The sequence below is a fragment of the Mycobacterium sp. NGS59 genome (genome assembly GCF_059812345.1).
This window is the reverse complement of record NZ_JCALCN010000019.1, coordinates 56,884-104,964: the sequence shown is the minus strand read 5'-3', so window position 1 is coordinate 104,964 and position 48,081 is coordinate 56,884. Positions and strand designations below refer to the sequence as shown.

Sequence of the window (48,081 nt, the reverse complement as noted above, 5' to 3'; positions counted from 1 at the left end):
GCTCGCGCCTCGGGCTCAGGCGGGCGCGAACAGCGGTGCTCCGCTGGAACCCTTCTCCGGCCGAAGCTGGACGGGCATTCCGCAGGTCACCGAATCCGGCTCGCAGTCAACGATATTGGCTGCGACACGCAGTCCGCTCTGTTCGCTGAGTTCGACCAGCGCGATGACGTACGGCGTGGGGATCTCCGGGTTGTACGGGTGGTGGTTGACCGTGTAGGTGAACACCGTCCCACGTCCCGAGACCGGCTTGGCCGTCAATTCGGCTGCGCAATCGCGGCAGGTACCGGTGGCGGGGTGCACCCACCGCGCGCACGTGTCGCAATGCTCCACGAGCAGTGGGGAGGTGGCCGACTCGGTTGTCACGACCAATACAGTACGCTCTACCGGATCCCTTCTTAGACGTGTGCGGCGCGTAGATGCTACGGACGGTGCAAGTGGAGTTCTTCGAAAAAGATGCGGTCCTGTCCGGCGTCGGCATCTCCCGGATCGGTCGTCGAACCGGCATCCCGGGACGGGATCTCACCATGGAGGCGGTCCGCGCCGCCATCGACGACGCGGGATTGGCGCCGGCCGATGTCGACGGAATCGCCACCTTGGGTGACACCCCGGCGGGGGAGGTCAACGCCGCGCTGCGGATCGATGCGAGCGACTGTGGCAGCGGTTTCGGCACCGGCGGGTTGCTGAGTCCGGTCATGTCGGCGTGCCGGGCGGTCGCCGAACGACGGGCACGGCATGTGGTGGTCTACCGGACCATCCAGATGCTCGGCGGCACCGTGCTGCCCCAGGACAAGAACGCGCCCGCCCCGCCGCTCGCGCGGATGTTCTCCACCCCCGAGGGTGAAGAGCGTCCCGCGGTCGGCGCGATGGACGACATCAACGATCTGATTGCGGCGCATGCCTATTCGGCTGCGAACTGGTTGGCCCTGCATTGCCGTCGGCATATGGACCTGTACGGGACCACCAAGGAACAACTAGGCTGGATCGCCCTCAACGGCCGGCGCAACGCCGCATTGAATCCCCGCGCGGTCTACCGGGACCCGATGACGATGTCCGATTACCTGGGTGCGCGGTTGGTGTCCACACCGTTCGGATTGCTCGATTGCGATGTGCCCATTGACGGCTCGATTGCAGTGGTGGTTTCGCACGCGGATTACGCCGACGACTGCCCGCACCGTGCCGTGCGGGTCGAGGCGATCGGCGGTTCCAACGGTGCCGGCGGATGGTTCCACCGCGATGACTATCCGAAGATGGCGATGTCGGACGCCACCGCGCAGATGTGGTCGCGAACGGAGTTGACGCCGAACGACATTCAGGTCGCCGAGTTGTACGACGGGTTCACCTATCTCACGCTCGCCTGGCTGGAGGCCATCGGGTTATGCGGTGACGGGGAGGCCGGCCCGTTCGTGGAAGGCGGCGTTCGCATCGCGCGTGACGGGCAGCTGCCGCTGAACACCTACGGCGGGCAGCTGTCGGCCGGTCGCATGCACGGCTATTGGGCGTTGCACGAAGGATGCCTGCAACTGCGCGGTGACGCCGGCGAGCGCCAGGTTTCGCAACGCCCCGAGGTCGGCGTGGTATCGGTGGGCGGCGGCCCGGTCGCAGGATGCATGTTGCTGACCTGCTGAGGCGCGTCACGCGGTGGGCAGGGCCACTACCCGTTGCGGGATGCCGGCCATACCGCCAACCGCTCACTGCGGATGTTCTATGCCTACATCCGGAAGTGGGGTGTCACGAAGTGTGCTACCGCAACCCACGGAGAACAACGCGAATGCGGCAAAGATGATCGCAGCGACGGTTTTGAAAGTCTTGCTCTTCGCTTTCATTCGGACTCGCCTTCCTCGCACCTGAACGCGGTTGGGTTGCGAACAGTGTCGTGATGTTATCGCCGCGATTGAACGGGGCTAGCCGTTTCGCGATATTGCACAGGAAATGCACTTGCGCCTGACGACAGCTGCGGTCTAACGTCTCCGATCGTGCGTCTTCTCGATCGTGCCGTAGTAGCCAGCACCCGCAGCGGGGTCTGATCCAGACCGACCCCCCGCTGTGGGTCGGAAGCTATTACCGTCGGTCGCTCCTTCGAGCCAGAGAAGACCGGCACCATGACCCTTTCCCCGCACGACTTCGACTGCACCGCCGACGTCTGGTTCGGACGCCAGTTCGGCGTCGAGCTGCCGCAGGGCCTGCGCACCCCGGCCGCCGCGATGACCTGGGAAGGGTTCGTCGCGACCTACGGCCGAGCCAACGGGCCGCTGCGGCTGGGTCGTTGGGCATGTACAGACCCCCAGCGGCCAGCCACCCGGCTGGGTCCACAGGCCCGGAATTTCCGTGCGGTGCTCGCCTTCGGCGATCGCATCGGCGCGTTGACCGCATCGGCGAGCGGGCCCATCGCGGCGCTCACCGCGATGCTGCACGAGCGCGGAATCTTGTTGGAAATCCAGAAGTTTCACCAGATGCATGCGGCCGGTCGCACCATGACGTTCGTCCGCGGCACCGACGGCGTCGGCGCCGAGTGGGCCATGGGCTGGGCGGATGATCCGACACAGTCGGCGCTACGGGCGGTGATCGCCTGCGCCAACCGGTTGCTGGCCTGACGGTGTCAGGCGGACTTACAACGGACGCAACACGATGTGCATGCCGTCCATCGGGACGGGCATGCCGCCGTAGTCCCAGCGCGGCTGGTAACCCGGGTACGGGAGTTCCAGGCGGTAGCGTCGCAACAGCCGGTGCAGGATCGTCTTGACCTCGAGCTGGCCGAACACCATCCCGATGCATTTGTGCGCGCCGCCGCCGAACGGGGTGAACGCATACCGGTGCCGCTTGTGCTCGTTGCGGGGCTCGGTGAAACGCTCCGGGTCGAACTTCATCGGGTCCGTCCAGAATTCGGGCAACCGGTGATTCATCCCCGGGAACGCCGTGACGTTGGTGCCCTTGGGTAGATAGTGACCCACCAGCTCGGTGTCGCGGACCGTGCGGCGCATCGCCCACTGCACGGGCGTCACCAACCGGATCGATTCGTTGAGCACCAGGTCCAACGACTCCAGCTTCTCCAACGATTCGATGTCCAACGGACCGTCGCCGAGTCGGTCGGATTCGTCGCGGCAACGCTGCTGCCATTCGGGGTTGGCGGCCAGGTAGTAGATCATCGTGGTGGCCGTGGACGTCGACGTGTCGTGGGCGGCCATCATCAAAAAGATCATGTGGTTGACGACATCCTCGTCGGAGAACTTGTTGCCGTCCTCGTCCTCGGTCTGACACAGCACGGTCAGCAGGTCGTTGCCATCTTTGCCGCGACGCTCCTTAACCCGCTCCTCGAAATAGTTCTCCAGCAACTCGCGGGCTTTGAGCCCCCGCCACCACGTGAACGGCGGTACCCCGGCCCGGATGACGGCGTTGCCGGCGCGGGTCGTCGTGGTGAACGCCTTGTTCACCTTGGTGACCAGCTCGCGGTCGCTACCCGGCTCGTGACCCATGAAGACCATGGATGCGATATCCAGGGTCAGTTCCTTCATCGCCGGATAGAGCAGGAACCGGGGGTCGTTGGTCACCCAGTCGTTGCTGACGACCTTCGACACCACCTGGTCGATATGTTCGACGTAGCCGACCAGCCGGGACCGGATGAACGCCTCCTGCATGATCCGCCGGTGGAACATGTGCTCTTCGAAGTCGAGCAACATCAGTCCGCGGCGGAAGAACGGGCCGATCACCGGCGTCCAGCCCTGCTGCGAATAGTCCTTGTTGCGGTTGGAGTAGATGGTCTGCGCGGCATCGGGACCCAGCGCCACGACGAACGGCATCACCGGCGAGTCCGCGAAGACCACCGGCCCCTTGTTCTCGTAGAGGAACATCAAGTAGTCCGGGCCACCGCGGAGCATTTCGATCATGTGCCCCAGGATCGGCAGCCCGCGGTCGCCGACGACCGGCTTGAGGCCACTGTCCGGCGGGGGATCGGCGAGCCGCGTCTCGGGGAATTGGACGTCTCGCAGCTTGCGCTCGACCAGGGCCATACCCGGGAAATTGTTGAACGACGGCGTCAACCGCCGCTGCGCCTGATCGAGCAGATAAGCGGGGGTGCTGATTGTCGTCATTGACACGCTCCTTCGCGGCTGTGGCGGCCGTCACTACCGTCCATCCTCGGGATGAAGTTGACGGCTGTCAAGTTTTGTTGCGGGCGGCATGGTGCAATGGTCAGGTGGTGATCGGGAGTGAATAGCAACGCAGCGAGTCGGGATGACGGCGCGCCACTGCGGCGACGCGGTGACAAGCACCGCGTGGCGATCATGCAGGCGGTCCGTGAGCTCCTGCAGGAGCGGCCGTTCGCTGAGTTGTCGGTCAGCACCATCAGCCTGCGAGCGGGTGTGGCCCGCTCCGGCTTCTACTTCTACTTCGACTCGAAGTATTCGGTGCTCGCGCAGATCCTGGCCGAGGCCGCCGAAGAACTCGAGGAACTCACCCAGTATTTCGCGCCCCGCCAGCCCGGTGAGTCGCCGGAACAATTCGCCAAGCGAATGGTCGGCAGCGCAGCGGTGGTCTACGCGAACAACGATCCGGTGATGACCGCGTGCAACGCGGCCCGTCAAACCGACGTCGAGATCCGCGAAATTCTGGACAAGCAGTTCGAAACGCTGTTGGGCCAGATCGTGAACATCGTCGATGCCGAGGTCAAAGCCGGGACAGCGCAACCGATCAGCGACGACCTGCCGATCTTGATTCGTACCCTGGCGGGGACCACCGCGTTGATGCTCACCGGGGACCCCATACTCGTCGGCCGGGACGACGATGTGGAACGTCGGGTGCGGGTGCTGGAACAGCTGTGGCTGAACGCGCTGTGGGGCGGTCCCAGTCGGTAGGGTTCCCGCGCCGTATCGTCTCGACCATGGCGCAGCAGAATTCAGCAGCAAAGCGGTATTTCGCCGGGAAGCGGTGCTTCGTGACGGGTGCGGCCAGCGGTATCGGCCGTGCCACGGCGTTGCGACTGGCCGCGCAGGGGGCTGAGCTGTATCTGACCGACCGCGACGCGGACGGCCTGACTCAGACGGTGGCCGACGCTCGGGCGCTGGGCGCGGAGGTGCCCGCCTATCGCGTCCTGGACATCTCCGACTACGAGCAGGTGTCGGCGTTCTCCGTCGACATCCATACCACGCACGGCAGCATGGACGTGGTGCTCAACATCGCCGGCGTCTCGGCGTGGGGCACCGTCGACCGGTTGTCGCACCAACAATGGAACAAGATGGTCGCGATCAACCTGATGGGTCCCATCCACGTGATCGAGTCGTTCGTCCCGCAAATGGTCGCGGCCGGCCGGGGCGGACATGTGGTCAACGTGTCCTCGGCGGCGGGACTGGTCGCGCTGCCGTGGCATGCCGCTTACAGCGCAAGCAAATTCGGCTTGCGCGGACTTTCCGAAGTGTTGCGCTTCGACCTGGCCCGCCACCGCATCGGGGTGTCGGTCGTGGTGCCGGGTGCGGTGAAGACGCCGCTGGTCAACACCGTCGAAATCGCCGGGGTGGACCGCGAGGACCCGCAGGTCGCCCGCTGGGTCGACCGTTTCAGCGGCCATGCCGTCTCACCGGAACGGGCAGCCGAGAAAATCCTGGCCGGGGTCGCCAAGAACCGGTATCTCATCTACACCTCGCCGGACATCCGGGCGCTGTATGCGTTCAAACGGCTGGCGTGGTGGCCTTACAGCGTGGCGATGCGCCAGGTCAATTCGATCTTCACGCGGGCGCTGCGGCCTGGTCCGCCGACCCGCGGGCTCGAATCGGGCGCCTAGTGCGGCATCTGGAGTTCTAGGCGCACCCCGAGCAGTCGGACGGGGCGATCCAGTTCGAACAGATCCAGGACGCGCACGGCGGCGGTGACGATGACGTCGGCATCGGTGGTCGGTGCGTCGAGTTTGCGGATCTTGGTGCGGGTGTAGAACGTCGCGGTGCGCACCGTGACCGCGACGCGTGTGACGACGCGGCCCTCGTTCACCACATCTGTCAGGGTCTGGCGCGCCAAATCGGCTATCGCCGAATCCATTTCAGCCCGCTCGGTCAGGTCGCGCGGAAACGTGATCACGTGGCTGCGTGAGCGCGGCACCCACGGTTCGGCGCTGACGCCGGTGTCCCCACCGCCCTTGGCCAGTAGCAGCAGCCACAGGCCGGTGCGCGGCCCGAACGTCGACGTCAGCAGCTCGCCATCGGCATGAGCGAGTTGTCGGACCGTCGAGATACCCAGAGCGGCAAGCTTTTTCGTGGTCTTGGGCCCCACGCCCCAGAGTGCGTCGACCGGGCGCTCGGCCATCAGCGTCATCCAGTTGGCGTCGGTGAGCGCAAAGATGCCAGCCGGTTTCGCGTACCCGGTCGCGATCTTGGCGCGCTGTTTGTTGTCGCTGATGCCGACCGAGCAGGACAGGCCGGTTTCCGACGACACCACGGTGCGGATCTGCTCGGCGACGGTTGCCGGGTCGCCGGCGACTCCGACGTACGCCTCGTCCCAGCCCCACACTTCGACGGGATGCCCGAGGTCGCGCAGCAATCCCATCACCTGCTCGGAGGCGGCGTCGTAGGCGGCGGAATCCGAGGGGAGGAACGTCGCGTCCGGGCAACGGCGGGCGGCGGCTCGCAGCGGCATGCCGGCGTGCACCCCGTATTCGCGGGCCTCATAGGAGGCGCAGGTGACGACCTTGCGCGGTTCGGCCGGGTCGCCGTTGCCGCCGACGATCACGGGCAGCCCGACCAACTCAGGGTGACGACGCAATTCCACCGAGGCCAGGAACTGGTCGAGGTCTACATGCAGGACCCAGCGGTGGCTTCCGGGGGTGGTCACCGCCCGCACAGCTTGCCGGCCAGGCTCGCCCAGGCGTCGCCCAACGTCTGTTGGGTGTGGCCGCCGTCGGTGAGTTGGTGTTCGACGTAGTCGACGTCGAGCAGGGCCAGCAGCGCGTCGGTCTGCGCGTCGAGGTCGCCGGTGCTGTGGGCCGCCTGCAGCAGGACCTGGACATGGCGGCGTTGCACGGCAGCCGCGCCGATGCGGCGGGTATGCGGGTCGCGGTTGGCGGCCGACAGCAACTCGTGGTGGGTGTGCACGAAGCAGATCCGCTCCCGGCCGAACGCGATGAGCCGATCCAATGGCGGCGCGTCCGGCCCCAGCGGTGGCGGACCGAACAGGAATGCCTGCTGGCTGGCCTTTTCGTCCTCGTCGAGCAGTTCCATCATCAGCCCGGCACGGCTGCCGAAACGGCGGAACACCGTGCCCTTGCCCACGCCCGCGGCAGCCGCGACGTCGTCCATGGTGACCGCGTCGGCACCGCGTTCCCGCACGAGCTTGCGGGCCGCCGCCAGCAGTAGTGCGCGATTGCGTGCGGCGTCGCTGCGCACTTGTTGCGGCTGTTGCAGGGTGGGTACCGGTAGCCCTCTGGACACCTCGATACCGGTCACCTCTGCACTGTATCGCGGCCGGCCGGAATAAATCGGACTACAGTCCGGTTTCGTCGTGCGAGGATGTAATCGACCAGAAGGGGACGTAGTGATGACCGATATCAAGATCGTGGCCTTGGTGGGCAGCTTGCGCGCCGAATCGATCAACCGCCAGATCGCTGCGCTCGCCACAGAGGTGGCCCCCGACGGCGTGACTGTCACGGTGTTCGAGGGATTGGCGGATCTGCCGTTCTACAACGAGGACTTCGACCCCGCGGTCGGTGCGAAGAATGACGAGCACCCTGCGGTCGCCGCGCTGCGGGCCGCCGCGAGTGACGCGGACGCCGCTCTGGTGGTCACCCCGGAATACAACGGCACCATGCCCGCGGTGCTCAAGAACGCCATCGACTGGTTGTCGCGCCCGTTCGGCAACGGCGCGCTGAAGGGCAAACCGCTGGCGGTCATCGGCGGGTCGCTGGGGCAATACGGCGGAGTGTGGGCACACGACGACACCCGCAAGTCGTTCGGGATCGCCGGGGCGCGCGTTGTCGAGGCCATCAAGCTGTCGGTGCCGTTCAAGTCGTTGGGCGGCAACCCCCCGGCCCAGAATGCGGAGTTGTCGGCCAGCGTTGCGGACGTGGTCGGCAAGCTCGCCACCGAGGTCGGTTGAGCCGTCGATTCGCCGAGGGCGTCAGCCGATCGCCTGCTGCGCGTCAAAAGCTCTAGTCAAAGCCGTCGACACTGGTGTCGGCGGCTTTGCTGGTGGCTGGGCGTATGGCTCAGCGAATCCGGGGTTGTCGGTGGTCGCTGATATACCGGGTCCCATGCGAAGCCGCTGTACACCCCTGGGTCGGAATGTGATCTGCGACACGCCGACGACACGCCCGGCTCAGGCTTACGACCTGGGAATTTCAAGAATGTTGTTTCGAACATCTTGTATCTCATTGTGTTATCACCCCCTAGGTGTAGTGTTCCGAGGACCGGCAGATCCCAGGTTCACCGGGTCCCCACAGGTCAGCGAGGGCACGATGAGCTTCCCGGAATCGGCGTCGAAGGGTCAGGCGACCCGGAGTCCGCAGCACGGGAATCTGGAAGCCTGCCGGAGCGCTGAAAGTAGTGCAGAAGTACCACCAGAGTCGTTGCCAGTCCCGTCGAACTTCCCCCGCAAAGGAGCGGTACGCCCATGAGCATCACCGTTTACAGCAAGCCGGCTTGCGTGCAGTGCGTCGCCACCTACAAGGCGCTGGACAAGCAGGGCGTCGCCTACCAGAAGGTGGACATCACCCTGGACACCGAGGCGCGCGACTACGTGATGGCGCTCGGTTATCTGCAGGCGCCCGTCGTGGTGACCGAGCACGACCACTGGTCCGGTTTCCGGCCCGACCGCATCAAGGCACTCGCCGACTCGGCGTTGAGCGCCTAGAGCGGGCAGACGAACAAGTAAGGAAGGTTGCGGTGTGTGATGGACATCTCGGACATCCCCGGGCGCAACCTGGTGTACTTCTCGTCCGTGTCGGAGAACACCCACCGCTTCGTGCAGAAGCTGGGTGTTCCCGCCACGCGGATACCCCTGCATGGCCGCATTGAGGTCGACGAGCCGTATGTGCTGGTGCTGCCGACCTACGGCGGCGGGCGGGCCACCCCGGATATCAACGACGGCGGCTACGTCCCCAAGCAGGTCATCGCGTTCTTGAACAACGAGCACAACCGCTCGCTGATCCGCGGAGTCATCGCCGCGGGCAACAACAACTTCGGTGCCGAATTCGCCTACGCGGGCAACGTGGTGTCCCGCAAGTGCGGTGTTCCGTACCTGTACCGCTTCGAACTCATGGGCACCCAGGACGACGTCGACGCCGTCCGTGCGGGCCTGGCTCAATTCTGGAAGGAACAGACGTGCCACCAACCGTCACTGCAGAGCCTGTAACCACCGGCACGCACGCGTTGCAGAACGAAACGGATTATCACGCGCTCAACGCGATGCTGAATCTGTACGACGCCGACGGCAGGATTCAGTTCGACAAGGACGTGCTGGCTGCCCGCCAGTATTTCCTGGAGCACGTCAACCAGAACACGGTGTTCTTCCACAATCAGGACGAGAAGCTCGACTACCTGATCCGCGAAAACTATTACGAGCGTGAGGTTCTCGACCAGTACTCGCGCAACTTCGTCAAGACGTTGCTGGACCGCGCGTACGCCAAGAAGTTCCGCTTCCCGACGTTCCTGGGCGCATTCAAGTACTACACGTCCTACACACTGAAGACCTTCGACGGAAAGCGCTATTTGGAGCGCTTCGAGGACCGCGTCGTCATGGTCTCGCTCACCCTTGCGGCCGGTGACACTGCCCTGGCCGAGAAGCTGGTGGACGAGATCATTGACGGCCGGTTCCAGCCGGCCACCCCGACGTTCCTGAATTCGGGGAAAAAGCAACGGGGAGAGCCGGTCTCGTGCTTTCTCCTTCGCATCGAGGACAATATGGAGTCGATCGGCCGCTCCATCAACTCCGCACTGCAGCTGTCCAAGCGAGGCGGCGGAGTTGCGTTGCTGCTGACCAACATTCGCGAGCACGGCGCGCCGATCAAGAACATCGAAAACCAGTCCTCGGGCGTCATCCCGATCATGAAGCTGCTGGAGGACTCGTTCTCCTACGCCAACCAGCTGGGTGCGCGGCAGGGCGCCGGCGCGGTGTACCTCAACGGACACCACCCCGACATCTACCGCTTCCTGGACACCAAGCGGGAGAACGCCGACGAGAAAATCCGGATCAAGACGCTGAGCCTGGGCGTGGTGATCCCTGACATCACCTTCGAGCTGGCCAAGAAGAACGAGGACATGTACCTGTTCTCGCCGTACGACGTCGAGCGCGTCTACGGGATGGCCTTCGCCGACATCTCGGTGACCGAGAAGTACTACGAGATGGTCGACGACGCACGCATCCGCAAGACCAAGATCAAGGCGCGCGAGTTCTTTCAGACGCTGGCCGAGCTGCAGTTCGAGTCCGGTTACCCGTACATCATGTTCGAGGACACGGTGAACCGGGCCAATCCGATTGAAGGCAAGATCACCCACTCGAATTTGTGCTCGGAGATCCTGCAGGTGTCGACGCCGTCGTTGTTCAACGAGGACCTGTCCTACGCCAAAGTGGGCAAAGACATTTCGTGCAACCTGGGGTCGCTGAACATCGCCAAGACGATGGACTCGCCGGACTTCGCCCAGACGATCGAGGTATCGATCCGCGCACTGACCGCGGTGAGCGACCAGACCCACATCACCTCGGTGCCCTCAATCGAGCAGGGCAACAACGATTCTCATGCGATCGGGCTGGGGCAGATGAACCTGCACGGGTACCTGGCGCGCGAGGGGATCTTCTACGGTTCCGAAGAAGGCATCGACTTCACCAACATCTACTTCTACTCGGTGCTCTACCACGCGCTGCGGGCCTCTAACCGCCTCGCCATCGAACGTGGCACCCACTTCAAGGGTTTCGAGAAGTCCAAGTACGCCTCGGGGGAGTTCTTCGACAAGTACACCGAACAGGTGTGGGAGCCGCAGACCGAGAAGGTGCGTCAACTCTTCGCCGACGCGGGGATTCGCATCCCGAACCAGGACGATTGGAAGCGGCTCAAGGAGTCGGTGCAGCAGCACGGCATCTACAACCAGAACCTGCAGGCGGTGCCACCGACCGGGTCGATCTCTTACATCAACCACTCGACGTCCTCGATCCACCCGATCGTGTCGAGGGTGGAGATCCGCAAGGAAGGCAAGATCGGCCGGGTCTACTACCCGGCGCCGTACATGACCAACGACAACCTGGAGTACTACCAGGACGCGTACGAGATCGGCTACGAGAAGATCATCGACACCTACGCCGCGGCCACTCAGCATGTGGATCAAGGTCTTTCGCTGACTTTGTTCTTCAAGGACACCGCCACCACCCGTGATGTCAACAAGGCGCAGATCTACGCCTGGCGCAAGGGCATCAAGACGCTGTACTACATCCGGCTTCGACAGATGGCGCTGGAAGGGACTGAGGTGGAGGGTTGCGTCAGCTGCATGCTGTGAGCGCCCGCGCCGAGTGTGCCATCCACGACGGATCAGCGCGTGTTGCGTCGTGACATTCACGCTCGGCGCAGCGAGGAACGGCAGGTCAGCGGCGCCCAAGCGGTAAGGTGCTTGACGTGGTGCGAGTGCCTCGACCTTCTTTACCTCACCCCGGCCCCAAGCCGGCGGTGAAAGTCGACGCGCGCAGCGAACGTTGGCGCGAACACCGCAAGAAGGTACGCAACGAGATCGTCGATGCGGCGTTCCGGGCGATCGACCGGCTCGGTCCCGAGCTGAGCGTGCGGGAGATCGCCGAAGAAGCGGGCACCGCCAAGCCGAAGATCTACCGGCATTTCACCGACAAGTCCGACTTGTTCCTGGCCATCGGGGAGCGGCTGCGGGACATGCTGTGGGCGGCGATCTTCCCGTCCATCAACCTGGCCACCGACTCGGCGCGCGAGGTGATCCACCGCGCGGTCGAAGAGTTCGTCAACCTGCTCGACCAGCATCCCAATGTGATGCGGGTGTTTATCTCGGGCAGCTCCAGCGCGCAGTCGAACGCGACGGTGAAGACCCTCAATGAGGGCCGGGAGATCACGCTGACCATCGCGGAGATGTTCAACAACGAGCTGCGCGACATGGAGCTGAACAAGGCGGCGTTGGAACTGGCTGCGTTCTCGGCGTTCGGCTGCGCCGCCTCAGCCACCGAGTGGTGGCTGGGTCCCGGACCCGACAGTCCCCGCGCCATGACACGCGAGCAGTTCGTGGCGCAACTGACCACGATCATGATGGGCGTCATCGTCGGCACCGCCGAAACGATGGGCATCACGCTGGACCCGGACAAGCCCATCCACGACGCGCTGCCCGCCGCTCTGCCGTGAGCTGACTCGCACCCGCGTTGACATCGCGGAGGCGGAGGATAAGATTCGGACTAACCGATACCCGTGGTACTGGGTATCTGCGTTTCAGCGGTCGACCCGGGCCGTCCGACGGTCTCGGGGCGGCCACGACAAGAGAGATCAGTAACCATGACTGACGTCGTGACGCCGGCGGTAGAAGAATCCGGCAAACCTCGGTCGGACAAACCGCCGGTACACACCCGGGTCCTGATCATCGGCACCGGGTTCTCCGGGCTCGGCATGGCCATCGCGCTGCAGAAGCAAGGGGTCGATTTCGTCATCCTGGAAAAGGCCGCCGATATCGGCGGGACCTGGCGGGACAACACCTACCCCGGATGCGCCTGCGACATCCCCTCGCATCTGTACTCGTTCTCCTTCGAGCCCAAGCCCGACTGGAAGAATCCGTTCTCCTTCCAGCCCGAGATCCTGGATTACCTCAAGGGCGTCACCGAGAAGTACGGACTGCGTCGACACATTGAATTCAACTCGCTGGTCGACCGTGGCCACTGGGACGACGACGAGTACCGCTGGCATGTCTTCACCGCCGACGGACGCGAATACGTCGCGCAGTTCCTGGTGTCAGGGGCGGGGGCGCTGCACATCCCGTCGTTCCCCGACATCGACGGACGCGACGAATTCCTGGGTCCGGCGTTTCACTCCGCGGAGTGGGACCACAGCGTCGACCTGACCGGTAAGCGGGTCGCGATCATCGGCACCGGCGCCAGCGCCATTCAGATCGTGCCCGAGATCGTCGGTGACGTCGCCGAACTGCAGCTCTACCAGCGCACCCCGCCGTGGGTGGTGCCGCGCTCGAACCCGGAGATCCCCAAAGCGCTGCGGACGGCAATGGAGAACGTTCCGGGGTTGCGTGCGCTGGTGCGTCTGGCCATCTACTGGGGGCAGGAGGCGCTGGCGATCGGCATGACCAAGCGGCCGAATGCCCTGAAATTCATCGAGGCGTACTGCAAGTGGAACGTGTTCCGGTCGGTGCGGGACCGCGAACTGCGCCGCAAGTTGATCCCGAACTACCGCATCGGCTGCAAGCGCATCTTGAACTCGTCCACCTATTACGCAGCGCTTGCCAGCCCGAATGCCGAGGTCATCACCGATGGCATCGCGAAGATCACTCGCGACGGGATCCTCACCCACGACGGCCGCGAGCGGAAAGTGGACGTCATCGTCTACGCCACCGGCTTTCACGTCACCGACTCCTACACCTACGTCGACATCAAGGGCCAGCACGGTGAGGACCTGGTGGACCGCTGGAACCGCGAGGGCATCGGCGCCCACCGCGGTGTCACCGTCGCCGACGTGCCCAACCTGTTCTTCCTGCTGGGACCCAACACCGGCCTGGGGCACAACTCGGTGGTGTTCATGATCGAGTCCCAGATCCGCTACGTCGCCGACGCGATCGCCAAGTGCGACAAGAAGGGCGCGCAGGCGCTGGCTCCCACCCGCGAAGCGCAGGACCGGTTCAACGACGCGCTGCAACACAAGTTGTCCGAGTCGGTGTGGAATACCGGCGGGTGCGCGAGCTGGTATCTGGACGAGCACGGCAAGAACACCGTGTTGTGGGGCGGATACACCTGGCAGTACTGGCGGGCCACCCGATCGGTCAAACCCGAGGAGTACCAGTTCTTCGGGGTCGGCAAGGACGCTCGCCGCGAACTTTCGGCTAGTGCCTGAGCAGGTTCTCGAAGGCCTTCGCGGCCGCGTCGACGCCGGCTTCGTCGTCGGTGGCGACGAGGTCGAGTAACAGTCCGCGGATCACGGCGAGCCCCAGTCGCACCATTGCACGATCGGCGGTTCCGGCGGTGACGTCGTCGGCCTCGGCAAGCCACCCGTCGACAGCGCCGGGAACCATCTGCCCGAACGGGGTTTCGCCCTGCGCCGCCCGCGAGTAGCACTCGAAGAACAACCGTTCCAGCCGTCGCAGTTCGGGTCGGCGGACGTCGGCCCACATGGCGGCGAAACTGTCGGCCGGGCCGGGCGGCAGTTCGGGCAGCAACCCCATCTGTCTGCGCTCGACCTGCTCCACCACCGCCACCAACAGATTTTCCCGAGAACCGAAGTGGTGCAACAGCATTCGATGGCTGGTACCGACGGCCGCGGCGACATCGCGCAGCGAGCGGTCACCCACACCGCGCGTGGCGAACTCCTCGACCAGGGCGTCCAGCAGCTGTTGGCGCCGTTGAAGGTCAGGCGTGCGGACCATGCGCGCGGCTGCGCTCCTCGGCCCGGCGCTTCAGGCCGCTGGCCTCCATGGCGAGGTAGCGCCTAGTCATGTTGGTCATCAGCCGGCCTATCAACGCGCCCAGCACGCCGGACTGCTCGATCTGTTGACGGACCAACGTGGTGCCGTCCGTTCGGGGGATGACGTCGTGGCGTGCGCGCGCCAGGGCGCCGGGGGAGCGCTGTTCCCAGGTCCAGGACACGCCTGGCTCGATGTCGGTCACCGTCCACACCAGCTTGCCCATCCGGGGTTGCTTGATCGCGAACCGCTTACCGACGGCGAGAGCGGGCCCGTCCAGTGCGGCCAGCGAAGTGACCGACTCGGTCCACTCCGGCCACCGTTGGACGTCGCTGAACACCTCCCATACGGTTTCCGGCGGTGCATCGATCTCGGCGCTGTGCTCCGTATTCATGTACCAGATGGTACATGATTCATTGCAGCTTCGCCTACGGCTCAGGTATTGCGTGGCCCACCAGTGGGTATCACCCGCGTGTGATTCGAAAGCTGTGCGCCGGTTTGGCTTTGCTCGCGTTAGCGGCTTGCGGCCACAACGACGCGGCGACGTCGGCTGCCGGGTCGACCACGACCGGCATGCTGCCGGCGGGGGTGCCGACCGAGGGCAGCCGTCCGCCGGCCGTGAAGTTGCCGACGGCCGCCGAACCGCTCAAGGCGCCGGCGCCGGATGCGCCGGTGGGGCGGACCATCGCGGTGGGGCATACCCCGGAAGGAATCGTGGTCGATGCACCGACGCGGACGGTCGCCGTCGCTACCCATGATCCCAACGAGCTGGTGTTCCTCAACGCCGATTCCGGTGCCGTCACGGGCCGAATTCCGTTGCCGGGCAGAGTTCGTCATCTTCAGCTCGCGGCCGCCGGCGGTCCGGTACTGGTTCCGGTCGAGTCGGCCGATTCGCTGGTGCGTGTCGACCTGCCGTCTGGGCCCGCGCACGCGCCGATCCGCACCGGCACCGAACCGCACGACGCCGCCGCGGCATCCAACGGGACCGTCTTCGTCGCCAACGAACTCGGTGGCACCGTGGCCGTGTTGCGCGGCGAGCAGATCGTGAAGGTCTTCACCGACAGCGTTCAGCCGGCCGGGACCGCGGCGGTCGGCACCTCGATGGGCGTGGTGGACGTACGCAAGAACGACCTCACCGTCTACGACGCCGAACGCTTGACCATCGTCGGTTCCGCCCCGGCCGGCGCGGGACCCACCCACCTGGTCGCCGACCGACATGGGCGGATGATCGCGATCGACACTCGCGGCAACGCCGTCCGACTGTTCACGCCGCTACCCACACCCCGCGAGGTGGCCAGATTCGACCAGGCCGGCGGCCCGTACGGGGTCGCCTACGACTGGTCGCGTGACCGGCTGTGGGTGGCGTCGTCGGGCACCAACGAAGTCGTCGGCTACGACATGAGCGGACCGAATCCTGTTCCGATGCAACGCTTTCCGACAGTGCAGAATCCGTACACGCTCGGAGTCGACCCGGCCACCGGCAGGTTGTTCGTCGCCGGAGTGTCCGGCGGGGTGGTGCAGATCATCGACTCGGGTTGAGCCGCCGGCCGCTGGGTACCCCGCCACGACACGAGGGGGAGCAAGCAGCGATGAAGTTCATCCGCCGGGGATCCGGTCGACCGCTGCTGCTGGTGCACGGCCTCGGATCCAATTGGCGCAACTGGGAATCCGTGCTGCCGCAGCTGACGGCACGCCGGGACGTGATCGCGGTGGACCTGCCGGGGTTCGGTGACAGCGCGCCGCTGCCGGGGGAGACCACCATCGCCTCGCTGACCGATGCCGTCGAAGCCTTCATCGCCGCGCACCGCCTCGGTGATATCGACATCGTGGGCAGTTCGATGGGCGCCCGGATGGTCCTGGAACTGGCGCGACGAGGCCACGCCGGGACGGTGGTGGCGCTCGATCCCGGCGGCTTCTGGACCGACGCGCAACAGAAGGTCTTCCACGCGACCATCGGCGCATCGATCGCGCTGATCCGCCGCATCCAGCCGCTGTTACCGGCGCTGACCCGCAGCAGCGCCGGCCGGACCGCGCTGCTGCTGCAGTTCTCGGCCCAACCGTGGCGCCTGTCGCCCGACCTGGTGCTGCAGGAACTGCGGAGTTTCGACCGCGCGACGCGCCTCGACGAAGCACTGCACGCGCTGGTCCATGGTCCCAAGCAGCAGGGCGCGCCGGCCGGGTCGCTCAACGGTCGCGTCGTCATCGGCTGGGGCCGAAACGACCGCGTGACACCGCCCAGCCAGGCCCGCCGCGCTCGAGAAGCGTTTCCCGACGCCACGCTGCACTGGTTCGAGCGGTGCGGGCACTTCCCGCACTGGGATCAGCCCGAGCGCGCTGTCCAGCTGATCCTGGACTCGACATAGCGACACGCGAACACAACCCCTTGTGTTGCACGGGCTTGTCGGACCCCAGGGGTAGTGTTTGTGGCCTAAGCAACACAGCCCCATTCGGCCTGGTGAAGTGGAGTTCGGCGTGACTGGAAATGCAAAGCTGATCGACCGCGTCTCAGCGATCAACTGGAACCGTCTGCAGGACGAAAAAGACGCCGAGGTGTGGGACCGGCTGACCGGCAACTTCTGGCTGCCGGAGAAGGTGCCGGTGTCCAACGACATTCCGTCCTGGGGCACGCTGACCGCCAACGAGAAGCAGCTCACCATGCGGGTGTTCACCGGCCTGACCATGCTGGACACCATCCAGGGCACCGTGGGTGCGGTCAGTCTGATCCCCGACGCGCTGACCCCGCACGAGGAGGCGGTGTACACCAACATCGCGTTCATGGAGTCGGTGCACGCCAAGAGCTACAGCCAGATCTTCTCCACCCTGTGCTCGACCGCCGAGATCGACGACGCGTTCCGCTGGTCGGAGGAGAACCCGAATCTGCAGCGCAAGGCCGAGATCGTGCTGGAGTACTACCGCGGTGACGAACCCCTCAAGCGCAAGGTGGCCTCCACACTGCTGGAGAGCTTCCTGTTCTACTCCGGTTTCTACCTGCCGATGTACTGGTCGAGCCGGGCCAAGCTGACCAACACCGCCGACATGATCCGGCTGATCATTCGCGACGAGGCGGTGCACGGCTACTACATCGGCTACAAGTACCAGCGCGGTCTGGCGCTGGAGGACGAGGCGAAGCGTTCGGAGCTCAAGGACTACACCTATGAGCTGCTCTTCGAGCTCTACGACAACGAGGTCGAGTACACCCAGGACCTCTACGACGACGTCGGGTTGACCGAGGACGTCAAGAAGTTCCTGCGCTACAACGCCAACAAAGCGCTGATGAACCTCGGGTACGAGGCGCTGTTCCCGCGCGACGAGACCGACGTCAACCCCGCGATCCTCTCGGCGCTGTCACCGAACGCCGACGAGAACCACGACTTCTTCTCCGGGTCGGGGTCGTCGTACGTGATCGGCAAGGCTGTGGTCACCGAGGACGAGGACTGGGACTTCTAAAGGCGCAGCTCAGCGGGCGTTAATTTCCGCCGCGAGGTTCAACGCCAGCTAACGGACTGCGCAGGTGCTGCTATCAGTGCGGCGGCACTTCTTGCCCACATTGCGACCTGCTCTAGTGAGCTGGCACTCGTGCAGGCTTATGAGACCAAGCAAGGCAAGCGCTACCGGGTCGTCGGCGCGTCACCCCGTGGATTGTTGCGCCCGTCGGCTGCTGCCAGCAGGACTTTCTTAACCCGACTCGAAACGTGTCACGGCGACGCTGGAGTCACACTAATGTACGAGCTTGGCGGGTCGGAACCGCTTAGGAATGGAAGGCCAACACCTCATTAAGGGGAAAGACCCGTCATGAACACTGTCAAGACGGCAGCCTTCGTGCTGCTCATGGCTGTCGGTGTCAGCGCCGCCGGTTACGCGACTAGCGCCCCGCCAGCAGCTCAGGCCGACCCCAATTGCACAGAAGACTGTGGCGTGGACAAAGGCCAGTTCCAGTTGCCTTCTCTTTACATGCAGGGTGGCCTACAACCGCCGTTCGACATACCCCATGCGATCAGCACGTCGCATGCCATTTGCGACCGCCTGACTAAGGGAGCGACCCGCGACCAGGTTCGCTCGATTGCCGGGGACGGCTCACCACAGCAACAGGATGTCGTGATCAACGCCGCCATCAAGGTCTACTGCCCCGGAGTCAACGCATAAGGCACGCAATAGCGGCGGTGGGCCCCGGCGGGTGGGTCCGATTGACCTAGCGCGGGTTCTTCTCGCCCGCTTCGACAGCGACCGTCAGCCTGTTTTCCGGCGGGGCCACCGGGCACGTCGCGTAGTCGGTGAAAGAACACGGCAAATTCGACGCCCGATTGAAGTCCAGCGTCACCCTGCCGTCGGGACCCGGTTCGGCGACCGAAAGTGCCCGGCCGCCAGGGTATGTCGTGACGCCACTGGTTTCGTCGGTGAACAACACATGCAGGGGGCCCGAGGCCGCACCGAACGCGACGAGTTGCAGTGCGACACCGCAAAGTTCGAACTCGATGACGCCGACGGCGTTCAGATGGTGTTCGAGCCCTTCGACGACAGCACCCGTCGTCACGGTTCGGGGCCGCTCATACCGGATGAATGTGCCTGGTACTGACCAGCTTTGATCAGGAGCGTAGGTGGGGATGCCGGTGTAGGTCAGCAGGTGCGGCGACTTGGGGTCGTGCACGCGCAGCGCGGCCGAACCGGTCCTGCGAATGACCTCGATGCGGCGATCGCCGGCGTCAACCAGCAACCCCGGCGCGCCTTCGACGGGTTCGAGCCGTTCGGTTCCGTCGATGCCCTGTACATAGACGGCCTCTGCGTCCGCTCGCCAGCGACCGGGAAGATCCGCCACCTCGTCGAAATCTTCTGTTAGCCAATACAATCCGGTCAAACTCACCCAACCCAGCGGGTCGCGGTAGTACTGTTCGCGTTCTCGGTGCCAGCGTTCCCACGCCGCCTCGAATGTCTCGGCTTGCACAGGCGTCGTCATCACCGTCCTGCTCCTTTGGTTGCGTCCATGAAGGTGGGGTACGAGTCGGAGCTGATCCCGGTCACCGGCGCGTCGTAGCGGTCTCGGGAACGTAATTGTTTACTCGTCGTAGATTATTAATGCGACGGGGGTGAGCCATAGTCCTCAACATATTTAACGCAGAACTTTATCGCTTCCTTGAGTTGTTCACCTCGGTAACCTTCTGCCTGCATAGTAGCTTGGCAGCGCTTCTGAGTTTCAGACTCCCAGGGCTTTGTGGATAGCACGACGAAGAAAATACCTATAAGTATTACGACCAAAGCTGCAACCCCGAAAGCAATCATCATTTTCTTTGAGTCGGGCGAGGCGGCGGCCCATTTTTGAGAAATTGAGTCCAAAGGGGACGCTCCGACGCTACCCATGCCGCCAAGAGGGGGAGGTCCTCCAGGATCCGGCAACTTGTCGCGCCGTCCATGCCAGCGATTTCCGTCCCAATACACCTCAGAATCATTGTCATTGGGGTCCGGATACCATCCGGCGGGTTTAACAGGCATGACATCCCCTCAGGATCGGTCGACCGCCGCACGGGCCGCTGGCGAGTAAAACCCAAGTTCTAAAGCTGATTACCGGAGGATATGTCGACGTGCATCAAGCGTCCAGGAAGGATTCGTCCGAGAGCGCCATGCCAGCAAGTAATAGGTGCAACGGCCGCACAACTACGACACGGTGGCCGAGCTGGTTACCGAGCGCAGCGCCAAATCGCAGGGCCGGCTTCAAGGTCCGCAGCTAGCGAGAAGGGCGCCAACGCAGACCCAGGACGGCAGCGGCAACGGGCAGCCCATCACCTTGCACTGCTCGTCCATCATGGTCGCTGCAGCAGCACGCCAGTCAGATGCCGTTGTTTAATAGTTGAGTGCGTCCGATTTCCTTTCGCATTGGACCCATCAGGAACGCAGAATTCAATAGTCACAGCTGTCACAAAGATTTCGGGCTGTGACGACGAAAAATCAAAAATCCACGACCCAATTCAGGGAAACGGCCACGCCGATGGCTGCCGAAAGTTAATGTCGTTGCGGGGTTCGGGGCGGAGATTGCCGGGGGGCATCGCGCGTTACCGCTGGTCTATTCAGTCATAACTTGTCGTGCGCCTTGGACGAGGCATGCGCACAAACCACATCAAAGTATCCCGACGACTCCATCGTCGGGGTTCATCAATGACCCCTGCTCGGAGAACGCAATGAAGAAAACCATCATTGGCGGCATCGGCGCCGCCATAACCGCAACCGGCGCAATGTTATTCGCTGCGGCGCCGGCGCAGGCCGACGTATTCACCGTGTGCCCCTCGGGCATGAGTGGAGTTTCGACCGAAGACACCAGCTGCGCTTTTGCCGACAATGTTCGCTTCGCCTGGTACGCGCAGCCTGGAACCATCGTCACGGCATACAGCCCGGTCACTCGCGAGACGTACACGATGCAATGCACTCCGACGTCGACAACGTATTGGCTCGAGGCGAAGCGCTGTGTGGGTGTGAACTCTTACGGCACCGGATTGATCGTCTACGTCGATTAGCGCAGTCAATCGCAGATCGGCACTCCCTGGCGCCTGGCGTCGACTCATTCAAGACTTTCGAAGGAGAACTCAATGACTACTGCACCAAAGCCGGGATGGTATCCCGCCCCGAATGGCCGAGGACAACGATGGTGGGACGGCCAGGCGTGGGGTCCGGACGCCCCTCAGCCCTGGAATTCGGCGCCGCCATTTGCGCCGGCTGTGACACTTCCTCCGCAGGAGAAATCGAGCGAGATCGCTTTGCTCCTCACTGTGCTGTGGCCGGGCGGAGGACACCTCTACCTAGGCTTGACGCAAAAGGCGATCCCATATGTCGTTGCCAACGCGATCGGTCTCGCGTTCGGCTTACTGCTCTTCATTCTGCTTCCGATCGCGGTGGTGATCTGGGTGGTGACTCTGTGCATGACGGTCGGCAGCGTTTCGAGGGACACCTATTTGGTCAACGACGCAATTCGTCGCGGCCATCGCATTAATTGATCACGCGGGGTTATCACTGCCCAGACCGTTGTCGGCCAAATAGGTCACTGCAAACCACCGCCGGTGCGGGCTCTCGTATTCCTCGGTGGCAGTGGCGCGCTCCAACCGAACGTCGGTCAGGTGCGGATTCTGCGCGCGCACAGCGTCTTCGAGTGCGGCATGCAACGCATCGCCGGCCAGAGCGGCGCCGGCGAGCGCCTTTCCGTCGTATCTCGCCCAACTCACGCCCTACATCTTGCTCCGAATTCCGGCAGCAGGTGTTCGGCCCACGAACGGCGCGTTCCGGCCTGCCGTCGCCGGCACCGACGAGCACGGGGAAGCCGCCGGGGCGGCAGCCTCACATGCGTGAGATGTCGATGACGAAGCGGTAGCGCACGTCGCTGGCCAGCACCCGCTCGTAGGCCTCGTTGACGTAATCGGGTGCGATGACTTCGATTTCGGGCGTGACGTCGTGTTCGGCGCAGAAGTCGAGCATCTCCTGGGTCTCGGCGATGCCGCCGATGTTGGACCCGGCCAGGCTGCGGCGCGCCAGCGCCAGCGCGAAGGCCGGCACCGGCATGGGGTGCTCGGGAATGCCCAGTTCGACGAGCGTGCCGTCGACGTCGAGCAGACCGAGGTACTTGCTCAGGTCGAGGTTGGCGGACACGGTGTTCAGGATCAGGTCGAAGCTGCCGCGCAGCTTCTTGAAGGTCTCCGGGTCCGCGGTCGCGTAGTAATCGCTTGCCCCCAAGCGCAATCCGTCTTCCATCTTCTTCAGCGACTGCGACAGCACGCTCACCTGGCAGCCCATCGCCGCGCCCAGCTTGACGCCCACGTGACCCAATCCACCCAGGCCGATGATCGCCAACCGGGTGTCCTGGCCGGCCTTCCAGTGCCGCAGCGGCGAGAACAGCGTGATGCCCGCGCACAGCAGCGGCGCCGCCTTGTCCAGAGGCAACGACTCGGGAATCCGGACCACGAAATTCTCGTCGACGACGACGGCCTGGCTGTACCCGCCGTAGGTGCGGGTGCCGTCCTTGTCGATGCCGTTGTAGGTCATGGTCGCGCCCCGCTTGCAGTACTGCTCGAGTCCGGCCTTACAACGGCTGCACTGCTGGCAGGAGTTCACCATGCAGCCCACCCCGACGTGGTCGCCGACCTTGTGCTTGGTCACCTCGGAGCCGACAGCACTCACCACGCCCGCGATCTCGTGGCCCGGGACGACGGGGTAGCTGGGCACGCCCCATTCGGCCTTGACGGTGTGGATGTCGGAATGGCAGATCCCGGCGAACTTGATGTCGATGGCCACGTCGTGCGGCCCCGGTTCGCGGCGTTCGATGGTGGTCTTGGTCAGCGGCTCGGTGGCCGAGGTGGCGGCGTAGGCCTGCACAGTGCTCATCTGTAGATCCCTTTTTCGATTGGTTCGCTATATAAAAGCTTAGCTAAGGTAACGGTCGGGGGCCAAACGCTTATTCCACGGCCCCGGCGGCCACGCGCGAAACGCAGCGCTCAGCCCGTAATCTGTGAGTCGGATTTCTGCTGGTTGTGGGAGGTTGGGTGGTCATGTGAACGCCGAATTCGGTCCCTACCTGCTGTTGGAAGTCCTCGGCGAGGGCGGCATGGGCCGAGTGTTCCGGTGCTCGGCATCGCGATGACCCGGACGCGGGTACCCGGGCCCCCGACTAGTTGATCGGGGCGTTGATCCAGCGCAGGTCGCCGAGGATGCCTCGGGCGGCGACGAGCCCTCTGCCGGACTGCCAGATCTCGTCGTTGACGACGAAGACCCGGTTGTCCCGGTTGGCGCCCAGCTTGCGCCACGGGCCGCTGTCCAGGATGGTGCCGGCGCGGTCGGTGGCGGCCTGGGTCGCACATGACACATAGATGATGTCGCCGTCGGCTGCGGAGAAGTCCGGGTTTCTGGCCAGGTCAGCGTCCGTGCTGCCGAACTCCAGGTAGGGCTTGTCGGTGAACCGCTGAGGTCCCGGTCGGTCCACTTTGGCAGCGGTCAGCACGCTGGCCGGGAAGTTGTCGGCACCGTAGACCCGCAAAGTGGTCTCCGTCAGCTGGACCACCGAGACCTGAAAATGTGGCGCGTCGTGTTTGGCCGCGAAGTCGCCGGCGCGCTGGTTGAAGCTGTCGATCAGGGCCGCGGCGGCAGCCGCCCGCCCGGTCGCTGCGCCGACGCCGCGCAGATTGTCCATCCAGGCCGCGCCCGGTGCCGCGGTGAACACCGTCGGCGCGATCGCCGCCAGCTGCGGGTACAAGGTCGGCGTCAGCGCCACCGAACCCAGGATCAAATCCGGGCGGGCGCCGGCCACGGCCGCCAGATCCGGCGAGTCGCTCGAGCCTGCGTTGGGTGCGTCGTGCAGCGCTTTCCCCAAGTAGGAGGGGTGACTTGCGGCCGCGACGACGCGGGATTGCAGGCCCAGCGCGCACAGTGCGTCCAACTGGTCACCGGAGAGCACCACGATGCGCTGCGGGTCGGCGGGCACCTTGGCTTCGGCGGGGGTGACACCCGCGACGTTGCGCGCTGACCGGGTCGGCGGTCCGGGATCGACCGCGGCGGCTTCGGGGGCACACGACTCGTCGGGCCTGCGGTCGTTGCCCAGCACCCCGGCACCGGCGATCTGGGTGGTGGGGCTGATCAGCGAACGCGACGTCGCCGCGGACGGGTCGTCGGATCCGCAGCCACCGGCGCTCAGCACGACCGCGGCCAGGAACACGACGCCCAGACAGTGTCGCGGGCCGCCGGATCGCACGCCTTCGACGTTAACATCCGACCAGCTCAGGCCCGTCGATCGCGGCGGGCGACCGGCGTCACACGCGGCGATTACGACAGTTTGTAGGACCAGACCTTCCGCGAACCTGATCGGGGGCTAAGATTCAGAAACATGTACTGGGATTCCACCTCGGTACCGTTGTGCGCCCCTGTCCGGATGGATGTTTGGAGGAGCTGTTGACAGCCGAAGCGCCCCCGCGGGGAGAACTCGAGGCCGTCCGTCCCTACCCGGCCCGGACGGGTCCCAAGGGAAACCTGATCTACAAGCTGATCACCACGACCGATCACAAGCTGATCGGCATCATGTACTGCGTCACCTGCTTCATCTTCTTCATGGTGGGCGGGCTGCTGGCGCTGCTGATGCGCACGGAGTTGGCAAGTCCGGGTCTGCAGTTCCTGTCGAATGAGCAGTTCAACCAGCTGTTCACCATGCACGGCACGATCATGCTGCTGTTCTATGCCACGCCGATCGTGTTCGGTTTCGCAAACCTGGTGCTGCCGTTGCAGATCGGCGCGCCCGACGTGGCGTTCCCGCGGCTGAACGCCTTCTCGTTCTGGCTGTTCCTGTTCGGCGCTCTGATCGCGACGGCCGGCTTCATCACCCCGGGAGGCGCCGCCGACTTCGGCTGGACCGCCTACACCCCGCTCACCGACGCCATCCACTCACCCGGTGTCGGCGGCGACCTGTGGATCATGGGACTGGCCGTCGCCGGTCTGGGCACCATCCTCGGTGGCGTCAACATGATCACCACCGTGGTGTGCATGCGCGCGCCCGGGATGACGATGTTCCGGATGCCGATCTTCACCTGGAACATCCTGGTGACGTCGATCCTGGTGCTGATCGCGTTCCCGCTGCTGACCGCGGCGTTGTTCGGGCTTGCTGCCGACCGGCACCTGGGAGCCCACATCTACGACCCGGCCAACGGCGGAGTCCTGTTGTGGCAGCACCTGTTCTGGTTCTTCGGTCACCCCGAGGTGTACATCATCGCGTTGCCGTTCTTCGGGATCGTGACCGAGGTGCTGCCGGTGTTCTCCCGCAAGCCGATCTTCGGCTACACGACGCTGGTGTACGCGACGCTGGCCATCGCGGCGCTGTCGGTAGCGGTGTGGGCGCACCACATGTTCGCCACTGGCGCGGTGCTGTTGCCGTTCTTCTCGTTCATGACGTTCCTGATCGCGGTGCCCACCGGAATCAAGTTCTTCAACTGGGCCGGCACCATGTGGAAGGGGCAACTCACCTTCGAGACACCGATGCTGTTCTCGGTCGGCTTCCTGGTCACGTTCCTGTTGGGCGGGCTCAGCGGAGTGCTGCTGGCCAGCCCGCCGCTGGACTTCCACGTCACCGACAGCTACTTCGTCGTCGCGCACTTCCACTACGTGCTGTTCGGCACGATCGTGTTCGCCACCTACGCCGGCATCTACTTCTGGTTCCCGAAGATGACCGGCCGGCTGCTCGACGAGCGGCTGGGCAAGGTGCACTTCTGGCTGACCTTCATCGGTTTCCACACCACGTTCCTGGTCCAGCACTGGGTCGGTGACATGGGCATGCCGCGCCGCTACGCCGACTACCTGTCCATCGACGGGTTCCAGCCGTTCAACGTCGTCTCGACGGTCGGGGCCTTCATTCTCGGTGCGTCGATGTTCCCGTTCGTCTGGAACGTCTTCAAGAGCTGGCGCTACGGCGAGGTCGTCACCGTCGACGACCCGTGGGGTTACGGCAACTCCCTCGAGTGGGCCACCAGCTGCCCGCCGCCGCGGCACAACTTCACCGAACTGCCCCGGATCCGTTCGGAGCGGCCGGCTTTCGAGTTGCACTACCCGTACATGGTGGAACGGATGCGCAACGAAGCACACATCGGCCGGCACGCCACGGCCGGCGAGTCCCCGAAGGGATTCGGTCCACGCACCGAACCCGATCGCGGGACTAGTGAGCAGTAGCGGCGGCAGTCGCGGGTGAATTCCTCACCCAAAGTGTCGGTGCTGATCACGGTCACCGGCATCGATAAGCCCGGCGTGACGTCCGCGCTCTTCGAGGTGTTGTCCGGACACGGCGTCGAGTTGCTCAACGTCGAACAGGTGGTGATCCGCAACCGGCTGACGCTGGGTGTCCTGGTGTCCTGCCTGCCGGAAGTCGCCGACGGCACTTCGTTGCGCGACGACGTGCAGACGGCCGTCCACGGGATGGGCCTGGACGCGACGGTCGAGCGCAGCGGCGACGTGCCGATCATCGGCAAGCCGTCCACCCACATCATCTTCGTGCTGGGCCGGCCGATCACGGCGGGCGCGTTCGGGGCGGTGGCACGCGAGGCGGCCACGCTGGGCGTCAACATCGATTTCATCCGCGGGGTCTCGGACTATCCGGTCACCGGATTGGAGCTGCGGGTCTCGGTGCCCCCCGGCGCCTACGGTCCGTTGCAGACCGCGTTGACCAAGGTCGCCGCCGACGAGCACGTCGACGTGGCCCTCGAGGACTACGGACTGGCCTGGCGCACCAAACGGCTGATCGTGTTCGACGTGGACTCCACCCTGGTCCAAGGCGAGGTCATCGAGATGCTGGCGGCTCGCGCCGGCGCCCAGGGCCAGGTCGCGGCGATCACCGAGGCGGCCATGCGCGGCGAACTGGACTTCGCCGAGTCGCTGGAGCAGCGGGTGGCCACATTGGCGGGCCTGCCGGCGTCGGTGATCGACGAAGTCGCCGAACAACTGGAGCTGATGCCCGGCGCCCGGACCACGCTGAGGACGTTGCAGCGGTTGGGTTTTCGGTGTGGTGTGGTCTCCGGCGGTTTCCGGCGCATCATCGAGCCGCTGGCGCAGGATCTGAAACTGGACTTCGTCGCCGCCAACGATCTCGAGATCGTCGACGGCACGCTCACCGGGCGGGTTGCGGGACCGATCGTGGACCGGCCCGGCAAGGCCACAGCCTTGCGCGCGTTCGCCGCGCAGTACGGCGTGCCGATGGAACAGACCGTCGCGGTCGGCGACGGCGCCAATGACATCGACATGCTCGCCGCGGCAGGCATGGGCGTGGCGTTCAACGCCAAACCCGCGCTGCGCGAGGTCGCCGACGCGTCCTTGAGCCATCCGTACCTGGACACCGTGCTGTTTCTGCTGGGCGTGACCCGCGGCGAGATCGAGGCGGCCGACGCGGTGGACGGCGTGATGCGCCGCGTCGAGATCCCCTGAGCCTGGGCGCGAGCAGACGCAGAATCGCACGAAATCTGCGATTTCAGTGCGATTCTGCGTCTGCTGACCGCGCCGGGCGCGGCGACGCACCGGTGTACGTGACCCGGCAGCGCTCGCAGGCATGGGGTGCGGCACGATGGTCGGGTGGCCGAACTCGAAGCCGATCCCGACCTGCTGATCGACTTCAGGGACGTGTCGCTGCGCAGGGGCGGGCGCACATTGGTGGGACCGCTGGACTGGGCCGTCGAACTCGACGAACGCTGGGTGATCATCGGCCCCAACGGCGCCGGCAAGACATCGCTGCTGCGCATCGCCGCCGCATCCGAGCACCCGTCCTCCGGGGTCGCGTTCGTGCTGGGGGAGCGGCTGGGCCGGGTCGACGTCAGCGAGCTGCGGTCGCGGATCGGCCTGAGTTCGTCGTCGCTGGCCCAGCGGGTGCCCGACAACGAGGTGGTGCGCGACCTCGTCGTGTCGGCCGGTTATTCGGTGCTGGGCCGGTGGCGGGAGAGCTACGAGGACGTCGACTACCGGCGGGCGCTGGACATGCTGGAAAGCCTGGGGGCCGAGCACCTCGCCGACCGCCTCTACGGCACGCTGTCCGAGGGTGAGCGCAAACGGGTGCTGATCGCACGCGCGCTGATGACCGACCCCGAGCTGCTGCTGCTCGACGAGCCCGCCGCCGGCCTGGATCTGGGTGGCCGCGAGGAGCTGGTGGCGCGCCTGGCCGACCTGGCCGCCGACCCCGACGCTCCCGCGCTGGTGTTGGTCACCCATCACGTGGAAGAGGTGCCGCCGGGCTTCAGCCACTGCCTGCTGCTGTCGGAGGCTCAGGTGGTCGCCTCCGGCCTGTTGCCCGACGTCCTGACGGCCGAGAACCTTTCGGCGGCGTTCGGGCAGCGGATCGCCCTGGACGTGGTCGACGGACGGTACTTCGCCCGGCGGGTTCGCGCTCGGGCGGCACATCGGAGGCAGGCATGAACGAACCGCACGTGCCCCTGACGCCGCGCCCGGCGTCCACGGTGATGCTGGTCCGGGACGCGCCCGGCGGCTTGCAGGTGTTCCTGATGCGCCGGCATTCGCAGATGGAGTTCGCGCCGGGAGTGATCGTGTTCCCCGGCGGCGGTGTCGACGACCGTGACCGCAACGCCGAGATCGGGTGGGCCGGGCCGCCGCCGCAGTGGTGGGCACAGCGCTTCGGCATCGACGTCGGGTTGGCCGAGGCGCTGGTCTGCGCGGCGGCGCGGGAGACGTTCGAGGAATCCGGTGTGCTGTTCGCCGGGCCCGCCGACGACCCGGACAGCATCATCAGCGATGCCTCGGTTTACGGCGACGCCCGCCGCGCCCTGGCCGACCACACACTGTCCTTCGCCGACTTTTTGCGCCAGGAGAACCTGGTGTTGCGCAGCGACCTGTTGCGGCCGTGGGCGAACTGGGTGACCCCTGAGGCAGAGCGCACCCGCCGGTACGACACCTATTTCTTCGTCGCGGCGCTGCCGCACGGACAGCGCGCCGACGGGGACAACACCGAATCCGACCGCGCCGAATGGGCACTGCCGCAGGACACCATCGCCGAGTTCGAGGCCGGCCGCAACGTGCTGCTGCCGCCGACCTGGACACAGCTGGACGCGCTGGCCGGCCGCACCGTCGACGACGTGCTGGCCGTCGAGCGCCAGATCGACGCCGTCCAGCCGCTGTTGGAGAAGCGGGGCGACAACTGGGTGTTCGAGTTCTTCGACTCCGACCGCTACCACGAGGCCCGCAAAGCGGGTGGCTTCATGGACTGGCCGCTTTGAGCGAGTTCGTCAGCGTCGTCGTCAGCGACGGCACGCAGGACGCCGGCCTGGCCATGCTGCTGCTGTCCCGGCCTCCCACCAACGCGTTGACGCGCCAGGTCTACCGCGAAATCGTCGCCGCCGCCGGCGAATTGGGCCGCCGCGATGACGTGGCCGCGGTCATCCTGTTCGGCGGCCACGAGATCTTCTCCGCCGGCGACGACATGCCCGAACTGCGCACCTTGACCGCCGCCGAGGCCGGCACCGCCGCTCAGGTGCGCCGCGAGGCCATCGACGCCGTGGCAGCGATCCCCAAGCCCACCGTCGCGGCCATCACCGGGTACGCGCTGGGCGCCGGTCTGACGCTGGCGCTGGCCGCCGACTGGCGGGTCAGCGGCGACAACGTCAAGTTCGGCGCGACCGAGATCCTGGCCGGACTGATTCCCGGCGGTGGCGGGATGGCCCGGCTCACTCATGTGGTGGGTTCCAGCAGGGCCAAGGAACTGGTGTTCAGCGGCCGGTTCTTCGACGCCGAGGAAGCCCTTGCGCTCGGCCTGATCGACGACATGGTGGCCCCGGACAACGTCTACGACGCCGCGGCGACGTGGGCCAGGCGCTTCCTGGACGGTCCCGCACCGGCGCTGGCGGCAGCCAAGGCCGGCATCAACGACGTGTACGGGGCAGCGACGGCAACCGAGCGGGCGGACGCCGAACAACGGCGTTACGTCGACGTGTTCGCCGCAGCTCAGGACGGCGGGACCGACGGCGATCGGCACGGCGGATAGGCTGCCCTGCATGACGAGGACCACGCAAATCCCCGCAGACGCCGCTCCCAACCCGCACGCCACCGCCGAAGAAGTGGAAGCCGCGCGGCACGACAGCAAGCTCGCCCAGGTGCTCTACCACGACTGGGAAGCCGAGAACTACGACGAGAAGTGGTCGATCTCCTACGACCAGCGCTGTGTGGACTACGCGCGGGGCCGATTCGACGCGATCGTCCCGGACGAGGTGATCCGCGAACTGCCCTACGACCGCGCCCTCGAATTGGGTTGTGGCACAGGCTTCTTCCTGCTCAACTTGATCCAGGCCGGAGTCGCCCGGCGCGGGTCGGTCACCGACCTGTCGCCGGGCATGGTCAAGGTCGCCACCCGCAACGGGCAGTCGCTGGGCCTGGACATCGACGGCCGCGTCGCCGACGCCGAGGGCATCCCGTACGACGACGACACCTTCGACCTGGTGGTCGGTCATGCCGTGCTGCACCACATTCCCGACGTCGAACTGTCGCTGCGTGAGGTGATCCGGGTGCTCAAGCCGGGTGGGCGGTTCGTGTTCGCCGGCGAGCCCACCTCGGTCGGCAATGTCTACGCACGTGAGCTGTCCACCCTGACCTGGCGGCTGGCCACCAACATCACCAAGTTGCCCGGGCTGGGCAGCTGGCGGCGGCCGCAGGAAGAGCTCGACGAATCCTCGCGCGCCGCGGCCCTCGAGGCCGTCGTCGACCTGCACACGTTCTCGCCGCAGGACCTGGAACGGATGGCCGCCAACGCCGGCGCGGTGCAGGTCGAGACCGCCAGCGAGGAATTCACCGCCGCGATGTTCGGCTGGCCGGTGCGCACCTTCGAAGCTTCGGTGCCGCCGGGGCGTCTGGGTTGGGGCTGGGCGAGGTTCGCCTTCAACGGTTGGAAGGCCCTGAGCTGGGTGGACGCCAACGTCTGGCGGCACGTGGCCCCGAAGGGCTGGTTCTACAACGTCATGGTCACCGGGGTCAAACCGTCCTGAGCTTGTTCGACTCGGACGCCGTCAGCTATCTGCGGTCCGGCCCGGGTACCGCCGCGCTGGCGGCGGTCGACGAATTCGAGTTGAGCGAAGCCAGCCGGATAGCCGACGTTGCAGCGGTCCGCGCCCGGTTCGGCGATCGGGCTTCGGTGTTGGTGGAAACCACGTTGCTACGCCGGAAAGCGCAGGAGAAGCTCGGTGCGCTCGGCGACGTCTCGCACTGGCTGTTCACCGGCGAGGCGCTGCAGCAGGCCACCGCCGCACCCGTCGCGCGCCACCGCGCCCGCCGGTTGGCCGGGCGCGTCGTGCACGACGTGACCTGTTCCATCGGCACCGAGTTGGCCGCGCTGCGCACGGTGGCGACCCGCGCCGTCGGCAGCGACATCGACCCGGTCAGGCTGGCGATGGCACGCCACAACCTGGGGGCGGATGCCGACCTGTGCCGCGCCGATGCGTTGGCGCCGGTGACCCGCGACGCCGCCGTCGTCGTCGACCCGGCACGGCGCAGCGGTGGGCGCCGCCGGTTCGACCCGCGCGACTATCAACCAGCGCTGGACGCAGTGCTGGACTGCTACCGCGACCGGGATCTGGTCGTGAAGTGCGCTCCGGGAATCGATTTCGATCAGGTCAGGCGGCTCGGTTTCGCCGGTGAGATCGAGGTCACGTCGCATCGCGGCTCCGTCCGCGAAGCGTGCCTGTGGTCACCGGGGCTGGCCGAGCCGGGCGTGCGCCGACGCGCCAGCATCCTGGACCGCGACGAGCAGCTCACCTCATCCGACCCCGACGACTGTCCGGTACGTGGCGTCGGGCGCTGGATCGTCGACCCCGACGGCGCCGTCGTACGCGCCGGATTGGTCCGTCAATACGCCGCGCGGCACCGATTGTGGCAACTGGACCCCGACATCGCCTACCTGTCCGGTGACCACCTGCCGGCGGGGGTGCGTGGCTTCGAGGTGCTCGAACAGACGGTTTTCGACGAGCGGCGGTTGCGTCAGGCGCTGTCCGCGCTGAACTGCGGCGCGCTGGAGATCCTGGTGCGCGGGATCGCGGTGGACCCCGATGCGCTGCGCCGGCGGCTGCGGCTGCGTGGGGATCGGCCACTGTCGGTGGTCATCGCCCGCATCGGCACGGGGGCCGCCAGTCAGGCCCTGGCCTACGTTTGCCGGCCCTCGCGGTAACGCCGGGTACGCTGACGGCGAATCCTATATAAGACACATGCCTTCTTGGTCTGCGAGGACATTTCGACGATGCGCTTTCTGATGGCGGCCGCTCTATCGGCTGCTGTGCTTGTTTCGGGCTTGCCGGCTGTTGGCACGGCGACGGCCGCGCCGCCGTCCTGCGCCAGTCTCGGCGGCTCGGTCGAGGCCGCCCAGATCTGCCATATCCACCAATCCAGCACCACCTACACGCTGGACATCACGTTCCCGGTCGACTATCCCGACCAGCAGGCGCTGACCGACTACATCGCGCAGAACCGCGACGGGTTCGTCAACGTCGCGCAGGGATCGGGTCGGCGCGACCAGCCGTATCAGATGGACGCCACCAACGAGCAACACAGTTCCGGCCAGCCGCACAACACGCGCAGTGTGGTGCTCAAGTTCTTCCAGGATCTCGGCGGGGCCCGCCCCTCGAGCTGGTACAAGGCCTTCAACTACAACGTGACCGCCAAGCAGCCGATCACCTTCGACACGTTGTTCGCGCCCAACTCCAATCCGCTGGACGCCATCTTCCCGATCGTGCAGCGCGAACTGGAACACCAGAGTGGGGTGGGGGTGGGTGTGTCGGCCGGGGCCGGCCACGACCCGACCAACTATCAGAACTTCGCGATCACCGACGACGCGCTGATCTTCTACTTCGCCCAGGGCGAGTTGCTGCCGTCGTTCGCGGGAGCCACTCAGGTCCAGGTGCCCCGCAGCGCCATCCCGCCGCTGGCTCTCTGAGTCCTGTCAGGCCGGGTCGAAGCTGTAGACCTGGCCGTCGCTGGTACCGACCACCACCCGGCGGTCCTTGCCGACCGAAACCCCCACGGGAAAGCCGGTGGCGGCCGGGAGCGGATAGCTCTCGGTGGTGCGGCCATTGGACGGGTCGAACACCAGTAGCGACATGCCCGGTGCGTTGTCGTGCGGGGGACCGGCCACCACCGTGTAACCGACGCCGCCGCCGGCCAGGCTCGACGTGGACAACGGCGTGACGTCCTCGCGCCGCCAGATCACCTCGGCGTGGTCGCCGGCGTCACGGAACGAGGCGAGCCGGGTGTCGGGGCCACCACCGGACAAAATCAGCCCCTGCGGCGTGACCGACGGTGGTGTCTGTGCCGAGAAACCAAGTGGCGCAGACCATTTGGGCTTACCGTCGGCCGCATGCAACGCCCAGAGACGCTGGTCGCGGCCGTTGACGTAGATCGTGGACCCGTCGGCCGAGAGCACCGGGCTGGCCAGCACGCCGGCGCCGACGGCATCGCTGGTCCACTCGCGGGCGAGCTGTCCCCCTTGATACTTCAGCCCGACCAGCCCGGCGGCCGGCGCCCCGGGTTGCCAGACACCGATCACCACCGTTCCGGTGGTCTGCGAGAACGCCGGAGCCGCCGCGACCGGGCACGCCGGGCGGGCCGGCGCACAGTCGGCCAGCCCCCGCGTCGCATCGGCGGGATCCACCCCCTCCACCAGGTCCAGGGCGCTGCCGACGACTGCACCGCGGTGGGTGTCGAACACCAGTATCTGTCCCAGGTGCGTGCTGACCAGTAGGTGTCCGTCGCCCAGAAACCTTGGCGTCGTCGGCATTCCGATCACGGGCTCACGCCACCGGGTCCACTGCGTCGGCGGGAACGAGATGATCGCGCCGGGCTGGCCGACGTAGAGGTTGTCGAAGCCGTCGAAGACCGGACCGCCGAAGCCGCCGCCCTGGACCAGCCGGATGCACCAGCGCTGCCGTCCGTTGCCGATCTCCCACTCCATGAAGGAGCAACCGGCCGGCGTCTGCGCGTTCAGCGCGAGGTAGCCGCGCGCGCCCAGGGCCGGGCCGGCCGCCAGCGTCCCTTTGACCGACCGTGTCCAGCGCAGGCTGAGCTTGCTGGCACCCGCCGTCGCCGTGTAGCTGCTGTTGGCGGCGTCGGCGTACTGCGCCGGCCAGCCCGGCGCGGCCACCGCGTCGACCCAGGAGTCGGTATTGCCGCAACCACCGAGCCCGACGGTGAGCGCGGCCGCCGAAACGGCTGCCAGCAGACGTCGGGCGAACACGGTTTCCTTTCGAGGCTTTCGAGTACAGGTGAGGGTAACCCGCCGCCTCGTCGTTACGTCTGATTGCCCGACCCCACAGCCCGCCGTTCCGCCGCGCATCGTCGGCGGACTAGGCTTTCGGGCCATGACGAGCATGTGGGGTGCTCCGCTGCATCGCCGGTGGCGTGGCTCCCGAATCAGGGACCCGCGCCAGGCCAATTTCCTCACCCTGGCGTCGTTGAAGTGGGTGCTGCGCAACAAGGCCTACACGCCGTGGTACCTGGTGCGATACTGGCGGCTGCTGAAGTTCAAGCTGCAGAACCCGCACATCATCACCCGCGGCATGGTGTTCCTGGGCAAGGGCGTGGAAATCCATTGCACTCCCGAGTTGGCGCAGCTGGAGATCGGCCGCTGGGTGCACATCGGCGACAAGAACACGATCCGCGCGCACGAAGGTTCGCTGCGCTTCGGCGACAAGGTGGTTCTCGGTCGCGACAACGTGATCAACTGCTACCTGGACATCGAGCTCGGCGATTCGGCGCTGATGGCCGACTGGTGCTACGTCTGCGACTTCGACCATCGCATGGACGACATCACGCTGCCGATCAAAGACCAGGGCATCATCAAGTCGCCGGTGCGGATCGGACCGGACACGTGGGTCGGGGTCAAGGTGTCGGTGCTGCGCGGCACATCGGTCGGACGGGGTTGTGTGCTGGGCTCGCACGCCGTGGTGCGCGGCGTCATACCGGACTATTCGATCGCGGTGGGCGCGCCGGCGAAGGTGGTCAAGAACCGCAAACTGTCCTGGGAGACCTCAGCCGCCCAGCGCGCCGAACTGGCCGCCGCGCTGGCCGACATCGAACGCAAGAAGGCGGCGAACCAGTCCGGCATCGGTTAGCCGCCCGTGTGTCGGCTGATAGTGGCACGTCACGCGGGTTCGCCGAAGCCTTCAGCTGATGTCGCTGTAGCGGCGCAGAGCCTCGGTGCGTTCGGCTGCATGGTCGACGATCGGGTCGCGATATCCGGGCGGGCGGTGGCCTTTTCGTAGCTGCACGTCGCTCGCCTCACGCAGTTCAGGCACCCAGCGCCGAATGTAATCTCCTGTGGGATCGAACTTTTCGCCCTGCGTGACGGGGTTGAACACCCGGAAGTAGGGTGCCGCGTCGGTGCCGGAACCGGCGCACCACTGCCAGCCGTGCTGGTTGTTGGCCATGTCGCCGTCAACGAGTTGCTCGAGAAACCAGCCCGCTCCCCACTGCCACGGCAGGTGTAGGTCCTTGACCAGAAAAGAGGCGACGATCATCCGTACCCGGTTGTGCAGGAACCCGGTCTCGCGCAGTTGCCGCATCCCGGCGTCCACTATCGGGTATCCCGTCTGTCCGGCTTTCCAGGCCTCGAAGCGGCGCGTGGCCTCGGCATCCGTGTCGGTCTCGATGGCGTCGAAGTCGCGGTTCCAGTTCCACCAGACGCTGTGCGGCCAGTGATACAACACCGCGGCGTAGAAGTCGCGAAAAGCCAACTCCCGCAGGTACACCGAGTCGCCTTTGCGCTGCGGGTCGAGATCGGAGACCAACGTGCGCGGATGGATGGTGCCGAACTTCAGGTGTGCCGACATCCGACTGGTGCCGGGCAGGTCGGGCCGGTTGCGGTCCTGCTCATAGCGGGACAACCCATCGTCGACGAACGTCGCCCACTGCGAAACTGCCGCCGCTTCACCGGCTTTCACGTCGAGTTCGACGCCGGGGTCGGGGATCTTGCACGGCTGGACGCCGAGTTGCGCCGGATCGACCCACTGTGCCGAGCCGGCGTCCGACTTGGCGGGCGCCCGCCAACCCACCTCACGCCAGCGACGAAAGTACGGTGTGAACACCTTGTAGGGGGTGTCGTCGTCCTTGGTGACACGTCCGGGTGAGGCCAGATACGGAGATCCGGTCGCCACCAACGGCACTCGACCCAACGCGGTGCGCACCCGTTCGTCGCGTTTGCGGCCGTACGGCGCGAAATCTTCGGAGATGTGTACCGCCGAGGCACCAACCTGCTTGGCTAACTCCGGGATTCGCTTCTCCGGCTGCCCGCGTACCACCAGCAGACGACCGTCGAGCTGGGCGCTGAGTTGCCGCAGCGAATCACCCAGGAACTGCAACCGTCGCGGTCCTGACGACGCTTCCAGTCGCGGATCGAGCACAAAGCAGCCAAGCACCTGCCCGTCGCTCTCGGCGGCGGCGATCAACGCCGGGTGGTCGCGCACCCGAAGATCGCGCCGAAACCACAACAGGGAAGGCATGATCGGCCCCTAACGGTTGAGTCGCCAGATGTGGCTCGACAGCACGGTGGCGAATGCACACCACAACGGGTAGGGCGCGAGCGCCGCGCCGGCGCGGGGGTCGGCCTCGGCGGCCCTTCTGGCCAGATCGGCGCTGCTGGCCGTGAGTGCCGCGGCGCCGAGCGCGGAGGCGCCCAGTTTGTGGTAACGGAAGAACAGCCAGCTCCAGCTTGCGTTGAGGACGAGATTGCCTCCCAATGCGGCGATGTAGCGACGCGCCTTGTCGTCGTGACCCGCGGCACGCAATTTGTCGATGACCACCGCGGAGGTGGCGGCGATGTCGGTGTACAGGGTGGTCCAGGCCACCGGGAATGCGGCGCTGGGCGGCTGATAGGGCGGCTTGCGGATGCGCGCGTACCAGAGCGGGGTGCGGCCCGGGTTGGCGGCACCTCCGGCGACGGCGGTGGCGGCGACGGCCAGACCGGTGCCTGCCAGGGTCGATCTGTTCACGTTGACTCCGTTCGGTTTTGCGCGGTGGACGCCGCGGTGGAAAGTCGACTGGGCCACCAGATGCGATCACCGATCACGGCGAACAGCGCGGGAATGACGAGTGTCCGCACCACGAAAGTGTCCAACAAAATACCCAGGCCCACGATGATGCCCAGTTGAGTCATCACGATCAGGGGCAGCACGCCGAGAACGCAGAAGACCGCGGCCAGAACGATTCCCGCACTTGTGATCACTCCACCGGTGGCCGACACCGCGCGGATCATTCCGTCCCGCGCACCATGATCGGCGGACTCTTCACGCGCCCGGGTGACCAGGAAGATGGTGTAGTCCACGCCCAGTGCGGCCAGGAACAGGAAGGCGTAGAGCGGGGTGGAATTGTCCAGGGCGGGGAAACCGAACACGTGCATGCTGGCCCAGCCGCCAAGACCTAACGCGGCCAGCGCACCCAGGATCGTCGCCGCCAGCAGCGTGGGCGGTGCCAACGCGGATCGCAACAGCACCGCCAGGACGACGAGGATGACCGCGAGGATCGCCGGGATCAACAGCGTCCGGTCACGCACGGCGGCGTCGCGCACATCCAGCGCCTGCGCGTCGGGTCCGCCGACCAGAGCCTCGGGTGTGGCGGCCTTGGTCGAAAGACGTAACGCACCAACGGTATTGAATGCCTGCGGGGACGACGGTGCGGCATCGATGACCACCGACCACTTGGTGAGTCCCGACGACGAAGTGCCTGCGGGGTTCGCCGACACGACACCGGGTGTGGAGATGATGGCCTGTTGCACCTGCGCTGCGTGGGTGGTGGGGGCGACCACTTCGGTCGGGTTCGCCGAACCGGCGGGAAAATGGGCGGCCACGATCTCGAACCCGGTCACCGAATCTGCCTTGACCCGAAACTGTTCCGTCTGCGACAGCCCGATCCGGACACCGAGCAGGCCGGTCGCCAGGGCCGCCAACAACACGATCGTGACCGACGCGACGACCGCTGGGCGCCGTGCCACGCGTTCGGCGATGGAGTGCCAGAGGCCGATCTTGATGGTCTGGGTGTCGTCCGGTTGTGGGACGAACGGCCAGAACAACCGTCGTCCGAACAAAGCCAGCAGCGGCGGCAACAGCACCAGCACCGACATTGCGGCGACGATCAGTCCGCACGCCGCAAGCGCACCCAGGCTGCGGGTGCTGGGAGTGGACGCGAAGATCAGCGTCAGCAGCGCCAAGACCACGGTCGCGTTACTGGCAACGATTGCGGGCCCGGCCATCCGGACGGCTTGGCGCAGCGCGTCACGGTGCTCGCGGTGCAGTCGAAGTTCTTGGCGGTAGCGCGAAATCAGCAGCAGCGCATAGTTGGTGCCCGCGCCGAACACCAACACGCTGGTGATGCCCGAAGTCGCGCCGTCGAAGCTCAGGCCGGTCAGCGAGGCCACCGCGGTACCCACCGAGGCCGCTACCCGGTCGGCGAATCCGATCACCACCAGCGGAACCAGCCACAGCACCGGCGAACGGTAGGTGGCGATCAGCAGCAGCGCCACCACCGACGCGGTCACTATCAGCAAGGTGACGTTGGCGTCACTGAACGCGTTCGCGATATCGGCGCCGAATGCCGGCCCGCCGGTCACATGCGCCGAAAGGCCGTCCGGCAAGCCGGAGCCCGCGGCATCGCGCAGTGCGGCAACGGCATCGTGCAACGCCAGACCGGACAGTTCACCACTGATCGGTACCACCCCGATCCCGGCCCTGCCGTCGGCCGAGACGAAGACGGGCCCCGGCCCCGATCCCCGTTGCGCGATGGCCTGCATGCGATCTCGGGCCTGTTCGGTTGCGCGTTGGAGCGCGGCGGCGTCGACGTCCGCGCCGCCGCTACTGCTGACAACGACGATCAGGGGGTTGAGGTCGCCACCGGGAAATTGGGCGGACAGCTGCTGTACCTTCGCTGAATCGGCATCCCTCGGCACCGACAACGGCGCCTGGCTTGCCGCTGCGTTCCCACCGATCAACGTCATGAAACCGGTCCCCAGCAGAAAAACTCCCAGAGCAATAACCCACGAGCGCCGGCCGCTGAGCCTCGCGGCGAATCCCTCCCACACAATGCAAGCATTTCAGTCGTTTAACCATTAATCAACTGAAATGACCGCGGATCGGCGATATGCTGCGAATCACAATGGATCCTGAGCAGCAGGGCGCGGGCCGCGATGCGCTGGAGTCGCAGATCTCTGCCGATCTGCGGGAGTTGTCCACCGCGTCCGATCAGATCGGCCGGCATTTCGCCGTGTCCCAGGACGTGCGGCCCACCGACTTTCGTGCGCTGTTGCACATCATGGTCGCCGAAACCGCTGGGCAACCGATGACATCGGGCGATCTGAGTCAGCGGATGGGTCTGTCGGGTGCGGCGATCACCTATCTGGTGGACCGGTTGATCGACTCCGGCCACATCCGTCGTGAATCCCATCCAGCCGACCGGCGAAAGGTCATCCTGCGTTACTCCGATCCCGGACTGGCGACCGCCCGGTCGTTCTTCACTCCGCTGCGCCGACACACCACCTCCGCCCTCCGTGATCTTCCCGACGCTGATCTGGCCGCTGCCCACCGGGTTTTCACCGCGCTGATTGCCGCTATGCGCCACTATCAGACGGAACTGGGCAGCGCCGCGCCCTGAGGTCGCGGTCATGCCGTCGCCTTGTCGACTCTTTCGATCGGTTGCCGATGGTCCGTCGATGCCCTCGGCCATGGTGCGATGGAGAACGGAATCGATTGCAGCGCAACCGGATCCGTGAGTTCAGCCGGCGCGGGCGGTCGTGGGCATCACCGTTGGCTGAAACTATCTCGCGAGGCGCAGCAGCAGTTGCCGGCGGCCCACCAGCGCGTCTTCGACGAGCTGAAGGGCTTCCGGCACCGACTTGACCAGCGGGAGGCCGTGATCGGTGACGATGCGAAGCAGCGGACGCATGGCGCTGCCGGTGACGATTCCGCAGTACAGTCCCGCGGTGTGCTGCCGGTGGTGCAGCGCGAGCAGTTCCTGGAAACCGTCGATGCCGAGAAACTTCAAGTGGGTCAGGTCGATTATGAGTGGAGTTCCGACCTTGGTGAATCGGCCGAGCTCCGCGGCGACGCGCCCGGCATTTGCCGCGTCGATTTCCCCGTCTATCCGCAAGACGGTGGCCAGGCTGCGGGCATAGACGAAAATGTGCGCCTTACCGCAGTCGATGACGTAGCGGTAGCGGGGGTGGGTCTGGTCAGGTGAATCTACAGCGTGCATCACAACGTGGCCTATCGGGTGGTTCTGAAGCGGGGCGAAGAACGACCTTTCTCGTGTCGCTTCGCTGAGATGGCAGCTGGCTACTCAACTGATGCATAGCCTAGCCGGATACGCGCAGCTGGGCGCAGGGAAAAAATCAGCGTGGTCGCGTACCGTCCGGAAACAGCGGCCCAGCGGGCAAAGTTTTCGTTTCGCGGATAGGCTCGCCCCGGCCGAACGGAGCGGGGAGACGCCCGCCGCGGCAGAAAGTCGGGGAACGGTGCCGCGGCGGACGTCTCGGATTCACCGAGCGCTCGACGGTTGGGCTCCCGGCCGCTGCGGTCATGCTCTACTTTAGCTTAACTGCTTTAATCATTCACAAAATTAACAAAACTGTCCGTCTCGCGTAGGCTGACAGGAAGTGGACCCGCGTCGCGGGCGCCGTAATCGTGCCTGTTTGTTCCTGGAGTGGGTACTACCAGACGATGGATCGAGAGAGATCGTGACCATGCCCGGCAAGACCGTCGATAGTCTCGGTTCGGTGGTGGGCTACCGCGAAATTGCCGTTCCTGTCAGCTCCGGCGCCGGAAGGTCCGCGTACCCATGACCGGTGACCGGGCCGAAATGACCACGCGCAAAAGGCGTCACATCGACGTGTGCCTGGACGGGGACGTGACCTTTCACGGCGTCAGTACCGGACTCGAGCGCTACCGCCTGCCCTACAACGCACTCACCCAGACCAATCTCGGCGATGTGGACCTGTCCGTCGAATTCCTCGGCAAGCGCCTGCGTGCGCCGGTCCTGGTGGGCGCGATGACCGGGGGAGCGGAGCTATCGGGCACGATCAACCGAAACCTGGCCACCGCCGCGCAGCGGCTCGGGATCGGCATGATGCTCGGCTCGCAGCGAGTGATGCTGGACAGCGCGCTGGGCGAGCGCGCCGCCGCCAGCTTCGCCGTACGCGAGGTGGCACCCGACGTGTTGTTGTTCGGCAACATCGGCTTGTCCCAGTTCACCAAGGACGCGGTGCCGGACATCACCCGGGCGCTAGACCGGGTTGGAGCCGATGTGCTTGCGGTACATACCAATCCGCTGCAGGAGGCCATGCAGCAGCACGGGGACACCGACTTTTCCGGGTCGCTCGACCGTCTGCACGACGTAGTCCCGATGCTCGATCATCCGGTGCTGCTCAAGGAGGTGGGGCACGGCATCGGTGGCGCGGCCGTCGCCGAGCTGCTGCGATTGACAGGCGCGCCACCGGTGGCGGCTATCGACGTCGCGGGCGCCGGCGGCACGTCATGGTCGCGCGTCGAGCAGCTGGTCCGTCACGGCGAGCTTCGCTATCCGGATCTGGCCGACTGGGGAATTCCTACCGTGCAGGCACTTTCGGAGGTTCGCGCGCAGCTGCCGGTGTTCCCGCTGGTCGCTTCCGGCGGAATCCGGACCGGCATGGACGCGGCCAAGGCACTCGCCCTGGGCGCTGACGTGGTGGCGGTTGCGCGCCCGTTGCTTGCCGCCGCGATCGAATCCGCCGACGCCGCAACGGCCTGGCTGCAACGCTTCGTCGACGAGCTTCGCATCTGCCTGCACGGATGCGGTGCCGCAGATCTGCCCGCGCTGCGTGGACTCGGCGTGGCATCTGTCATCTAGAGCTATGGCGGTAATCCTCGCTTACGGCGCACCGGCGCTGGGTCATGTCTACCCGTTGGGCGCACTGCTCGTGGAGTTGGTCGCGCGCGGTCACCGGGTGCACCTGCGCACGATGGCGAGCGAGGTCGACACCATGCGGCAGGTCGGTGTCACCGCCGAGGCCGTCGACCCGCGCATCGAGGCCATCGTCGGCGACGACTATTCTGCGCGTGGGGCTTTCGGCGTACTGAAGAGGTCGATAGACGTACTGTGCCGCCGGGCGGTGATCGAGGTCGACGACCTGCGGCGCGCGGTCGCCCAGGTACAGCCCGACGCAATCATCGTCGACGCGAATTGCTGGGGCGCGATTTCGGCCGCTGAGGCGGACGGCATTGGCTGGTCGGTGTTTTCACCGTTCACCCCGTACCTGCGCTCCCGCGGGACGCCGCCGTTCGGCCCGGGTATGCGGCCGCTGCCGGGTGTCGCGGGCGCGGTGCGTGACGCCGGGCTGCGAGCCGTGGTTCGCTATCTGTTCGACCGCCCGATGTTGCCCCGCGTCAACGCCCTTCGCGCAGGACTCGGCGTACCCGCCGTCAACTCCGTGGATGAGTTGATGCGCCGAGCGCCGCTGTTGTTGGCGGTCGGCGGCGAGCCCTTCGAGTACCCGCACCCGGACTGGAGCGATGTGGTGCACTTCATCGGAGCGTGTGTCTTCGAGCGGCCCGGCACGCCAACTCCGCACTGGCTGGACGAAATCGACCGGCCGGTGGTGCTGGTCAACACGTCCTCTATCGCGCAAGGCGACGCCAAGCTGGGAGAGATGGCGTTGCGCGCGTTGGCCGATGAGCCGGTACATGTCGTCGCGACCTTCCCGGCCGGTGTGCCTGCCGGTTTGCCGCGGACTTCCAACGCGACGGTGTGCCGGTTTCTGCCGCACGGACCGGTGCTCGATCGCGCGGTCTGTGTCATCACCCACGGCGGAATGGGAACGACGGTCAAGGCTCTCGACCGCGGTGTCCCGGTCTGCGTCGTGCCGTTTGCCCGCGATCAAGCCGAAGTGGCGCGCCGGGTGCAGGTCGCCGACTGCGGGGTTCGGCTACCGTCCCGCAAGCTGAACCCGGCACGGTTGCGCCGATGTGTGCTCGAAGCAGCGACCAAGGTGCCGGCAGCCCGCCGGGTGGCCGCCGGTTTCGCCGCTACCGGTGGCGTGACGCGAGGGGCGGAACTGATCGAAGACCGCGTCGTCAACTTCGCGAGGCGTTCGACCGAGATGATCCCTGACGCCGTCGCGGCGCCTGTGCGCCTCGCTCCGGCTTCGCCGACGCAGCCGAAGGACGGTTGACCAACTCCGCTTCGAAGGTCGACATGGCCCCGATCATGGTTTGAAAAACCCGGTGCGCGGCCGCGAGATCTTTATCGGTCAGGCTGGCCATCGCGTCGCTCAGATGGGTTCCGAGTGGGCTGAAGAACGAATGCGCCAAGTCCATGCCCTGATCCTCGTAACGCAACAGCCACTTGCGTCGGTCTTCGGGGTCGGGCTCGCGGCGTATATGGCCGGCCTCGATCATCCGGTCGACGAGATAGGTGATGGCCGGCGGCGAAACGTCCATGCGATGGCGCAATTGGGCCAACGTCAGAGGTTCTCCGGCCGTTTCGGCCACCATGATGTGCAGCAGGGCGTGAAAGTCGCTGCTGCTCACCTTGTTCACGCGCGCGAAATGCCGTCCGATCCGGTCCGATCTCGCCGTGATCGCGCGCATATCGGCCGACAGCAGCTTTTCCAGCTCTGCCCGTCCATGCGCGGGTTCATTAGCGCGGCGTCTGCTCACTACCCGGTACCTCCATCAGATGCAGGGTACGCGTCCAGAAAGGGGGCGTGAGCGCAACGTCCGGTTTCGGCAACGCTTTACGCCTTGGCCGGGTCGTGACCCCAGTTCATCAGCGAATAGCGCCACGAGGTGTTCTCGATGTCACCTTCGGGGCGCTGAGCGAGGTGCCGTTTGGCGTAGCCGAGCACCTTGCGCATGTGCTTGTAGTCGTCGTCGTCCAGGTCCGCCCGTTTGGTTCTGAGGATGTCGACAATCCGCCGACCGCTGGCGTGTCCGGTCGATTCCTTGCCGCCGCGCTTTTGGCCGACACCTCGCGATTCGTCTGTCGCGAGCCACTTCTCGAGTTCACGTGCGGTCATGTTGACCGTGTTCTTGAATTCTTTCCAGGTCGCGGCGCTGTCGGTCTTGGGCATCTATCAGTCCTCTTCACTTGCCGGTGCGCTTCAACGCGCTCGGTTTGTGTACCGCGTCTTTCCCGGTCTTGTCGCTTCGCACCTTGTACTGCGGTTCGTCTTTGGACGCCTTGACCTTTCGACCGGCTGTCTCGATGTCGGAGGTGATCTTCTTCTCGACCTTCCCTTTCACGGTTTGGCCGTGGCTCTTCCACTCCACGCTGTCGCCTTTGCGTAATTCCTTGTCGCTCAATTCGGTTCACCTTCCTCGTGACATCCGGCCCCACGGTCGGGGACCCGGCTGCGGTTCAGCGCAAAATACCTACCGGTCCCGAATTCGCTGGACAGCCAGCGCAACCCACGACACTGCGGCGGCGATGAAGGCGAGAAGTTGCGCGGTGCCGGTACGGTCGGCCGGGTACACCACCCCGGCGACATAACGGCCGACGAAACCGTCGTTCGGCAGAGGTTCCATCCCGGCTCGCGCGCGGGCCCACGCTTCCAGACTGGTCAGCGGGCACGGCAGCTTCAGGGTGACGACGCCGATTCCCCAGCACACGGTCGGCACGTGCAGCCACAATGTGCGCCGCCACCGCAGCGCCAGAAAGCCGCCGCTCGGCAGGTAGACCAGATACGCCAGATGAGCGACCACGCTGGCGACGACGACGGCGAAACATGCTTTCCTCATCGCTGATTCAGCGTAGAAGATGTGCTTCGACGGCACACCGGCCGGTTGTTGATCACGTCCCGCTTTCGTGGCGCAACTTGTAGCGTCGTTCGGCGTAGGCCAGGTCGTCGCGCCACAACCGGTTCGCGGCATGGCGCATCAACGGCGTGATCAGAGGTGCGATGTTGAGCGCCGCTTTGAACCCGGGACGCTGAGACTGCGCGACGATGGCTTCGATCACCGCGACTGTCGGCCTGCCGTCCGGACCCGGACCGATGGGGGTGGCATGGGTTTCGACGACGCTGCCGGCGCCCTCGCCCTCCACGATGCGCATCACGATGGTGCGTGCGTCCGGACAGGTGAACTCCGCGATCGTCGGCACCCCCAAGCGGCCGATCCGGAAGGTGACCGAGACTAGGAACCGGTCATCATCTTCGGTCGGTGTGGTGAGTACCTCGAGGCGGGTGAAGGAATACGGGTGAAACCAGTTGCCGTGCCAGGGGTCCAGACGGTTGGCGAGGATGTCGCACGGCTCGCAGACGCCGACCAGGCGGGTGACTGCCGGCAACGTGGCTCCGGTTGGCCGCTCGGGCAGCACCGGCATGTCCAGCGGCGGTTCCCCTCCGACCTGATCGAGTCGCACCCACGCCAGCACACCGTCGTCGTAGCTGGGCAGGGGTGCCCAACCGAGCTTGCAACCGGTGCCGTCGAGCGCCAGTCCATGCCAGCGGCAGAACAACACGCCATCGGAAACGGTCCCGGTGGCCAGATCGGCACCGAGGTGCGGGCAACTGCCCGGGCCGACGCGTAGCAGACCGAGTCGGTCGCGCCAGGCGACGAGTTCGACGCCGGCGACGCGCGTGCCGAAAGGACGTCCGCCGCGCACGGCACGGCTGGCGGCGAAGGCGTACCAGTTGCCGGTGGGCCGGCGCTGCGACCGGGCCAGCGCTTCATCGATGATGCTCGGCTGGGCCTGGCCGTAGGTCGGGCGTTGCCGCGTCCACGGCACGGGTGGAACAACTTGCAGCGGCCAGTCTTTCGGCCACCGACGGCGGACCCGGTCACCGGCGCTCATGGCAGATTGCGCCTCTGTCGAAGCGCCAGCGAACGCAGTAGCGCGGATCGTCCGCGGACGGGAACGGTGCGTAGCTCGTGGCCGTGCAGACCCCACTGGGCCAGCAAGAGGTTGGCAGCCATCCAGCCGGTGGTGGCCGCGCGCTCCATCAACGCCGCCGGCAGGTCTACCCGGATCCCGTCACCGGCCAGCGCCAGTCCGGGCTGTGGAGTCGCAACCGTCGGACGCCGCGTGTAAGTGCCGGGGGTGAACAGCGGGCAGTCGGCGCGGCGCAGTACGCGTTGAAGCACCACGTTCGCCGACGCGGTTTCCGGGTAAAGCTGGTGCAGTTGCCGGATGGCATCCTCCACGCCGAATGCGGAATCCATTGCATAACAATGCAATTCGACGACGGATCCGCCGCGCCGCGTCGCCCAGTCAGCCGCTTCGCTTTCATAACGCTCCAGCACGCTGATGTTGTCGAGCGGCGGGTGTCCGGCGGTGCCCAGGAAGGGCGGTCGCTCGGCGTTGACCGGCCGGTCCAGCCAAAGGCGATGGACGACGAACGGGGGAGCGGTGCGCAGCCGCCGGATCTGGCTGCGCCACAGGTCGCTGCCCAGACCGCTCGATTCGGCAACGATGTGTTGCAGCCCGCCTACGTCGACGGCCAGCACCACAGCGTCCGCGTCGAGCGGGTCACCCGAATCGACATGCACGCGAAACGCATTCGGGCCGTCGGTGTCGATGCGGTGCACCTGTGTGCCGGTTCGGAACCGCACTCCACGTTCGTCCAGATAGTGACGCATCGGATTCCACAGCGCCGCATCGAAGTTCGCGTTAGCTACGTCGAAGATCAATCCCTCACTGGAGCCCAGGAAGTAGATATGGAACATGGTCGCCAACTCACCGGCCGAGAGCTGCGATGGTTCGGCGAAGAAGCTGCGGGAGAAGACCTCGAACGCGAGATGGCGCGCCGATTCGGGGAAATTGATGCTCTTCAAGAAGGTTTCGGCGTCGATGTGATCCAGCTGGTGGTAGATGTCGGGCACCGACACGGCTGCCAGCGGCGCCGCCGCGCGCGCGTCGATGCGCACCAGGTCGGCGAGCCGGAACGTGGGACTGCGCAGCGCGAACAACAACGCATTCCACGGTGGCGTGCGGGGCAGCCCCCGGAAACTGTCGCGCCGGCCGGCGCCGTCGATCAGCGGGTAGTCCTCGACCGGCGTCAGCATCCGCAGCTGGGGATCGACGCGGCGCAACAACTCCCGCAAGTTGTAGTACTGGCGGAAGAAGGCGTGGAAGCCACGATTCAGCGCGAACTCGGTGCCGTCATGCGGTTCGGTCCACCCCCCGACGCGTCCGCCGAGGTAGTGCTCTTTCTCCACCACCTCGACGGCGATGCCGCGTTCGGCCAGCCCGGTGGCGGCGGTGAGCCCGGCGATGCCGGCACCGACGACCACCGCGCGCGGCTGCGACGACAGCGCGCCGGCGTCGGCCAACCCGGGCGACGCGGGATGGATGTGCTGGCGGCGGTCGGTCATTGCGGCGCCGTCCCCAGGAAGGTGTGGACGATGTCGCGTTCCCACCCCGGCATGGTTTCACTGCGCACGCCGCACAAGCCGGCGTCGGACATCCGTTGCCGCACCCCCGCCGCGCCGTCGAAGGTCAGCACGCTGCGCCACAGGTGGCGGTAGAGCGTGGTGTTGCGGGTTCGCCACCACCCGGCGGGAATGATGATGCCCCAGCAGACCGCGTGCCAGATGCGGGTGGCCGCGGCCGAGTCCCGCACCGAATACTCGTGCAGCGCCAGGGTTGCACCGGGCCGCAACAACGTCGCGAAGGTGCGCAGCTGGCTGTCCGGATCGGTCAGATTGCGCAACAAATAGGCGGCGAAGATGGCATCGAACGGTCCGGTGATGCCGTGCTCGCCGAGGTCTTCGATGCGCGAGTGCACGAACCGGACCGTGGCGGGCCACGACTTGGCCAGTGCCGCATCCAGCATGCCGCGCGACGCGTCGACAGCGATGATCTCGGCCTCCGGCGCCGCGGTGAGCAGTGCGGCCGTCGAGGCGCCCGTGCCGCAACCGGCATCGAGTAGCCGCAACCCCCGTCCGCGGTCCGGCAGGCCCATCCGGCGCGCCGACCGTCGCAGGTTGCTGTGATAGCCGGGGTTGGCGCCCACCAGCCGGTCATAGGCCGCTGCGCCCTCGTCGAATGCCGCTGGAACGTCGCCGCGCGC

51 protein-coding genes (1 of these 51 only partly in view) are annotated in these 48,081 nt (G+C 65.9%); 28 read left to right on the top strand and 23 right to left on the bottom strand.

The window, feature by feature from the left end; genetic code table 11:
• Window positions 1-15: 15 nt before the first annotated feature.
• Window positions 16-363 (bottom strand): Zn-ribbon domain-containing OB-fold protein, encoded by a 348-nt coding sequence (locus tag AC5Y46_RS19470; RefSeq protein ID WP_499946121.1) that lies wholly within the window; start codon window positions 361-363, stop codon window positions 16-18.
• 71 nt (window positions 364-434) lie between these two features.
• Between AC5Y46_RS19470 and AC5Y46_RS19465 the strand changes: the two genes are divergently transcribed.
• Together AC5Y46_RS19465 and AC5Y46_RS19460 are read left to right on the top strand one after the other, a co-directional pair.
• Complete coding sequence (locus AC5Y46_RS19465; protein ID WP_499946122.1) at window positions 435-1,625, top strand: thiolase family protein; 1,191 nt, start codon at window positions 435-437, stop codon at window positions 1,623-1,625.
• Window positions 1,626-2,099: 474 nt separating this feature from the next.
• Window positions 2,100-2,591, top strand: a complete 492-nt coding sequence (locus AC5Y46_RS19460) for a homocitrate synthase (RefSeq protein ID WP_499946123.1) — start codon at window positions 2,100-2,102, stop codon at window positions 2,589-2,591.
• Window positions 2,592-2,606: 15 nt separating this feature from the next.
• Here the strand turns inward: AC5Y46_RS19460 and AC5Y46_RS19455 are convergent, their stop codons facing one another.
• The gene (locus tag AC5Y46_RS19455; protein ID WP_499946124.1) at window positions 2,607-4,085 is read right to left on the bottom strand and encodes a cytochrome P450; all 1,479 of its coding nucleotides are present in this window, start codon (window positions 4,083-4,085) and stop codon (window positions 2,607-2,609) included.
• A 117-nt stretch (window positions 4,086-4,202) separates the two neighbouring features.
• On the opposite strand from AC5Y46_RS19455, the gene AC5Y46_RS19450 reads away from it, so the two are divergent.
• Entirely contained in the window at window positions 4,203-4,847 is a 645-nt protein-coding gene (locus AC5Y46_RS19450; RefSeq protein WP_499946125.1) for a TetR/AcrR family transcriptional regulator, read from the top strand.
• 26 nt (window positions 4,848-4,873) lie between these two features.
• Complete coding sequence (locus AC5Y46_RS19445) at window positions 4,874-5,770, top strand: SDR family oxidoreductase (protein ID WP_499946126.1); 897 nt, start codon at window positions 4,874-4,876, stop codon at window positions 5,768-5,770.
• Here the strand turns inward: AC5Y46_RS19445 and AC5Y46_RS19440 are convergent.
• Together AC5Y46_RS19440 and AC5Y46_RS19435 are read right to left on the bottom strand one after the other, a co-directional pair.
• The gene (locus AC5Y46_RS19440; protein WP_499946127.1) at window positions 5,767-6,810 is read right to left on the bottom strand and encodes a DNA polymerase IV; all 1,044 of its coding nucleotides are present in this window, start codon (window positions 6,808-6,810) and stop codon (window positions 5,767-5,769) included. The two genes, AC5Y46_RS19445 and AC5Y46_RS19440, sit on opposite strands and share 4 nt — an antisense overlap.
• Window positions 6,807-7,421 (bottom strand): TetR/AcrR family transcriptional regulator, encoded by a 615-nt coding sequence (locus tag AC5Y46_RS19435; RefSeq protein WP_499946128.1) that lies wholly within the window; start codon window positions 7,419-7,421, stop codon window positions 6,807-6,809. Before AC5Y46_RS19435 ends, AC5Y46_RS19440 begins: the two co-directional genes overlap by 4 nt.
• Before the next feature lie 91 nt (window positions 7,422-7,512).
• On the opposite strand from AC5Y46_RS19435, the gene AC5Y46_RS19430 reads away from it, so the two are divergent.
• The 6 genes from AC5Y46_RS19430 to AC5Y46_RS19405 all read left to right on the top strand — a co-directional run bounded on the left by AC5Y46_RS19430 (window position 7,513) and on the right by AC5Y46_RS19405 (window position 14,023).
• A complete protein-coding gene (locus AC5Y46_RS19430; protein ID WP_499946129.1) occupies window positions 7,513-8,070 on the top strand; it encodes an NAD(P)H-dependent oxidoreductase in 558 nt (185 codons plus the stop codon).
• A gap of 513 nt (window positions 8,071-8,583) precedes the next feature.
• Window positions 8,584-8,823 carry a glutaredoxin-like protein NrdH gene (nrdH, locus tag AC5Y46_RS19425; RefSeq protein WP_499946130.1) on the top strand — a complete coding sequence of 80 codons (240 nt, stop codon included), beginning with the start codon at window positions 8,584-8,586 and terminating at the stop codon, window positions 8,821-8,823.
• Between the two features lie 39 nt (window positions 8,824-8,862).
• The gene (gene nrdI, locus AC5Y46_RS19420; RefSeq protein WP_499946131.1) at window positions 8,863-9,324 is read left to right on the top strand and encodes a class Ib ribonucleoside-diphosphate reductase assembly flavoprotein NrdI; all 462 of its coding nucleotides are present in this window, start codon (window positions 8,863-8,865) and stop codon (window positions 9,322-9,324) included.
• Window positions 9,294-11,459 (top strand): class 1b ribonucleoside-diphosphate reductase subunit alpha, encoded by a 2,166-nt coding sequence (nrdE, locus tag AC5Y46_RS19415; RefSeq protein ID WP_499946132.1) that lies wholly within the window; start codon window positions 9,294-9,296, stop codon window positions 11,457-11,459. The genes nrdI and nrdE overlap by 31 nt, the downstream gene beginning before the upstream one ends.
• 116 nt (window positions 11,460-11,575) lie before the next feature.
• Window positions 11,576-12,319 (top strand): TetR/AcrR family transcriptional regulator, encoded by a 744-nt coding sequence (locus tag AC5Y46_RS19410; RefSeq protein WP_499946133.1) that lies wholly within the window; start codon window positions 11,576-11,578, stop codon window positions 12,317-12,319.
• Window positions 12,320-12,466: 147 nt separating this feature from the next.
• Complete coding sequence (locus AC5Y46_RS19405; RefSeq protein WP_499946134.1) at window positions 12,467-14,023, top strand: flavin-containing monooxygenase; 1,557 nt, start codon at window positions 12,467-12,469, stop codon at window positions 14,021-14,023.
• Here the strand turns inward: AC5Y46_RS19405 and AC5Y46_RS19400 are convergent.
• Entirely contained in the window at window positions 14,013-14,552 is a 540-nt protein-coding gene (locus AC5Y46_RS19400; RefSeq protein ID WP_499946135.1) for a TetR/AcrR family transcriptional regulator, read from the bottom strand. The two genes, AC5Y46_RS19405 and AC5Y46_RS19400, sit on opposite strands and share 11 nt — an antisense overlap.
• On the bottom strand, window positions 14,536-14,982 hold the full coding sequence (locus AC5Y46_RS19395) for an SRPBCC family protein (RefSeq protein ID WP_499946136.1): 447 nt from the start codon (window positions 14,980-14,982) through the stop codon (window positions 14,536-14,538). Before AC5Y46_RS19395 ends, AC5Y46_RS19400 begins: the two co-directional genes overlap by 17 nt.
• Before the next feature lie 80 nt (window positions 14,983-15,062).
• Between AC5Y46_RS19395 and AC5Y46_RS19390 the strand changes: the two genes are divergently transcribed.
• The 4 genes from AC5Y46_RS19390 to AC5Y46_RS19375 all read left to right on the top strand — a co-directional run bounded on the left by AC5Y46_RS19390 (window position 15,063) and on the right by AC5Y46_RS19375 (window position 18,731).
• Window positions 15,063-16,127: a YncE family protein gene (locus AC5Y46_RS19390; protein WP_499946137.1), complete on the top strand. Its 1,065-nt coding sequence runs from the start codon at window positions 15,063-15,065 to the stop codon at window positions 16,125-16,127.
• Between the two features lie 50 nt (window positions 16,128-16,177).
• Window positions 16,178-16,951, top strand: a complete 774-nt coding sequence (locus AC5Y46_RS19385) for an alpha/beta fold hydrolase (RefSeq protein ID WP_499946138.1) — start codon at window positions 16,178-16,180, stop codon at window positions 16,949-16,951.
• 109 nt (window positions 16,952-17,060) lie between these two features.
• Complete coding sequence (nrdF, locus tag AC5Y46_RS19380) at window positions 17,061-18,035, top strand: class 1b ribonucleoside-diphosphate reductase subunit beta (protein WP_499946139.1); 975 nt, start codon at window positions 17,061-17,063, stop codon at window positions 18,033-18,035.
• A 345-nt stretch (window positions 18,036-18,380) separates the two neighbouring features.
• A complete protein-coding gene (locus AC5Y46_RS19375) occupies window positions 18,381-18,731 on the top strand; it encodes a DUF732 domain-containing protein (protein WP_499946140.1) in 351 nt (116 codons plus the stop codon).
• 46 nt (window positions 18,732-18,777) lie between these two features.
• On the opposite strand, the gene AC5Y46_RS19370 is transcribed toward AC5Y46_RS19375, so the two are convergent.
• Together AC5Y46_RS19370 and AC5Y46_RS19365 are read right to left on the bottom strand one after the other, a co-directional pair.
• Window positions 18,778-19,539: a DUF1684 domain-containing protein gene (locus AC5Y46_RS19370; RefSeq protein ID WP_499946141.1), complete on the bottom strand. Its 762-nt coding sequence runs from the start codon at window positions 19,537-19,539 to the stop codon at window positions 18,778-18,780.
• A gap of 116 nt (window positions 19,540-19,655) precedes the next feature.
• Window positions 19,656-20,072 carry a hypothetical protein gene (locus AC5Y46_RS19365; protein WP_499946142.1) on the bottom strand — a complete coding sequence of 139 codons (417 nt, stop codon included), beginning with the start codon at window positions 20,070-20,072 and terminating at the stop codon, window positions 19,656-19,658.
• Window positions 20,073-20,755: 683 nt separating this feature from the next.
• Here AC5Y46_RS19365 and AC5Y46_RS19360 point away from each other — a divergent pair.
• A complete protein-coding gene (locus tag AC5Y46_RS19360; RefSeq protein WP_499946143.1) occupies window positions 20,756-21,088 on the top strand; it encodes a hypothetical protein in 333 nt (110 codons plus the stop codon).
• Window positions 21,089-21,160: 72 nt separating this feature from the next.
• Window positions 21,161-21,565 (top strand): hypothetical protein, encoded by a 405-nt coding sequence (locus tag AC5Y46_RS19355; RefSeq protein WP_499946144.1) that lies wholly within the window; start codon window positions 21,161-21,163, stop codon window positions 21,563-21,565.
• On the opposite strand, the gene AC5Y46_RS19350 is transcribed toward AC5Y46_RS19355, so the two are convergent.
• The 3 genes from AC5Y46_RS19350 to AC5Y46_RS19340 all read right to left on the bottom strand — a co-directional run bounded on the left by AC5Y46_RS19350 (window position 21,566) and on the right by AC5Y46_RS19340 (window position 24,303).
• Entirely contained in the window at window positions 21,566-21,790 is a 225-nt protein-coding gene (locus tag AC5Y46_RS19350) for a hypothetical protein (RefSeq protein WP_499946145.1), read from the bottom strand.
• Window positions 21,791-21,902: 112 nt separating this feature from the next.
• Entirely contained in the window at window positions 21,903-22,943 is a 1,041-nt protein-coding gene (locus AC5Y46_RS19345; protein WP_499946146.1) for an NAD(P)-dependent alcohol dehydrogenase, read from the bottom strand.
• Window positions 22,944-23,226: 283 nt separating this feature from the next.
• Window positions 23,227-24,303, bottom strand: a complete 1,077-nt coding sequence (locus AC5Y46_RS19340) for an iron-siderophore ABC transporter substrate-binding protein (protein ID WP_499946147.1) — start codon at window positions 24,301-24,303, stop codon at window positions 23,227-23,229.
• A gap of 197 nt (window positions 24,304-24,500) precedes the next feature.
• On the opposite strand from AC5Y46_RS19340, the gene ctaD reads away from it, so the two are divergent.
• From ctaD to AC5Y46_RS19300, 8 genes are all read left to right on the top strand, one after another.
• Window positions 24,501-26,261: an aa3-type cytochrome oxidase subunit I gene (gene ctaD, locus AC5Y46_RS19335; protein WP_499946148.1), complete on the top strand. Its 1,761-nt coding sequence runs from the start codon at window positions 24,501-24,503 to the stop codon at window positions 26,259-26,261.
• Between the two features lie 15 nt (window positions 26,262-26,276).
• Complete coding sequence (gene serB / locus AC5Y46_RS19330) at window positions 26,277-27,506, top strand: phosphoserine phosphatase SerB (protein ID WP_499992533.1); 1,230 nt, start codon at window positions 26,277-26,279, stop codon at window positions 27,504-27,506.
• 126 nt (window positions 27,507-27,632) lie between these two features.
• On the top strand, window positions 27,633-28,484 hold the full coding sequence (locus AC5Y46_RS19325) for an ABC transporter ATP-binding protein (RefSeq protein WP_499941853.1): 852 nt from the start codon (window positions 27,633-27,635) through the stop codon (window positions 28,482-28,484).
• Window positions 28,481-29,299, top strand: a complete 819-nt coding sequence (locus AC5Y46_RS19320; protein WP_499992532.1) for an NUDIX hydrolase — start codon at window positions 28,481-28,483, stop codon at window positions 29,297-29,299. Before AC5Y46_RS19325 ends, AC5Y46_RS19320 begins: the two co-directional genes overlap by 4 nt.
• Complete coding sequence (locus AC5Y46_RS19315; RefSeq protein WP_499992531.1) at window positions 29,296-30,063, top strand: enoyl-CoA hydratase; 768 nt, start codon at window positions 29,296-29,298, stop codon at window positions 30,061-30,063. Before AC5Y46_RS19320 ends, AC5Y46_RS19315 begins: the two co-directional genes overlap by 4 nt.
• A gap of 10 nt (window positions 30,064-30,073) precedes the next feature.
• A complete protein-coding gene (locus AC5Y46_RS19310) occupies window positions 30,074-31,057 on the top strand; it encodes a methyltransferase domain-containing protein (RefSeq protein ID WP_499992530.1) in 984 nt (327 codons plus the stop codon).
• A gap of 2 nt (window positions 31,058-31,059) precedes the next feature.
• Window positions 31,060-32,232, top strand: coding sequence for a class I SAM-dependent methyltransferase (locus AC5Y46_RS19305; protein ID WP_499992529.1), 1,173 nt, complete (start codon window positions 31,060-31,062; stop codon window positions 32,230-32,232).
• A 69-nt stretch (window positions 32,233-32,301) separates the two neighbouring features.
• A complete protein-coding gene (locus AC5Y46_RS19300; protein ID WP_499992528.1) occupies window positions 32,302-32,994 on the top strand; it encodes an esterase in 693 nt (230 codons plus the stop codon).
• Between the two features lie 6 nt (window positions 32,995-33,000).
• On the opposite strand, the gene AC5Y46_RS19295 is transcribed toward AC5Y46_RS19300, so the two are convergent.
• On the bottom strand, window positions 33,001-34,290 hold the full coding sequence (locus tag AC5Y46_RS19295; RefSeq protein WP_499992527.1) for an outer membrane protein assembly factor BamB family protein: 1,290 nt from the start codon (window positions 34,288-34,290) through the stop codon (window positions 33,001-33,003).
• Between the two features lie 124 nt (window positions 34,291-34,414).
• On the opposite strand from AC5Y46_RS19295, the gene AC5Y46_RS19290 reads away from it, so the two are divergent.
• Entirely contained in the window at window positions 34,415-35,167 is a 753-nt protein-coding gene (locus AC5Y46_RS19290; protein ID WP_499992526.1) for an acyltransferase, read from the top strand.
• A 51-nt stretch (window positions 35,168-35,218) separates the two neighbouring features.
• Here the strand turns inward: AC5Y46_RS19290 and AC5Y46_RS19285 are convergent, their stop codons facing one another.
• From AC5Y46_RS19285 to AC5Y46_RS19275, 3 genes are read right to left on the bottom strand one after another with little or no spacing between them, the layout of a single operon-like run.
• Window positions 35,219-36,553 carry a cryptochrome/photolyase family protein gene (locus AC5Y46_RS19285; protein WP_499992525.1) on the bottom strand — a complete coding sequence of 445 codons (1,335 nt, stop codon included), beginning with the start codon at window positions 36,551-36,553 and terminating at the stop codon, window positions 35,219-35,221.
• A 9-nt stretch (window positions 36,554-36,562) separates the two neighbouring features.
• Window positions 36,563-37,042, bottom strand: coding sequence for a TspO/MBR family protein (locus tag AC5Y46_RS19280; RefSeq protein WP_499992524.1), 480 nt, complete (start codon window positions 37,040-37,042; stop codon window positions 36,563-36,565).
• Window positions 37,039-39,126 carry an MMPL family transporter gene (locus tag AC5Y46_RS19275; protein WP_499992536.1) on the bottom strand — a complete coding sequence of 696 codons (2,088 nt, stop codon included), beginning with the start codon at window positions 39,124-39,126 and terminating at the stop codon, window positions 37,039-37,041. Before AC5Y46_RS19275 ends, AC5Y46_RS19280 begins: the two co-directional genes overlap by 4 nt.
• Window positions 39,127-39,182: 56 nt before the next feature.
• Here AC5Y46_RS19275 and AC5Y46_RS19270 point away from each other — a divergent pair, with 56 nt between their 5' ends.
• Complete coding sequence (locus AC5Y46_RS19270; protein WP_499992523.1) at window positions 39,183-39,692, top strand: MarR family winged helix-turn-helix transcriptional regulator; 510 nt, start codon at window positions 39,183-39,185, stop codon at window positions 39,690-39,692.
• Between the two features lie 162 nt (window positions 39,693-39,854).
• On the opposite strand, the gene AC5Y46_RS19265 is transcribed toward AC5Y46_RS19270, so the two are convergent.
• Complete coding sequence (locus tag AC5Y46_RS19265; RefSeq protein WP_499941933.1) at window positions 39,855-40,292, bottom strand: STAS domain-containing protein; 438 nt, start codon at window positions 40,290-40,292, stop codon at window positions 39,855-39,857.
• Window positions 40,293-40,874: 582 nt separating this feature from the next.
• On the opposite strand from AC5Y46_RS19265, the gene fni reads away from it, so the two are divergent.
• Window positions 40,875-41,921 carry a type 2 isopentenyl-diphosphate Delta-isomerase gene (gene fni / locus AC5Y46_RS19260; RefSeq protein WP_499992522.1) on the top strand — a complete coding sequence of 349 codons (1,047 nt, stop codon included), beginning with the start codon at window positions 40,875-40,877 and terminating at the stop codon, window positions 41,919-41,921.
• Window positions 41,922-41,925: 4 nt separating this feature from the next.
• Window positions 41,926-43,242 carry a glycosyltransferase gene (locus AC5Y46_RS19255; RefSeq protein WP_499992521.1) on the top strand — a complete coding sequence of 439 codons (1,317 nt, stop codon included), beginning with the start codon at window positions 41,926-41,928 and terminating at the stop codon, window positions 43,240-43,242.
• On the opposite strand, the gene AC5Y46_RS19250 is transcribed toward AC5Y46_RS19255, so the two are convergent.
• The 7 genes from AC5Y46_RS19250 to AC5Y46_RS19220 all read right to left on the bottom strand — a co-directional run.
• On the bottom strand, window positions 43,145-43,660 hold the full coding sequence (locus AC5Y46_RS19250; protein WP_499992535.1) for a MarR family winged helix-turn-helix transcriptional regulator: 516 nt from the start codon (window positions 43,658-43,660) through the stop codon (window positions 43,145-43,147). The genes AC5Y46_RS19255 and AC5Y46_RS19250 overlap by 98 nt on opposite strands.
• Window positions 43,661-43,806: 146 nt before the next feature.
• Complete coding sequence (locus AC5Y46_RS19245) at window positions 43,807-44,142, bottom strand: DUF3140 domain-containing protein (protein WP_499992520.1); 336 nt, start codon at window positions 44,140-44,142, stop codon at window positions 43,807-43,809.
• Window positions 44,143-44,155: 13 nt separating this feature from the next.
• Complete coding sequence (locus AC5Y46_RS19240; RefSeq protein ID WP_499992519.1) at window positions 44,156-44,374, bottom strand: hypervirulence associated TUDOR domain-containing protein; 219 nt, start codon at window positions 44,372-44,374, stop codon at window positions 44,156-44,158.
• A 69-nt stretch (window positions 44,375-44,443) separates the two neighbouring features.
• On the bottom strand, window positions 44,444-44,809 hold the full coding sequence (locus tag AC5Y46_RS19235; protein WP_499992518.1) for a DUF2784 domain-containing protein: 366 nt from the start codon (window positions 44,807-44,809) through the stop codon (window positions 44,444-44,446).
• A gap of 52 nt (window positions 44,810-44,861) precedes the next feature.
• Window positions 44,862-45,863 carry a Rieske (2Fe-2S) protein gene (locus AC5Y46_RS19230; RefSeq protein WP_499992517.1) on the bottom strand — a complete coding sequence of 334 codons (1,002 nt, stop codon included), beginning with the start codon at window positions 45,861-45,863 and terminating at the stop codon, window positions 44,862-44,864.
• Window positions 45,860-47,383 (bottom strand): hydroxysqualene dehydroxylase, encoded by a 1,524-nt coding sequence (locus AC5Y46_RS19225; protein WP_499992516.1) that lies wholly within the window; start codon window positions 47,381-47,383, stop codon window positions 45,860-45,862. The genes AC5Y46_RS19230 and AC5Y46_RS19225 overlap by 4 nt, the downstream gene beginning before the upstream one ends.
• Window positions 47,380-48,081 carry the 3' portion of a class I SAM-dependent methyltransferase gene (locus tag AC5Y46_RS19220; protein ID WP_499992515.1) on the bottom strand. 18 nt of this gene lie beyond the right edge of the window, so the window shows 702 of its 720 coding nt (coding positions 19-720); the start codon falls outside the window, past its right edge; it ends in the stop codon at window positions 47,380-47,382. Before AC5Y46_RS19220 ends, AC5Y46_RS19225 begins: the two co-directional genes overlap by 4 nt.

What these genes read in the sequence shown, in the direction of transcription:
- AC5Y46_RS19460 (WP_499946123.1), top strand. Translation starts at nt 2,100, where the DNA reads ATGACCCTTTCCCCGCACGACTTCGACTGCACCGCCGACGTCTGGTTC.
- AC5Y46_RS19455 (WP_499946124.1), bottom strand. Translation starts at nt 4,085, where the DNA reads ATGACGACAATCAGCACCCCCGCTTATCTGCTCGATCAGGCGCAGCGG.
- AC5Y46_RS19445 (WP_499946126.1), top strand. Translation starts at nt 4,874, where the DNA reads ATGGCGCAGCAGAATTCAGCAGCAAAGCGGTATTTCGCCGGGAAGCGG.
- AC5Y46_RS19430 (WP_499946129.1), top strand. Translation starts at nt 7,513, where the DNA reads ATGACCGATATCAAGATCGTGGCCTTGGTGGGCAGCTTGCGCGCCGAA.
- nrdH (WP_499946130.1), top strand. Translation starts at nt 8,584, where the DNA reads ATGAGCATCACCGTTTACAGCAAGCCGGCTTGCGTGCAGTGCGTCGCC.
- nrdI (WP_499946131.1), top strand. Translation starts at nt 8,863, where the DNA reads ATGGACATCTCGGACATCCCCGGGCGCAACCTGGTGTACTTCTCGTCC.
- AC5Y46_RS19405 (WP_499946134.1), top strand. Translation starts at nt 12,467, where the DNA reads ATGACTGACGTCGTGACGCCGGCGGTAGAAGAATCCGGCAAACCTCGG.
- AC5Y46_RS19400 (WP_499946135.1), bottom strand. Translation starts at nt 14,552, where the DNA reads ATGGTCCGCACGCCTGACCTTCAACGGCGCCAACAGCTGCTGGACGCC.
- AC5Y46_RS19395 (WP_499946136.1), bottom strand. Translation starts at nt 14,982, where the DNA reads ATGAATACGGAGCACAGCGCCGAGATCGATGCACCGCCGGAAACCGTA.
- AC5Y46_RS19385 (WP_499946138.1), top strand. Translation starts at nt 16,178, where the DNA reads ATGAAGTTCATCCGCCGGGGATCCGGTCGACCGCTGCTGCTGGTGCAC.
- AC5Y46_RS19375 (WP_499946140.1), top strand. Translation starts at nt 18,381, where the DNA reads ATGAACACTGTCAAGACGGCAGCCTTCGTGCTGCTCATGGCTGTCGGT.
- AC5Y46_RS19370 (WP_499946141.1), bottom strand. Translation starts at nt 19,539, where the DNA reads ATGACGACGCCTGTGCAAGCCGAGACATTCGAGGCGGCGTGGGAACGC.
- AC5Y46_RS19365 (WP_499946142.1), bottom strand. Translation starts at nt 20,072, where the DNA reads ATGCCTGTTAAACCCGCCGGATGGTATCCGGACCCCAATGACAATGAT.
- AC5Y46_RS19360 (WP_499946143.1), top strand. Translation starts at nt 20,756, where the DNA reads ATGAAGAAAACCATCATTGGCGGCATCGGCGCCGCCATAACCGCAACC.
- AC5Y46_RS19355 (WP_499946144.1), top strand. Translation starts at nt 21,161, where the DNA reads ATGACTACTGCACCAAAGCCGGGATGGTATCCCGCCCCGAATGGCCGA.
- AC5Y46_RS19345 (WP_499946146.1), bottom strand. Translation starts at nt 22,943, where the DNA reads ATGAGCACTGTGCAGGCCTACGCCGCCACCTCGGCCACCGAGCCGCTG.
- AC5Y46_RS19320 (WP_499992532.1), top strand. Translation starts at nt 28,481, where the DNA reads ATGAACGAACCGCACGTGCCCCTGACGCCGCGCCCGGCGTCCACGGTG.
- AC5Y46_RS19310 (WP_499992530.1), top strand. Translation starts at nt 30,074, where the DNA reads ATGACGAGGACCACGCAAATCCCCGCAGACGCCGCTCCCAACCCGCAC.
- AC5Y46_RS19300 (WP_499992528.1), top strand. Translation starts at nt 32,302, where the DNA reads ATGCGCTTTCTGATGGCGGCCGCTCTATCGGCTGCTGTGCTTGTTTCG.
- AC5Y46_RS19290 (WP_499992526.1), top strand. Translation starts at nt 34,415, where the DNA reads ATGACGAGCATGTGGGGTGCTCCGCTGCATCGCCGGTGGCGTGGCTCC.
- AC5Y46_RS19285 (WP_499992525.1), bottom strand. Translation starts at nt 36,553, where the DNA reads ATGCCTTCCCTGTTGTGGTTTCGGCGCGATCTTCGGGTGCGCGACCAC.
- AC5Y46_RS19270 (WP_499992523.1), top strand. Translation starts at nt 39,183, where the DNA reads ATGCTGCGAATCACAATGGATCCTGAGCAGCAGGGCGCGGGCCGCGAT.
- AC5Y46_RS19265 (WP_499941933.1), bottom strand. Translation starts at nt 40,292, where the DNA reads ATGCACGCTGTAGATTCACCTGACCAGACCCACCCCCGCTACCGCTAC.
- fni (WP_499992522.1), top strand. Translation starts at nt 40,875, where the DNA reads ATGACCGGTGACCGGGCCGAAATGACCACGCGCAAAAGGCGTCACATC.
- AC5Y46_RS19255 (WP_499992521.1), top strand. Translation starts at nt 41,926, where the DNA reads ATGGCGGTAATCCTCGCTTACGGCGCACCGGCGCTGGGTCATGTCTAC.
- AC5Y46_RS19250 (WP_499992535.1), bottom strand. Translation starts at nt 43,660, where the DNA reads ATGCGCGCGATCACGGCGAGATCGGACCGGATCGGACGGCATTTCGCG.
- AC5Y46_RS19245 (WP_499992520.1), bottom strand. Translation starts at nt 44,142, where the DNA reads ATGCCCAAGACCGACAGCGCCGCGACCTGGAAAGAATTCAAGAACACG.
- AC5Y46_RS19235 (WP_499992518.1), bottom strand. Translation starts at nt 44,809, where the DNA reads ATGAGGAAAGCATGTTTCGCCGTCGTCGTCGCCAGCGTGGTCGCTCAT.
- AC5Y46_RS19230 (WP_499992517.1), bottom strand. Translation starts at nt 45,863, where the DNA reads ATGAGCGCCGGTGACCGGGTCCGCCGTCGGTGGCCGAAAGACTGGCCG.
- AC5Y46_RS19225 (WP_499992516.1), bottom strand. Translation starts at nt 47,383, where the DNA reads ATGACCGACCGCCGCCAGCACATCCATCCCGCGTCGCCCGGGTTGGCC.